43 protein-coding genes, 1 pseudogene and 1 riboswitch are annotated in these 53,846 nt (G+C 46.2%); of the genes and pseudogenes, 21 read left to right on the forward strand and 23 right to left on the reverse strand.

Annotation, left to right across the window (positions count from 1 at the left end):
* Both QUB25_RS07355 and QUB25_RS07360 read left to right on the forward strand, forming a co-directional pair.
* On the forward strand, positions 1 to 1,753 hold a 1,753-nt coding region (locus QUB25_RS07355), incomplete at its 5' end, for a CHAT domain-containing protein (RefSeq protein WP_333182561.1).
* A gap of 37 nt (positions 1,754 to 1,790) precedes the next feature.
* Complete coding sequence (locus tag QUB25_RS07360) at positions 1,791 to 2,075, forward strand: hypothetical protein (RefSeq protein WP_333182562.1); 285 nt, start codon at positions 1,791 to 1,793, stop codon at positions 2,073 to 2,075.
* Positions 2,076 to 2,149: 74 nt separating this feature from the next.
* Here QUB25_RS07360 and QUB25_RS07365 read toward each other — a convergent pair whose 3' ends face one another.
* The 4 genes from QUB25_RS07365 to QUB25_RS07380 all read right to left on the reverse strand — a co-directional run bounded on the left by QUB25_RS07365 (position 2,150) and on the right by QUB25_RS07380 (position 7,349).
* Positions 2,150 to 2,563 (reverse strand): hypothetical protein, encoded by a 414-nt coding sequence (locus tag QUB25_RS07365; protein WP_333041287.1) that lies wholly within the window; start codon positions 2,561 to 2,563, stop codon positions 2,150 to 2,152.
* 337 nt (positions 2,564 to 2,900) lie between these two features.
* The gene (ligA, locus tag QUB25_RS07370; protein ID WP_333182563.1) at positions 2,901 to 5,051 is read right to left on the reverse strand and encodes an NAD-dependent DNA ligase LigA; all 2,151 of its coding nucleotides are present in this window, start codon (positions 5,049 to 5,051) and stop codon (positions 2,901 to 2,903) included.
* A gap of 114 nt (positions 5,052 to 5,165) precedes the next feature.
* On the reverse strand, positions 5,166 to 6,230 hold the full coding sequence (locus QUB25_RS07375; RefSeq protein WP_333182564.1) for a vWA domain-containing protein: 1,065 nt from the start codon (positions 6,228 to 6,230) through the stop codon (positions 5,166 to 5,168).
* A gap of 138 nt (positions 6,231 to 6,368) precedes the next feature.
* The gene (locus tag QUB25_RS07380) at positions 6,369 to 7,349 is read right to left on the reverse strand and encodes an Npun_R2479 family HD domain-containing metalloprotein (RefSeq protein ID WP_333182687.1); all 981 of its coding nucleotides are present in this window, start codon (positions 7,347 to 7,349) and stop codon (positions 6,369 to 6,371) included.
* 286 nt (positions 7,350 to 7,635) lie between these two features.
* On the opposite strand from QUB25_RS07380, the gene QUB25_RS07385 reads away from it, so the two are divergent.
* The gene (locus QUB25_RS07385; RefSeq protein ID WP_333182565.1) at positions 7,636 to 9,381 is read left to right on the forward strand and encodes an alpha/beta hydrolase; all 1,746 of its coding nucleotides are present in this window, start codon (positions 7,636 to 7,638) and stop codon (positions 9,379 to 9,381) included.
* Between the two features lie 197 nt (positions 9,382 to 9,578).
* Positions 9,579 to 10,661, forward strand: coding sequence for a photosystem II q(b) protein (gene psbA / locus QUB25_RS07390; protein WP_333070606.1), 1,083 nt, complete (start codon positions 9,579 to 9,581; stop codon positions 10,659 to 10,661).
* 335 nt (positions 10,662 to 10,996) lie between these two features.
* On the opposite strand, the gene QUB25_RS07395 is transcribed toward psbA, so the two are convergent.
* Positions 10,997 to 11,338 (reverse strand): XisI protein, encoded by a 342-nt coding sequence (locus tag QUB25_RS07395; protein ID WP_333182566.1) that lies wholly within the window; start codon positions 11,336 to 11,338, stop codon positions 10,997 to 10,999.
* 168 nt (positions 11,339 to 11,506) lie between these two features.
* Here QUB25_RS07395 and QUB25_RS07400 point away from each other — a divergent pair, with 168 nt between their 5' ends.
* Both QUB25_RS07400 and QUB25_RS07405 read left to right on the forward strand, forming a co-directional pair.
* Entirely contained in the window at positions 11,507 to 11,947 is a 441-nt protein-coding gene (locus QUB25_RS07400) for a tetratricopeptide repeat protein (protein ID WP_333182567.1), read from the forward strand.
* 6 nt (positions 11,948 to 11,953) lie between these two features.
* Positions 11,954 to 13,438: a tetratricopeptide repeat protein gene (locus QUB25_RS07405; RefSeq protein ID WP_445251938.1), complete on the forward strand. Its 1,485-nt coding sequence runs from the start codon at positions 11,954 to 11,956 to the stop codon at positions 13,436 to 13,438.
* A gap of 48 nt (positions 13,439 to 13,486) precedes the next feature.
* Here QUB25_RS07405 and QUB25_RS07410 read toward each other — a convergent pair whose 3' ends face one another.
* The 5 genes from QUB25_RS07410 to gltB form a co-directional block, all read right to left on the reverse strand.
* Positions 13,487 to 13,996, reverse strand: a complete 510-nt coding sequence (locus tag QUB25_RS07410) for a hypothetical protein (protein WP_333182568.1) — start codon at positions 13,994 to 13,996, stop codon at positions 13,487 to 13,489.
* A 397-nt stretch (positions 13,997 to 14,393) separates the two neighbouring features.
* On the reverse strand, positions 14,394 to 14,768 hold the full coding sequence (locus QUB25_RS07415) for a type II toxin-antitoxin system RelE/ParE family toxin (protein WP_333182569.1): 375 nt from the start codon (positions 14,766 to 14,768) through the stop codon (positions 14,394 to 14,396).
* Complete coding sequence (locus tag QUB25_RS07420) at positions 14,758 to 15,003, reverse strand: type II toxin-antitoxin system RelN family antitoxin (protein ID WP_333182570.1); 246 nt, start codon at positions 15,001 to 15,003, stop codon at positions 14,758 to 14,760. The genes QUB25_RS07415 and QUB25_RS07420 overlap by 11 nt, the downstream gene beginning before the upstream one ends.
* Before the next feature lie 228 nt (positions 15,004 to 15,231).
* The gene (locus QUB25_RS07425; RefSeq protein ID WP_333182571.1) at positions 15,232 to 15,993 is read right to left on the reverse strand and encodes a DUF3825 domain-containing protein; all 762 of its coding nucleotides are present in this window, start codon (positions 15,991 to 15,993) and stop codon (positions 15,232 to 15,234) included.
* A 304-nt stretch (positions 15,994 to 16,297) separates the two neighbouring features.
* Positions 16,298 to 20,884, reverse strand: coding sequence for a glutamate synthase large subunit (gltB, locus tag QUB25_RS07430; RefSeq protein ID WP_333182572.1), 4,587 nt, complete (start codon positions 20,882 to 20,884; stop codon positions 16,298 to 16,300).
* Between the two features lie 417 nt (positions 20,885 to 21,301).
* Here gltB and QUB25_RS07435 point away from each other — a divergent pair, with 417 nt between their 5' ends.
* From QUB25_RS07435 to QUB25_RS07445, 3 genes are all read left to right on the forward strand, one after another.
* Positions 21,302 to 21,562: a hypothetical protein gene (locus tag QUB25_RS07435; protein ID WP_333061002.1), complete on the forward strand. Its 261-nt coding sequence runs from the start codon at positions 21,302 to 21,304 to the stop codon at positions 21,560 to 21,562.
* Positions 21,563 to 21,886: 324 nt separating this feature from the next.
* The gene (locus tag QUB25_RS07440; RefSeq protein ID WP_190693399.1) at positions 21,887 to 22,306 is read left to right on the forward strand and encodes a phosphomannose isomerase type II C-terminal cupin domain; all 420 of its coding nucleotides are present in this window, start codon (positions 21,887 to 21,889) and stop codon (positions 22,304 to 22,306) included.
* A 139-nt stretch (positions 22,307 to 22,445) separates the two neighbouring features.
* On the forward strand, positions 22,446 to 22,775 hold the full coding sequence (locus tag QUB25_RS07445) for a HesB/IscA family protein (RefSeq protein ID WP_006630924.1): 330 nt from the start codon (positions 22,446 to 22,448) through the stop codon (positions 22,773 to 22,775).
* A gap of 533 nt (positions 22,776 to 23,308) precedes the next feature.
* On the opposite strand, the gene QUB25_RS07450 is transcribed toward QUB25_RS07445, so the two are convergent.
* From QUB25_RS07450 to atzF, 6 genes are all read right to left on the reverse strand, one after another.
* Positions 23,309 to 24,295, reverse strand: a complete 987-nt coding sequence (locus QUB25_RS07450; RefSeq protein ID WP_333182573.1) for a glycosyltransferase — start codon at positions 24,293 to 24,295, stop codon at positions 23,309 to 23,311.
* A 340-nt stretch (positions 24,296 to 24,635) separates the two neighbouring features.
* Positions 24,636 to 25,850 carry a response regulator gene (locus QUB25_RS07455; RefSeq protein WP_333041355.1) on the reverse strand — a complete coding sequence of 405 codons (1,215 nt, stop codon included), beginning with the start codon at positions 25,848 to 25,850 and terminating at the stop codon, positions 24,636 to 24,638.
* A gap of 216 nt (positions 25,851 to 26,066) precedes the next feature.
* Complete coding sequence (gene yidD / locus QUB25_RS07460; protein WP_333182574.1) at positions 26,067 to 26,297, reverse strand: membrane protein insertion efficiency factor YidD; 231 nt, start codon at positions 26,295 to 26,297, stop codon at positions 26,067 to 26,069.
* Positions 26,298 to 26,446: 149 nt separating this feature from the next.
* Positions 26,447 to 27,388, reverse strand: coding sequence for a tRNA pseudouridine(55) synthase TruB (gene truB / locus QUB25_RS07465; protein WP_333182575.1), 942 nt, complete (start codon positions 27,386 to 27,388; stop codon positions 26,447 to 26,449).
* A gap of 234 nt (positions 27,389 to 27,622) precedes the next feature.
* Positions 27,623 to 28,369 carry a calcium-binding protein gene (locus tag QUB25_RS07470; protein ID WP_333061005.1) on the reverse strand — a complete coding sequence of 249 codons (747 nt, stop codon included), beginning with the start codon at positions 28,367 to 28,369 and terminating at the stop codon, positions 27,623 to 27,625.
* Positions 28,370 to 28,409: 40 nt separating this feature from the next.
* Positions 28,410 to 30,224, reverse strand: coding sequence for an allophanate hydrolase (gene atzF, locus QUB25_RS07475; RefSeq protein ID WP_333182576.1), 1,815 nt, complete (start codon positions 30,222 to 30,224; stop codon positions 28,410 to 28,412).
* Between the two features lie 611 nt (positions 30,225 to 30,835).
* Positions 30,836 to 30,990, forward strand: a riboswitch (guanidine-I (ykkC/yxkD leader).
* A 144-nt stretch (positions 30,991 to 31,134) separates the two neighbouring features.
* Here atzF and QUB25_RS07480 point away from each other — a divergent pair.
* The 7 genes and pseudogenes from QUB25_RS07480 to QUB25_RS29745 form a co-directional block, all read left to right on the forward strand.
* Positions 31,135 to 32,202, forward strand: coding sequence for an ABC transporter substrate-binding protein (locus QUB25_RS07480; protein ID WP_333182577.1), 1,068 nt, complete (start codon positions 31,135 to 31,137; stop codon positions 32,200 to 32,202).
* 107 nt (positions 32,203 to 32,309) lie between these two features.
* Entirely contained in the window at positions 32,310 to 33,161 is an 852-nt protein-coding gene (locus QUB25_RS07485) for an ABC transporter permease (RefSeq protein WP_333182578.1), read from the forward strand.
* Between the two features lie 59 nt (positions 33,162 to 33,220).
* Positions 33,221 to 33,997 carry an ABC transporter ATP-binding protein gene (locus tag QUB25_RS07490; RefSeq protein WP_006630934.1) on the forward strand — a complete coding sequence of 259 codons (777 nt, stop codon included), beginning with the start codon at positions 33,221 to 33,223 and terminating at the stop codon, positions 33,995 to 33,997.
* A 440-nt stretch (positions 33,998 to 34,437) separates the two neighbouring features.
* On the forward strand, positions 34,438 to 35,169 hold the full coding sequence (locus QUB25_RS07495; protein WP_333182579.1) for an urea amidolyase associated protein UAAP1: 732 nt from the start codon (positions 34,438 to 34,440) through the stop codon (positions 35,167 to 35,169).
* Between the two features lie 77 nt (positions 35,170 to 35,246).
* The gene (locus QUB25_RS07500; RefSeq protein WP_333061019.1) at positions 35,247 to 35,888 is read left to right on the forward strand and encodes an urea amidolyase associated protein UAAP2; all 642 of its coding nucleotides are present in this window, start codon (positions 35,247 to 35,249) and stop codon (positions 35,886 to 35,888) included.
* Between the two features lie 182 nt (positions 35,889 to 36,070).
* On the forward strand, positions 36,071 to 39,688 hold the full coding sequence (gene uca, locus QUB25_RS07505) for an urea carboxylase (RefSeq protein ID WP_333182580.1): 3,618 nt from the start codon (positions 36,071 to 36,073) through the stop codon (positions 39,686 to 39,688).
* 377 nt (positions 39,689 to 40,065) lie between these two features.
* A pseudogene (locus QUB25_RS29745) lies at positions 40,066 to 40,155 on the forward strand (WG repeat-containing protein); the annotation flags it as partial.
* A 44-nt stretch (positions 40,156 to 40,199) separates the two neighbouring features.
* Here QUB25_RS29745 and QUB25_RS07510 read toward each other — a convergent pair.
* Positions 40,200 to 40,988, reverse strand: coding sequence for a class II glutamine amidotransferase (locus QUB25_RS07510; protein WP_333041367.1), 789 nt, complete (start codon positions 40,986 to 40,988; stop codon positions 40,200 to 40,202).
* Between the two features lie 795 nt (positions 40,989 to 41,783).
* On the opposite strand from QUB25_RS07510, the gene QUB25_RS07515 reads away from it, so the two are divergent.
* Positions 41,784 to 43,703, forward strand: coding sequence for an iron uptake porin (locus QUB25_RS07515; RefSeq protein ID WP_333182581.1), 1,920 nt, complete (start codon positions 41,784 to 41,786; stop codon positions 43,701 to 43,703).
* A gap of 872 nt (positions 43,704 to 44,575) precedes the next feature.
* On the opposite strand, the gene QUB25_RS07520 is transcribed toward QUB25_RS07515, so the two are convergent.
* Both QUB25_RS07520 and QUB25_RS07525 read right to left on the reverse strand, forming a co-directional pair.
* Positions 44,576 to 45,466, reverse strand: coding sequence for a thermonuclease family protein (locus QUB25_RS07520; protein ID WP_333182582.1), 891 nt, complete (start codon positions 45,464 to 45,466; stop codon positions 44,576 to 44,578).
* A 96-nt stretch (positions 45,467 to 45,562) separates the two neighbouring features.
* Positions 45,563 to 46,141: an ACP phosphodiesterase gene (locus QUB25_RS07525; protein WP_333182583.1), complete on the reverse strand. Its 579-nt coding sequence runs from the start codon at positions 46,139 to 46,141 to the stop codon at positions 45,563 to 45,565.
* A gap of 43 nt (positions 46,142 to 46,184) precedes the next feature.
* On the opposite strand from QUB25_RS07525, the gene QUB25_RS07530 reads away from it, so the two are divergent.
* Positions 46,185 to 46,472 carry a hypothetical protein gene (locus QUB25_RS07530; RefSeq protein ID WP_333182584.1) on the forward strand — a complete coding sequence of 96 codons (288 nt, stop codon included), beginning with the start codon at positions 46,185 to 46,187 and terminating at the stop codon, positions 46,470 to 46,472.
* 94 nt (positions 46,473 to 46,566) lie between these two features.
* Here the strand turns inward: QUB25_RS07530 and acs are convergent, their stop codons facing one another.
* From acs to QUB25_RS07545, 3 genes are all read right to left on the reverse strand, one after another.
* A complete protein-coding gene (acs, locus tag QUB25_RS07535) occupies positions 46,567 to 48,537 on the reverse strand; it encodes an acetate--CoA ligase (protein ID WP_333182585.1) in 1,971 nt (656 codons plus the stop codon).
* A gap of 121 nt (positions 48,538 to 48,658) precedes the next feature.
* The gene (locus QUB25_RS07540; RefSeq protein WP_333074996.1) at positions 48,659 to 49,021 is read right to left on the reverse strand and encodes a DUF5615 family PIN-like protein; all 363 of its coding nucleotides are present in this window, start codon (positions 49,019 to 49,021) and stop codon (positions 48,659 to 48,661) included.
* Complete coding sequence (locus QUB25_RS07545; protein ID WP_333182586.1) at positions 48,999 to 49,349, reverse strand: DUF433 domain-containing protein; 351 nt, start codon at positions 49,347 to 49,349, stop codon at positions 48,999 to 49,001. Before QUB25_RS07545 ends, QUB25_RS07540 begins: the two co-directional genes overlap by 23 nt.
* A gap of 164 nt (positions 49,350 to 49,513) precedes the next feature.
* Here QUB25_RS07545 and QUB25_RS07550 point away from each other — a divergent pair, with 164 nt between their 5' ends.
* Entirely contained in the window at positions 49,514 to 50,173 is a 660-nt protein-coding gene (locus QUB25_RS07550; protein ID WP_333182587.1) for a restriction endonuclease subunit R, read from the forward strand.
* A 21-nt stretch (positions 50,174 to 50,194) separates the two neighbouring features.
* Here QUB25_RS07550 and QUB25_RS07555 read toward each other — a convergent pair whose 3' ends face one another.
* On the reverse strand, positions 50,195 to 50,416 hold the full coding sequence (locus QUB25_RS07555) for a hypothetical protein (RefSeq protein WP_333182588.1): 222 nt from the start codon (positions 50,414 to 50,416) through the stop codon (positions 50,195 to 50,197).
* 262 nt (positions 50,417 to 50,678) lie between these two features.
* On the opposite strand from QUB25_RS07555, the gene QUB25_RS07560 reads away from it, so the two are divergent.
* Both QUB25_RS07560 and QUB25_RS07565 read left to right on the forward strand, forming a co-directional pair.
* Positions 50,679 to 51,980: an AAA-like domain-containing protein gene (locus tag QUB25_RS07560; protein WP_333182589.1), complete on the forward strand. Its 1,302-nt coding sequence runs from the start codon at positions 50,679 to 50,681 to the stop codon at positions 51,978 to 51,980.
* On the forward strand, positions 51,977 to 53,846 hold a 1,870-nt coding region (locus QUB25_RS07565), incomplete at its 3' end, for an AAA-like domain-containing protein (protein WP_333182590.1). The genes QUB25_RS07560 and QUB25_RS07565, both read left to right, overlap by 4 nt.

The following is a 53,846-nucleotide window of genomic DNA, read 5'->3' on the forward strand; positions in this document are numbered from 1 at the left end:
AACGCCCACTCCGACTCCGAGTGAAACTCCAACTCCGGTAGTAAGTCCCACTCCGACTCCGAGTGAAACTCCCACTCCGCTGGAAACTCCCACTCCGACTCCGAGTGAAACTCCCACTCCGCTGGAAACTCCCACTCCGACTCCGAGTGAAACTCCAACTCCGGTAGTAAGTCCCACTCCGACTCCGAGTGAAACTCCCACTCCGACTCCGAGTGTCACTCCCACTCCGAGTGTCACTCCCACTCCGATGGCTTCTACGGAAATACAACTGCCCGCACCTGTGGCAACACCAGCATCGCCCGCACCCGAACCCTCAACCTCCGATGCACAAGACTTTAAACGCCCCGAAATTCGATCGCTAGACAATCCCGGTGTTGCTGCTGCCGATCGAGTTTTAACCATCGATCCAAGTATCACCAGTCAATTACCCGCTGGCATCGTAGCCTCTTCACCCGCATTCAAACAAGCACTAACAGTTAACCCTACTTCTAATTTAATTTTGGGATACGCCCCGCCTCCCGATCGACTTTTTGAAGGTAACGACATACAGAAAACACTCTGGGGAATCGAAGAAATGAGGAATCAAGAATTTGGAGAGTACTTGGGGGTAACAGCCAACCTCCCAGAGGAAAAAGTCTTAATTTCGACAGCCCAACAAACTTTACAAAATATCGAACAGCAAACCGGCAAGCGGTCTGGTATTATCTACATAGTCTCGCGAGAAGATCAACTCGAACTAATTTTAGTTCCTCCCGTCGGGCAACCGATTCACTACAGCGTCCCCGAAGCGAACAGAGCAGCTCTTTTCCCCACCGTCCAGGAGTTTCGCGCTGAAATCACCAATCCCGCAAAACGCGCTAGTACCAGCTATCTAGCCGCCGCCCAGCAATTATATAAATGGGCGATCGCACCCCTAGAAAAAGACTTAGAAAACTTAGGAATTCAAACTTTATTACTGTCAGTCGATCCCGGATTGCGGAGCCTGCCCTTTGCAGCTTTACACGACGGTAAAGGCTTCTTGATTGAAAAATACAGTTTCAGCCTAATTCCAAGTTTTAGTTCGACTAATACCGATTATAAAGCTGTTAGAGACGCCACCGTGCTAGCAATGGGAAGGTCAGAATTTGTTGACCAACAGCCCTTGCCCAGTGTGCCGATCGAATTGCAGGCGATTTCGACTCAGTGGCAGAGTCCATCTTTCCTCAATTCTACTTTCACTGTAGAGAATCTCAACTCGGAACACGTCAAGGGAGGATTTCGGATCGTTCATCTAGCAACTCACGCTGAATTCAAACCGGGAAAAGCGAGCAATTCCTACATTCAACTGTGGAATTCCAAATTGCAGCTCGATCGCATGGAGAGTTTGAATTGGCGCAATCCGCAGGTAGACTTGTTAGTATTAAGTGCTTGTAGAACTGCTATGGGCGATCGGGAAGCAGAATTAGGTTTTGGAGGTTTAGCAGTAAAATCCGGCGCGAAATCTGCTTTAGGGAGTTTGTGGTATGTTGACGATGGAGGCACTTTGGGGCTGATGAGCGAATTTTACCACCAGTTGCGAGGAACCACAACTAAGGCAGAAGCTTTGCAACTGGCTCAACAAGCAATAATGTCCGGTAAAGTGCGCCTGGAAAACGGACAGCTAGTAACAACAGGCGGCAAGTTAAATTTACCTGCTAATTTACAACAAGCAAACCAAAATTTTTCTCATCCTTATTATTGGAGTAGTTTCACCATGATCGGAAGCCCTTGGTAAGCTCCCATTTTTATCTTTCTGTCTCCGCTTCTTAGGGATGAAAGTTCCTACAGTAGTGGCAATGCCCGCTTGTGGTGGTTGGGGCGGTTCCTCCGTGGCTGCCGCAATTTCAACCGCCGATCCAGGGGGTTTGGAACTCTATTTCTGTTTCATCACCACTAAAGTAATATCATCAAAAACCTGTGGATCGCCAATCTACTGCCGCCCCTCATCTATCACAGATTACCTCATGGCAATAGCAGGTAACTTTCATTACCTGCTAATTTACAACAAGAAAAACAAGAGTTTTCTGATATTTATTGCTGGAGTATTTTCACGGTGAGATTTTCTTTGTAAGTCCCATACTTTAATTAGCAAATCTGTTCGTTCAACAATCATTTCTAACCCGCAGATGCTCTATCTAGGGTTGGTCTGTCTCGGATTTGGGGCCGCAGTTCCGTAATTGACTCGACAGCCGATATTGAACAAACTCGAACTGCACTCAAGAGGCACAATCTGCTGGTCGAGGAGGGCGCTGCAACTGACATACTCGTCGTTATTAGTATCTCTTACCATACATTCGATCGGGTTAGCTCCCGATCGCGCCGACCAACTCTTCATACCTACGACTGCAATCATATGCTGCCAGTAGAAAGCAAATAGCAACACTGCAAAGAGTACAGCAACGGCTAATCCTGCTTTCAACTTCCAATTATTTAGGACGTTTCCCAAACTATTTTTTACGTTTTCCACTCCAGAAATTGAGCTTTCGGTAGTTATTTCTGGAGTTGTCAAGTTTGTTTGTGTTTGTTCTGCTGGAATTTCAGACATAATGTATCTCCTATGATTGCTGGGATTTGGCTAAGCTCGCAGTTGCCATAGCTATTGCAAACTTTATCAAATTTTAGCAAAACTAGCCTGTACCGACAACTGATTCGGGCAGCACCGCCGGGGAAGTATGTATATTCACCAAGTGTGATCGCAATTTCTATGCCTTTTGAGGTATTGCCCAATTCGCGCTCGGCTATTTTGCACCTAGGGCAATAGAATTGTTAGGCATTTTCTTTGAAAACGGCTGAAATGAATCAGCGCTTTTTTTGGGAACCGCAGAGAGCGCAGAGGGCGCAGAGAAAGAGGAAAGAGAAATATATTGACTTTCCCCAATCATTTATGGTTTCGATAGCAGTTCTAGTAACTCTGATTCCGAAAGTAGTTCTATTCCCAAAGATTGAGCCTTTTCCAACTTAGAACCAGCATCTTCTCCCACCACCACATAATCAGTTTTAGCACTCACAGAACTTGTGACTTTACCTCCTGCTTTTTGAATCAAATCTTTAGCTTCATCTCGTTTCAAAGTGGGCAAAGTTCCGGTAATCACAAAGCTTTTGCCTGCAAGTTGTAAATTTGTACGGGCTAAATTGGGATTTTTCACTTCTGACTGCAATTGCAAGCCCGCAGTTTTCAACCGTGCAATTAAACTTTGATTTGCTGGCACTCGAAACCACTGATAAACAGCTTGAGCAATTTCCGGCCCGATGCCGTAAACGCCCTCAATCGATGCCGCCGATACCCCTGCTAACTCTTCCACATTTGCAAACCTTTCTGTTAGCAATTGAGCATTCACGCTGCCGACGTGGCGGATGCCCAAGCCGTAAAGTACGCGCGCATAAGGTTGATTTTTCGATTGGGCGATCGCACTTACCAACTTTTCTGCTAACTTCTTACCCATGCGTTCCAAACTCATCAATCTTTCCGCAGTCAAATCGTACAAATCCGCCGCAGAATGCAGCAGATTGCTATCAACCATCTGCTGCACCAACTTTTCGCCAACACCGTTAATATCCAGAGCATCCCGGCTGCAAAAATGAATCAGCGAACCCCTCAAAATCGCTGGACAAGATGTATTGATACAGCGAGTAACGGCCTCCCCCTTTTCCCGAACCACAGGCTGTTCGCATTCGGGACAGCAACTAGGCATTTGGAAAAGTTTAGCATTTTGGGGACGAAGTTCCGGCAAAACTCGCACAACTTCTGGTATAATTTCCCCAGCTTTTCTGACAATCACAGTATCGCCAATGTGCAGCTTGAGATCGGAAAGTCGATCGCTATTATGGAGAGAAGCCCGCGAAACCGTCGTCCCCGCCAACTGCACCGGTTTGAGTTCCGCTACAGGAGTCAGAGCCCCGGTTCTCCCTACTTGCACGGTGACAGCTTCTACTATTGTAGGGACTTCGGCCGCGGGATACTTCAGGGCGATCGCCCAACGCGGAAACCTCTGAGTAAAACCCAATTGTTTTTGTAGCAAAACCGAATTAATCTTAACAACAACCCCATCCGTCATGTAAGGCAAATTCCGTCGTTCAGTATCCCAATATTCGTAATACTCCCGAACCTCATCCAAAGAATAGCAAATTTTGCGATGGGGATTCACCTTAAACCCCATTCGTCGCAACAATTCCAACGAATCCCACTGCGTGTTACCCTCGTTACCCTGATCTAAATGCAGAGTATAAGCAAAGAAATCCAATTTGCGCTTATCCACAATTTTAGAATCCAACTGCCGCAGCGTACCCGCCGCAGCATTGCGAGGATTAGCAAACAATTGTTCCCCTGCTTTTTCCCGTTCCCGATTAATTTCTTCAAACACAGCTAAAGACAAAAAAGCCTCTCCCCGCACTTCCACAACAGGCGGCGGATTATCTAAATTGAGCTTTAAAGGAATCGAGCGAATAGTTTTGACATTTTGAGTAATTTCCTCTCCGGCAATGCCGTCTCCCCGGGTCGCACCGCGAACTAAAACCCCATTTTCATAGGTTAACGCTAAAGCAGAACCGTCAATTTTTAATTCGCAAACATAGGAAATCCCCCCCAACGCCCCCTTGCTAAGGGGGGGAGTAGTTTCCCTATTATCCTGATTGCTAATGGAAGATGTTATTCCATCAAGTCCCCCCCCTTGATCAGAGGGGGGTAGGGGGGGTGCATTTCCTTCTTGACCGGGGGTTAGGGGAGGTGCTACCCTTTGCCAGCGTTCCTGCCATTTAGCAAATTCTTCAAAATTAAAAGCATTTTCCAAACTGTAGAGAGGAATATTGTGTTTGACGCTAAAAAATTGAGTAGCAGGCTGTTCTCCCACCCGCTGAGTCGGACTTTCCGCAGTAATTAATTCAGGATAATCTGATTCTAATTCTTGCAACTGGCGATAAAGTCGATCGTACACCTCATCTGGCATAATCGGTGCATCTAGAACATAATAAGCATAGCTAGCTTGCTGTAGCTGCTGCCTCAACTGTTGAATTTGCTGCTGAATTTCGGGTTGCATATTAATTTGAAAGTGTATATTTTTTAACAGCAGACCATAACACAAACACAGAGAATAGAGATTTTACCCCGATCTGCATCGATCTGCGGTTGTTGTTTGGACATTTAAGATTGATTAACGATCCCAATCTTCAACTTCATAAAGGAAACGAGTTCCCCCCATCAGCTTGCGATTTGCCGAGGTACTTTGCACAAAAACCGCATACTTTTCTAGATTGCTCGGTTTGATGCGAACAGTCTCGCCCATTGGCAAACCCAACATTTCTCGCGCAGCTTCTCCTTCAAACAAATCCCCTGTGGAACGATCCATCAGCACAATTTCTTTTTTACCTTGGATAGTTTCTGTTTTAGTAAATTCATAAAACCCGCGCCCGGTTTTAAAAGTCAAACCATTCTCCAGAACAAAAGCTTTAATTGAAATCTCGCTGTCAACTTCTAAAATTTGAAATCTCCCCGGTTTTACGGCTCGCAATTCTGCTGATTCGTAAACAGCAACACCTTCCCGGTTCAGCATGGTATTAAACATTTTGTTTAATCCACGATTCATGCGACCTTGACTGACAACTTCTTGTTCGTAAGCTTGCAGTTGTTCGTTAGATGACTGTTGGTAACAAACTGCTAAAAATAAATCTGTAATGTATGAAAATTGGTCTAAATTGAGGTGAAAACCTCCAGACTTTTCGGCTAGTTCTTTATAGAATAAAGTAGCGTGCTGGCGGTTGAGAGCTTGGATGCCGTAAACGGTAATTCCCATCTGTGCTAACTTATCTACTTCCTTACGCCAGTTAAGTTTTTGAGGAGTTTGAGCGGGTGCGTGGGGGATGTCGTCGCCAATTAGTACCAAAGTTTTGGAATTAGTTGGAGTCCAAGAAAGTGACTGAGCTTCGTGCAAGACTAATTCGTAACATTCTGGAGCATCGCCGCCGCCAGTTGGCTCTACATTTTGAACAAAATTGCAAATCGTGCCGACATCGCCAGACAAATCGAGGTGTTTAGTTACGTATGTGCTGGCAGCATCGCAATAGTCTCCGTGGGCAATAATGCCAATCCGAATGCCAGGAATTTCATCTAGCAGTCTCGTTACCGTCTCTTTGATTTTCCGACGAACTTGCGTCAAACAAGGGTACATACTGCCAGTTGTATCAAAGCTAAAAACGACTTCAATATTGTTGGTTTCCATGACCTAACTATTCCTAATAAACCACGATTTATTAGCTATACTATAGCTTACAAGGAAGGAGTCAGCAACTTAAAAATTCCCTTTTCTGTTAATAATTATGACTCCTGTTTTTAGCTGCCGAATTCAGGGCGTAAATCATCACAAATTCAAGTCTGGAAACTCGGTAAATTTCTTGTTGTCCCCGGACATGGAAGGTTGAAGATTCTCACCTTCTTTTTCGCCATTCAAGTTGCTATTGGCGCGGGATTTGGTTAATTCTTGAGCGTTGGGCTTGGTGAAAGCGAGCGGTTCAGCGTGTTCTACCTGAAATACATTGGCGTAGAGGTTGGCAATAATTTGTTTGCCTCCCTGGGTCAATTCCAAATAATTCAAAGCTGCTGGAATGTAGGGAAAAACTCCATTCCAATAAAACTTGGCGTAATTTTGCCGCAAATCTCCCGGAGATTTGTAGCCCAAGATTTTATTAGTGCCGACTTCCTCAAATTCGTAGAACAAGGCACTTATTTTTCGCAGGTAATTTGGATCACTCAACTGACCGATCAAATCGGCGGCCCTAGCGAGTCCAGAATAATTGTTTCTGTCTTGATGAGTTTCGCTAGCAGGAACTGGGAAGCGCGTCAATTCAATATTGCGCTTGATTTGTTCGGCATCAATTAATGTGTGGCCGCCGAAGCGTTCGTCAATTACGAGTTTTCCTCGATCGACATGATAAGGAGTTAAACTGGCAGAAGTTGCCCCGATCGGCACAGAAACCATGCCCCCGTCAATACCCGTAGCATATAGTCCCACAGCTTCTTGGTCTTGGCGGCAAACACCTTTGACGTAGCCGATATCGTGACACAGCAGCGAGATCAGGTAGTGCAGCCAATCTTCTGGCGACACTCCCCCTTCGCGAATATGCTTGCCGCGGAGAATCTCTTGTCCCACCAAAGCCACGAGCATTGTGTGTTCCACATTGTGGTACAGAGCATCGCAGTTAGCGATATTTTCCAGAGCCATAGTCCCTGCCCAGGCGATAATTTCAGGGTAGTCAGGCTTGTACTTGCCGTAGGTGCGACGGTAGCCGGCCTGCAACTCTTGCACAAAAGCGTCAATCAGGATAGCAGTTGCATTGAACATCATAAATTCTCTCACTCAGGCTGTAGTTACAAACTTGATCGAAAATATCTTGCATAGCTGAAAAAATAATCAAAGGGCCTTCCAGTAGGTTTGACCCCTCGGCGTTGAATTTTAAATTTCAGCTAGTCTTGTCAGGTCAGAAAATTTCTTTTTTGGCTATGCTTCCCAAGATAACCTAATTTCTGAAGTATCCGAAGCAACAGAGCGATTTTTGGGTATTAAATTTTGACGAAACAATTTACATCGTTTCACCGACTAATTATTAGAAGTCCTAGGTGTGAAAGTTATGAACTGTCTTTTTTCGAGCCTCTCCACTGCTGCCCTTCGCACTCGGCGGTCGATCGCCCAAAAATACCTAGGATTGTGTGCATTCACGGCTGTTTGCACCGCCGCACCGGCAATGGGTGCCGAGCGAATTTACGTAACTTACGGGCCGCTAGAAGAATCAGTTCCCATCGAATCCCTGGCACTTTTAGCCAAAGAAGGCAAAATAGACTCAAACTTGGACGGCTTCGCTCAGTACATCAAAGAATCTCAGCTAGCTGAGATTCGCAGCGCCCTGCAAGCGAAAGCTGAAATCAGCCCCGTGACGATCGCCCAATTCCTTTACACGCCTCAAGGAGAAGTGCTGCTGAGACGCTTAGGCCGAGTAATTCAAACCAAAGCTCGGCAGCCTGGATTTTATGCCATCCGAGCCGCCCTGATTTTAGCAGCCTCAGATCCAGAAGGCCTGACAATTCTCAACGTGCTGCGGAAATTCCCCACCTATGGCATCAGGATTGACATCGCCCGCGCCTTGGGTATCGCCAACGAGCTGACATCGCTGATCAACCGTTCCAATCAGACGATCGCGGGAGTCGCCCAGTTGTCCGAAGCACAAGCAGCCTCTGAACCCGCCATACCCCCGGCCCAAATGCAGCAACCCCAGCTACCGGGCCCCTATACTTGGAAAAAATCATCGGTAACTGTGACGAGTCCAAATCGCCCTCGCACGTTTGATATGGACATATACCTGCCGCAGGGCAGCCCGCAACCGGCCCCAGTAGTAGTAATTTCTCACGGTTTAGGTTCCGATCGCCTTTCCTTCGAGTATTTAGCAAAACACCTAGCCTCCTACGGCTTTGCCGTCGCCGTCCCCGAACACCCCGGCAGCAACGCCCAACAAATCCAAGACTTAGTAACAGGCAGAGCCAATCAAGTAGCAGAACCAGCAGAATTTGTCAACCGCCCCCTCGACATCAAAGATCTGCTCGATTATTTAACCAAACTATCTACAACCGACCCGACCTACCAAGGGCAGCTTGACTTGCAGCGAGTCGGCGTCATAGGCCAGTCTTTCGGTGGCTATACGGCTTTAGCATTAGCCGGGGCGGAGATTAATTTTGCACAGCTAGACAAAGATTGCGGACTCGAAAACGATACTTGGAACCTCTCCCTACTGTTGCAGTGCCGCGCCCGCGGCCTAGAGCGCAACCAGTACAATTTCGACGACCCGCGCGTCAAAGCTGCGATCGCCGTCAACCCGATCGTCAGCAGCATTCTCGGAGAAACAAACCTCAGCAAAATCCAAATCCCAGTCATGCTAATCGCAGGCAGCGCCGATACCGTCGCCCCCGCTTTGCTGGAACAAATTCAACCGTTCACTTGGCTGACATCGCCCAACAAATATCTGGTACTGATGAACAACGGGACTCACTTCTCAACGATCGAGGATTCCCCTCAAAGCCTCTTTCTGCCACCACCAGAGGTCATCGGGCCGGAACCAGTTTTAGCCCGCCGCTACCTCAGCGGACTCAGCCTAGCTTTCATGGAAAGCTATTTGAACAACAAATCCAATTTCCGCCCGTATTTGGAGCCATCCTACGCTTTAAGCATCTCCCGAGACACTCTCGGACTGAGAATTTTGCGATCGCTCACCCCGCAACAACTCCAGCAGTTCAGGCTTTCTCCACCTCCTCGCAGGCCAGTCTCTCCGCCTGTCCTCGCTCCTGTTCCTCTACCTTCTCCACCTCCGATCGCTCCCGTTCGTTAGGGTTGAGGTGCGCCGCGTGTGCACGCTGGCATCTATTTTCGTGCGGGGGCGATCGGCCCTGTCTCTCCTTTCATCAGCTTTCCTAATCACACTCATCAGTTTAACTGTCGCTCAACCCCTTTACAAACGTTAACAACACCGTTAATAATAGAAACATCATCCGAACATTGACAACCAAATACAGCAATCATAAAACCATGACAACAACCTTACAGCAGCGCGAAAGCGCCAACGTCTGGGAACGCTTTTGCGAGTGGGTAACATCAACCGACAACCGCATTTATGTAGGTTGGTTCGGCGTCTTGATGATTCCTACCCTCCTGAGCGCCACCATCTGCTACATCATCGCCTTCATCGCTGCCCCTCCAGTGGACATCGACGGCATCCGCGAACCAGTAGCAGGTTCCTTGATGTACGGTAACAACATCATCACAGGTGCAGTTGTTCCCTCATCCAACGCCATCGGCTTACACTTCTACCCAATCTGGGAAGCTGCTTCCCTCGATGAGTGGTTGTACAACGGCGGCCCTTACCAATTGGTAATTTTCCACTTCCTCATTGGCGTTTTCTGCTACATGGGTCGTGAATGGGAACTGTCCTACCGCTTAGGTATGCGTCCTTGGATCTGCGTCGCTTACTCTGCACCAGTTGCAGCAGCAACCGCAGTATTCTTGATCTACCCAATTGGACAAGGTTCGTTCTCTGACGGTATGCCTTTGGGTATCTCCGGTACATTCAACTTCATGATCGTGTTCCAAGCCGAGCACAACATCCTGATGCACCCGTTCCACATGTTGGGAGTTGCTGGTGTCTTCGGTGGTTCTTTGTTCTCCGCCATGCACGGTTCTCTCGTTACTTCTTCCTTGGTTCGTGAAACAACCGAAACCGAATCGCAAAACTACGGTTACAAATTCGGTCAAGAAGAAGAAACCTACAACATCGTTGCAGCCCACGGCTACTTCGGTCGTTTGATTTTCCAATACGCTTCATTCAACAACAGCCGTTCCTTGCACTTCTTGTTAGGTGCATGGCCAGTAGTAGGCATCTGGTTTACCGCTTTGGGTATCTCCACGATGGCTTTCAACTTGAACGGTTTCAACTTCAACCAATCGATTATCGACTCTCAAGGTCGTGTCATCAATACTTGGGCTGATGTGATCAACCGCGCTAACTTGGGTATGGAAGTAATGCACGAGCGCAATGCTCACAACTTCCCGCTTGACTTGGCTGCAAGTGAAGTCACCCCAGTAGCTTTGGTTGCTCCTTCTATCAACGGCTAAGTTTTAGTTTTTGATTAACAAAGAGCGCTCCTAGAAATAGGGGCGCTTTTTGTTTGGGGAAAAATATTTTTACTGCGGGGATGGGAAGTATAGCAGCGGCTAAGGCAGTTAGGACGCTTGACCTAAGACATCTTCAATTGCCAGAACGTAAACAATCAAACTGTTCCAGTTGTTGGCGGGTTCGACTCTTTAACCAAGACTCTTTTTGGCTCAATCTTGTTTAGGTAAAGGAGAATATGGTGGTAAGTACACTAATGTTTAAAAAAAATTTTGTTCAATAAATAACCATCAATAGCTGTGCGATCGAGCTTTTTAATTTTCCCATCCCTGAAGTGCTACGAAGCTACTGCAAAATCTGTGTACTGCCGCATCCCAGGCTCGTGAAATGCCAAAACAATATCTTCCTTGGGAACTCCAGCGCGCACCAAATCCGTTGCAATCCCATCTTCTGTCCAGTCTTCCTCAATCCAGAATTTGCGATCGCGAATCCGAACGTAAACAGTGATATCGGTAATGCGATCGCCCTTTTGCCAGCCCAGGTTCATCCAGATGTAATGACCGTTTTGTTCATCGGTAATCAAGAATGTCTCGATGTCTGGTTGAGGATGGCGGCACAATTCTACATACTCGGTCAAAATACGCTTGATTAGTTTGGGATACTCGATTAGTTTATCCATTGCACAATTTCCTTACAGTTCTTTACATCTTGTCCTATGCAAGTCCGTATCCCGGCTTTACTCCTACAATGGGGGTGGCAGCTAATTCCTGTTGCACTTGGGTAAGTTCTTCTTGCCTTGAGTGTGCCAGAATACGGAAGTCAATAATAGTCCTTTCTTTTTCGCTTGATGAGCGTATACTATGAGCCTAAAGACCACAAGAGTGTAGAATCCTCGTTCCGAAAAGCTGTCGAGCTTCATCCCAATGAAGCAGAAGCTTACCTTAACTTGGGAATTGTTCTCTACGATTGTGGCAAGCTAGAAGATGCGATCGCTCACTGCCAACAAGCCATTAACCTCGACCCCAATCGAGCCGACGCTCACTATCATTTGGGAATAATCTTCGCAGAACAAGGTAATTTAGAGTCAGCAATGACTTGTTATGAACAAGCAATTCGGATTAATCCTGACGATGCACAGCCTCATATTGGCATGGCCGCAGTTTTGACCCAACAAAGCGATCGCGCAGCAGCTATTACCAAACTTCAAGACGCCCTTCGCCTTAACCCTAACCTAGCTTATACTCATACAAACTCGATACTAGATCTCAAAACACCAGGCCAATTATAATCTGAAATTTCCCAACTTCAGAAAACTATCAGCCTTCATCCTAACGATGTCGAGGCTCATCTGAATTTAGGGAACGCACTACGACAAGTCGGGTTGACCAAAGAAGCGATCGCAGCTTATCGGCAAGCAATTCGGTTTGATGAGAATAATGCGATAGCTTACTGTAAATTGAGTACAGTATTGCATGAGCAACGCCAGTTTAAGGAAGCGCTCACTGCCTGTCGCCGAGCCATTCAACTGGATGCCACACTCGCGATCGCCCATAATAATTTGGGAGTTCTCCTAGACCTCCAACGCAAAACTAACGAGGCGATCGCAGCCTACACCAAAGCCCTACAGCTCGATCCGACATTAGCGCTAGCTCACAGTAATATTGGAGCTATCTTACTCCAGCAGCGCCAACTAGATCTCGCTAGTATTAAGTTTAGGCAAGCAATTCGATTTGCTCCAAATCTTGGCTTGGCTCACCATAACTTAGGAGCCGTTTTTTTTCAACAACTCAAAAGCGCTCAAGCTATAGCTAAATTTAAGCAAGCACTTTGCTTTAATCCTAATCTAAAAATCGCTAAATGGGGGTTGTGGCTAGCGCAGTTGCAGCAAAACAAAAGAGTCAAGGCTGTTTTAGTCGGAGTAGGAATCGTTGCTTTAAGTGTGTTGATTTGGTCACTATTGGTGAGTATTTCCTTATACAATACCAATCTCGCCCGTTTCGTTCTTTCATTTAATCCTAATGATGCTAACCTTCATATTAACTTAGGATTTGTTTTGCACAATGAAGGTAAGCTAGATGAGGCAATGGTTCACTACCAAGAAGCTATTCGTTTGAATCCTAAAAATGCGGTGGCGTACTACAATTTGGGGTTGGCTTTTAAAAATAAAGGTCAATTTAAGGAAGCTATTTTTTATTATAAAGAGGGGATTCGTCTCGATCCTAAATTTCCCGGTGCTTACCAGAGTCTAGGAAATCTTTTAGAAGAACGAGGCCAACTCCAAGAATCCATCGCCCTATTTAAGGAAGCAGTTCGGCTCAATCCCCATGATGCAGCTATTCGCGAGAACTTAGCACGTCTTTCCTATAACCTAGGAATTGATTTAGAGCAGCAAGGAAAGAGGCAAGAGGCTATGGCTGCATATAGTGAAGCTATTCGTCTGACTCCCAACTTCACACCTCCCTACAATAATTTGGCATTAATTCTAGGATCTCAGGGCAAACTGCCTGAGGCAATTTCACTATATAAAAAGGCAGTTACAATTAATCGTGACCTGTGGCTGACTCAAACCAACTTAGCGGATACTCTCTTGAATCAAGGGCAATTAGACGAGGCGATCGCGCACTATCGAGAAGCTATTCGCAGCAATCCCGAATTTGTTAGGGCTTACTATAACTTAAGCTATGCTCTCTCTAAAAAAGGTCAACAAGCAGAAGCGAATGCCCTTAAACAAAAAGCACAGGATTTGCAGAAAAAAACTCCGACTATTCCCCCAAATTAATATTTAAAGGCACAATTATCAACCACAAGATTTAAACAAGCACAGTTATTATTTGATACGCTTTTTCATATTTATTGAGTAGTCTAAACCTCCCATTACGCAAATTAGTCCCATAAATATTAAATAAATACCATGTATATAGCCCACGCCTCTGTTATCTTCTTCAATCATTAGATTTGGTTCTGCTTCTAGGTTATTTAAGAAAAACGCTTCCATTCGCTTTACTATCGATTGCTTATACCATTTATTTGACCCTTTGCCAGCAGATTCATAAAAAGGCATAAGAATAATTTCACCTTGTGGAGTTAGTAGACGGATTTGCTGACGATCGTCAATAAATTCAATTTTTTTTATTTCATTGGTTTGCCATGTTTTTGTGGAAGTCTTGCCCAGCCAGTCAACTCTTGTCAACTCGCATCTTCCTTGTCCAGACTCCACTCGTTGACATATCAACTTACTCATCTGTGCTGTTTCAATCAAACTTACTGTAGCCATTAGGAAAAAAGGTAGACTAATAGCTAGCCCAATAATCCAGGGTTTTTTAAAGTTGATGTTCATATAAATGATATCTCACCTTGGTCATAATTATCCCTTTTTTTTTATTGCTATTCTACAATCTAGTAACAACATTATACCGCACGGGTGGGTTGACAGCAATTCAGGGGTGAGTTCAATTAGATTAGTTGGGGATACTCAGTTAGTTTATCCATTGCACAATTGTCTCTACTTACGCAGCAAAACTATTAACCAGTCTAACTGTAGGTCTATCTGCACTTGTTGGCGATCGCTAATAACTTCCAGGTAGCGTCGCAACTGCTACAGTGTTTCCCAACAAATCGAATAACTCAACGCTATAACCTGTTTCTAGCCTCTCAAGGTGCGTGAAATTCAACTTAGCCGTATATTAGTTTTTTAAGTAGATACTTGGACTCGATCGAGTTCAAAAATTCTTGATTCATAATTCTTCTGATTCGGGAAATTGTTGCTCATATTGGGCTAGAATTTCTCGAACTGTTTCGGCGGCGATGTCTGATAGGTCTGATTTAGAATAGATTGTCACCAAAACGATCGAGTCGCTAGTTTTGAGGTAATAAATAGCACGGTAGCCCGCGCTTTTGCCTTTTTGAATGTCGCTGTTCTTAATTCTGACTTTGAAAATTTCGTACTCCATTCCCGCAATGCGATCGCCCGGAAGTTCCCCCGCTTGAAGTTGTTCGATTACAGGCTGAATGTCGTTGCGAATGTTGCGATAGCGTTTGGCTAAAGTTCGCAGGTCTCGTTGAAATCGGGGGGTGACTTCAATTTGGATCGGTTGCGGATCAATTGTCATCGATTCCGTCCCACAGTTGAGACAAAGGGAGAGTTTGTCCGGTAATTGCTTCATGAAAGCCTTGCTGAAGCCCTTCGAGGACAGTTTCGATGGGGTCATCATCTGGATCGATATCAGTGTCTTCCGGCACTAAGACAATAATCCGAACGTGTCTGTGGTTGACAAGGGTAAGGGGTCGATCGAGAAAAAGTTGCCCTCGATCGTCAATTTTTCCGGTAGTTTCGATCGCTTTCATAGTGTGCCTTTGTGTTTCTGTGAAACGTAAAAAGCTAACTATTGTTTCTAGCTTATTACTACTGTTACAGTATTTTACATTTTTAATTTTCTAGTTGCCGGGAAGTTAGCAGTATTCGATAGTAAATCTCATACAAGCATTTGATAACGGCAAAAGCCAGTGGCGGTAGATAACATTTGCATTCTCATCAGCGATTTGCGACCGTCCGCTGCTCTGAAGTGTTAGCTCTCAAGGCTGCAACCAATCCCGATCTGGTTTAGTAATCTGACGAGCATTATTGTATGCCATATCAAGCGTGAGACAGGTTGAAACTCGGTAAAAGGTTGAATGTCTGTCAGCGACCAGAGCCAGGTCTGCGCGTTGAGGATTGCCTAAGCATAAGGGAAGAAGCAACTGAATCTGTCCTCTGTAATATTGAGGAATTGCCGTCTTATAATTTCTGCGAACCCTCTCCTTAGCATTATCTATTGCACCCTTTAAGAAAGTTTGAAGAGCATAGTCATCCATAGATTGATATGGCTCAGGGAAACGTTCTTTATTTTCTTCAATTATGTGTTCTACATTGACTCTCAAATCCTTTCGGGTATCAAAAACAAGTGAGGCTGGATCGTCAAAATAGTGGGCTAGATCGGGAAGTTCAGGAAAGCTATTTAGCTCCCACCGTCCCTTACGAAACCAGTTTTTGAAGAACCAAGGCTGTGCATTCATTTTACGGTTGACTTCAAATGATGCATAAATAGCTTCTTGGCTAGGAGTTACAAGCCCCGTATTGAAGCAACTATATTGACCATCCTCAGAGAGAGTAATTTTCCCTTCTTCAGAAACCTTTCTATAGGTGTACCGAATGTAGTTGTAAAGAACTGGCAGGGGGTGATCGCTAGATGTATTTTGATAAGACCAATCTTCCGGTTCAGATTCATCTGCTAAATCCTGAAGACTAGCATCCATATTTGGGATAAAAGCAAATTCAAAAAAATCTTCAGGCCACATACTTTGTCTTGTGTGTAAAGTTTGGAACTAAACCGATCTGAAAGTCAGAGCTAACTTATAATTGTATTGCAGATGCGGTTTCATACATAATATAACGCACGTATACGGCAAGTCACTTATTTATGTCAACCCGCTTTCATGAATAAATCGTTGTTTTAATCCAAATGCTTGTTCGTAAAAAGCAACTGCTTGACAAACCTCTCTGACAGAGAAAATTATGTATGATAACTTTATTTTTTGTGAGATTTCCCAATAGTTTTTGTAGGTGCGTTAGGCGCTAGCGCCTAACGCACCCATCCTAACCCTAGCTGCCGCCAATCCGAGCGACATCGCGAGCGTTTTCTTCAAACGCAGCCGTCAGCGCATCATCACCGCTTAAACCCGATGCGATCGCCCTTTCAATAGCCTGCAACACCCGCTTGTAATCCCTCGGCATCACCTTCACAAACACCGGCACCATCTCATCCCACGCAGCCAGAACCTTCGATGCTTTCGCACTTCCAGTTAAATCAACGTGAGTTTGAAGCATCTGCCGCAAATCGCTAATTTCCTCAACATCCTCCAATTTTTCCAAATCCACCATCGACATATTGCAGCGAGTTGCAAAATCCCCCGCCTCATCCAAAATGTAAGCAACACCGCCACTCATACCCGCTGCAAAATTGCGCCCGGTTTGGCCCAAAACTACAACTTTGCCGCCAGTCATGTACTCGCAACCGTGATCGCCCACACCCTCAACTACTGCGTTAACGCCAGAGTTACGCACCCCAAAACGTTCGCCCGCAATCCCTCGGATGAAAACCTCGCCGGATGTCGCGCCGTAAAGCACTACGTTACCGACAATCACGTTTTCTTCTGCGACGAAGGTAGAAGCTGGCGACGGATACAGGATGATTTTGCCGCCGCTGAGCCCTTTGCCCAAATAGTCGTTAGCTTCGCCTTCGAGCTCCAGGGTGACACCCTTGGGTACGAATGCGCCAAAGCTTTGCCCAGCGCTGCCTTGGAAGTGCAGGTGCACCGTGTCATCCGGCAAACCTTCCCAGTTGCGTTTGGTGATTTCGTTGCCCAGAATTGTGCCGACAACGCGGTTGACATTGGTAATTGGCAGTTTGGCGTGTACTTTTTCGCCATTTTCGATCGCACCTTTGCACAAATCCAACAACACCGTCATGTCGATCGACTTTTCCAAACCGTGATCCTGCGCCATCTGACAATAGCGCCCGACCTCCGGTCCAACTTCCGGCTGATAAAGGATTTTCGAGAAATCCAAACCCTTAGCCTTCCAGTGTTCCACAGCTTGTTTCGCTTCCAAAACATCAGTCCGCCCCACCATTTCATTCAGCGTGCGGAAACCCAACTGCGCCATAATTTCCCGGACTTCCTGGGCGACGAAGGTCATAAAGTTTACCGTGTGCTCTGGGTCGCCGGTAAAGTTTTTCCGCAGCAGCGGGTCTTGGGTTGCCACGCCCACCGGGCAAGTGTTGAGGTGGCAAACGCGCATCATAATGCAGCCCAATGTCACCAGCGGCGCCGTCGCAAAACCGAATTCCTCAGCACCAAGCAAGGCAGCAATTACTACATCGCGGCCGGTTTTCATTTGACCGTCAGTTTCCACAACAATCCGGCTGCGGAGATTGTTGAGTACCAAAGTCTGGTGAGTTTCCGCCAGTCCCAATTCCCAAGGTAATCCCGCGTGTTTGATCGAAGTTTGCGGCGAAGCGCCGGTTCCGCCGTCGTAGCCGGAAATCAACACGACATCGGCGTGGGCTTTCGCAACCCCGGCCGCGATCGTCCCGACTCCAACTTCCGACACGAGTTTGACGCTAATCCGCGCTTCCCGGTTGGCATTTTTCAAGTCGTGAATCAATTCTGCCAAATCTTCGATCGAATAAATGTCGTGGTGAGGAGGAGGCGAAATCAATCCCACACCCGGAGTCGAGTTCCGCACCTTGGCAATCCACGGGTATACTTTTTTACCGGGCAACTGTCCGCCTTCACCGGGTTTCGCGCCTTGCGCCATCTTGATTTGCAGTTCCTGCGCTTGGGAAAGGTACAAGCTGGTAACGCCGAAACGGCCGGAAGCAACTTGTTTGATCGCGCTGTTTTTCGAGTCGCCGCGATCGTTCGTCCAAGTGTAGCGTTCAGGATCTTCCCCGCCTTCACCGGTGTTCGATTTGCCACCAATGCGGTTCATCGCTACTGCTAGCGATTCGTGGGCTTCTTTAGAAATCGAACCGTAACTCATCGCCCCAGTTTTAAAGCGTTTGAGAATAGATTCGATCGGCTCAACTTCCTCAATGGGTATCGATTCCCGCTGCTTGAATTGCAACAAACCGCGCAAGGTAAAATGCTGCTGGTTTTGTTCGTTTACCAGCCCAGAATACTGTTTGAAAAGCGTATAACTGCCCTCGCGCACCGACTTTTGCAGCGCGTGAATTGTCTGCGGACTAAACAAATGCGCCTCGCCTTCTTTCCGCCACTGATATTCGCCGCCAACATCGAGAGTATGTCCGCTGGCTGGGCGGTCTGGGAAAGCGTGGGTATGGCGCAAAATTGCTTCTTGGGCGATGACTTCGAGGTCTACACCTTCAATCCGCGAGGCTGTCCAAGCAAAGTATTTATCGACTACGGATTTGTTCAAGCCGATCGCCTCAAAAATCTGCGCGCCGCGATAACTTTGAATTGTGGAAATCCCAATTTTCGAGGCAACTTTCGTCACACCTTTAGTGGCGGCTTTGATGTAGTTTTTGCAAGCAGTTTTGTACTCGACATTTAGCAGCAATCCTTCGCGGATCGAATCGGCGATCGTCTCAAAGGCCAAATACGGATTAATCGCGCCGCAACCATATCCAATCAGTGTCGCAAAGTGATGCACTTCCCTCGGTTCGCCGGATTCGAGCACGAGTCCCGCCCGCGTGCGCGTACCTTTACGGATCAAGTGGTGGTGCAGGCCCGCAACTGCCAGCAGCGCCGGAATTGGGGCTTTGTCTGGACTGATACCCCGATCGCTCAAAAGGATGATATTCACCCCTGAAGCGATCGCGCTGTCTGCTGCTGCAAAAACCTCTTCTAACGCCTGTTCTAGACCTTTTACACCGCTTTTGGGGTCAAACAAAATCGGCACGGTGAGTGACTTGAAATTGCCCTCATTTACGTGTTGGAGCTTAGCTAATTCTTCATTGCTGAGAATTGGCGTTTTAAGTTCAATCAAATGACAGCTTTCCGGTTCCGGTTTGAGCAAATTGCGTTCAGCGCCGATCGTAGTTTCGGCAGAAGTTACAATTTCTTCGCGGATAGAATCGATCGGCGGATTGGTAACTTGAGCAAACAACTGCTGGAAGTATTCGTAAAGCAGTTTTGGGCGGTTGGAAAGCACCGCCAGCGGCGTATCCGCACCCATCGCGCCGACAGCTTCCACGCCATCTTTCGCCATCGGCGCTAACAGCAACCGCAGTTCTTCAAAGGTGTAGCCAAAGGCCATTTGCCGCTGCAATAATGTTTCGGGATGAGATTCTGCTACTGCCGGCGCATCTTTGAGTTTGGCGATTTCGACCATGTGCTGGTCGATCCACTCGCGGTACGGGTGTTCTGTGGCGATTTTGGTTTTAATTTCCTCATCAGAGACGATGCGGCCTTCCTCGGTATTTACCAGAAACATCCGCCCCGGTTGCAAGCGGCCGTTGGATGCAATTCGTTCTGGGGCGATCGGCAAAACTCCCGCTTCCGATGCCATAATTACCAAGTCATCTTTGGTGACGCAGTAGCGGGAAGGGCGCAAACCGTTGCGATCGAGCACGGCCCCGATCGAAGTACCATCGGTAAAGGCGATCGAAGCTGGGCCGTCCCAAGGTTCCATCAAGCAAGAATGGTATTCGTAGAAAGCTTTTTTCTCGTCACTCATCGACTCGTGGGCTGTCCAAGGTTCCGGAATCATCATCATTACAGCGTGCGGCAAAGAACGCCCAGCCAAAGTCAGCAATTCCAAAGCATTGTCAAAAATCGTCGAGTCGCTGCCTTCGATATTGATTAAATTGGGGATTTTCTTTAAGTCATCGCCGAATAGTTCCGACTCGAACAGCGATTGCCGCGCGTGCATCCAGTTAATGTTGCCGCGCATCGTGTTAATTTCGCCGTTGTGAGCGATGTAGCGGTAAGGGTGCGATCGTTCCCAACTCGGAAAAGTATTCGTGCTGAAGCGCGAGTGAACCAGGGCTAGAGCGCTTTCCATGTCGGGGTCGTGCAGTTCGGGATAGTAATCTCCCACTTGCACCGGCATTAACATACCCTTGTAGACGATCGTCCGGCAGGAGAGTGTGGAATTATACCAGTATGGGTCTGTGTTAGTCCTGCGGATGGCATTGTGAGCCCGTTTGCGGATGACGTACAGTTTCCGCTCGAAAGCCGCCTCATCGATACCTGCGGCGCGCCGGAGGAACACTTGCTGCATGAAGGGTTCGCTAGATTTGGCGGTGTCGCCGAGGGACGAGTTGTCGGTGGGCACATCGCGCCAGCCCAGCACTTCCTGGCCTTCTTCTGCCGCGATTTCCTCAAAAATGCGTTTGGCGTTTTCGCGTTCAGTTTGATTTGGCGACGAGTAAATCGCGCCAACGCCGTACTCGCCGGCTTCGGGAAGTTCGATGTTTAGGGCCGCAGTTACTTTCTTCAGAAACTTGTGGGGTACTTGCATCAAAATCCCCGCCCCGTCTCCGGTGTTGGGTTCGCAGCCGCACGCGCCCCGGTGGTCGAGGTTCAAGAGGATTGTCAGTGCCTGCTCGACAATTTCGTGGGATTTGTTACCCTTCATGTGTACGATGAATCCGACTCCGCAAGCGTCGTGCTCGAACTGCGGATCGTACAGACCTTGCTTTTGTGGCAGTCCGTTGCTGTTCATTTTGATGCTCCTGTCAAAGTGGCGAAAAGATGTTGATCTAGAGTAGAGGATGGGATGCCGATCGCTCTAGTATCATGTATTATATGTGGATCTACTCAATTGGGTAGATGTACCCAAAAATCAAAGCTTATTCGATCAAGCGTAAAAAAATAGTTAAAGCCGATAACTTAACTAGGGAACCCGGAGGTTAAAGATTTATGCTTAAAGACTCTTCGATTATGTGAATTATTAAACCGCAGAGGCCGCAGAGAGCGCAGAAGAAGAGAAGAGAGATGAGTAATTCCGATACCAACTCACATCTTGCACCTTGTTAATAAGCTTTTCAAGGGCGGGCTTTCCGGCCCAGCCCACAAAATTTACTCTCTGTGGAACAGGCCGGAAAGCCTGTTCTTGAGAAATGAGTTTATAGCATTGTTAATGCGACTGTATCCTCAGCGTCTGGGTGACATTCTCCAGCAGCATTTGGCCTTCTCTACAGTAATGAGTATTTCTGAAAAATTGCAAAAAGTCGATCAACTCAAAGCATGGTTAGATAGCTTTCGGCCGCTTTCTCCCACCCTGGTTGCAGAATTGAAAAAACTCTACGACATTTGCTTCACTTATCACTGCTTCACAGAACTTAGCCAAACTTATTCAAGTCTAACTATTCAACCAGGTTTCATCCCAGAGGGTCTCTAACCAGATGCTAGAAGTTTTGCAACAGCAGTCTCAAGAGCTGGATTAGGATTCACCTTTAATCAATATTCAAGAACCAGCGCCCTTTCTATGAAGATTTGATGTAGATTGGGGCGATCAAGCAAATATCAGGTGACAACAGCTATGTTGGTTTTGCTATGGTTGTTAAGGCAAGTCGATCGGGCTGAGCACAACTCTTGCAAAACTCTACAGTCGGCTAACCAGTCCCCGCAGGTGGGCTTCGGTTTTAACTATAGATTAGTTAATCTCAAAAAACAACGTCGTTTACCAAAGGATTCCGCAAGCAATCCTCAAGGAGTGAAAATCATGGTTCAGATTCAAGAAATTTCTCAAGTATCTACCCTGCACGCACCTGCAGCACCCAACGGAATAGCCGCTACAGAATTGCGGCCTTGGGGCTCCTTTACGACTCTAGAAGAAGGCCCAGGATATAAAATTAAGCGGATCGAAGTTAAGTCGGGACACCGCCTCAGCCTGCAAATGCACCACCACCGCAGCGAACACTGGATTGTGGTTTCTGGTACTGCAAAAGTTACTTGTGGCGAAACTGAACAAGTTCTGTTTACAAATCAGTCTACCTACGTTCCTCAGTGCACTTCTCACCGCCTGGAAAATCCGGGAGTTATCCCCCTGGTTTTAATTGAGGTGCAGAATGGCGAATATCTCGGAGAAGATGATATTATCCGCTTTCAAGACGATTATGCTCGTAATGAAAAGGCTAAGTAACTCAAGTTGCTAAAAATATAGGGGTAAGGTGCGCGGTTCGGCGCACTTTACATTCTCCGGGTAAGTTACACGCCTAGGCACATTCTACATTTTCAAAACTCAACATTACTTCCCAATTACCAATTACCAATTACTCATAATGATTCATCTGAGCAAAACAGCAGCAACAGAAGTAACGCGCCTCAAGTCGAAGCATCCGAACCCCAATGCTTTATTTCGTCTGGGCGTGGAATCGAGCGGCTGCTCCGGTTTGTCTTATACAATGGCATTTGACGATGCGCCCGCCCCAGAAGACGCTGTATGCGAGTCGGAGGGAATTGAAGTTGCGATCGACCCCCAGCACTTAAAATATCTCAATGAGCTCACCTTGGATTATTCAGAAGACTTGATGGGCGGAGGTTTCCGATTTCACAATCCCAATGCCGCCCAAAGCTGTAGCTGCGGCAACTCCTTTTCGGCTAAGGAATAATCTATAGGATGACACTCAAAGACTTATAAAAAGTCCAAAAAACCTTCAAATAAGCCGATCGAGACTACCAATCTCGACGCCTGTTCAGGATTAGGAATTGACGGTAATATCGAACTCATAACTCCAAATACTTACCCCATTAGGACTAAAGCCAACTGTCACAAATAGAGTTTGAAATTTAGGTATGTAGTTGCGCTTCAGCGCTCTTAACTTAGAGAAGAGCGCTAAAGCGCAACTACATACCTTTGTTTAATGTGCCAGTTGCGTAAGTCCTATATACCTCAGTTCCTAGAAAACCATTATGGTAAGGTGCGTGCGTCGCCCGAAACACTCTGCAAGTGTCATCGAACATCTAACAGTTCCGCACCTACAAATCAGCACCACATAATATATCCTTGATGAGGACAATTAGGTGTATCTCACCTCCGTGAGAAGCGCTATAGATGGTTAGTAAAATCTGCTTTTACGATCGCAATTATACTATCACGAATCAACCAGAAATGACATACAAGCTCGATCGACTATCAACACAATCAAGCTGGCGTACCGAGAATAGTCCACTGCATTAACTGCTGCCACTCTGCAGATTGAGCTAATAAATCTGCATCGAATTCATTTCCCGCATCCTGCGAAAACTCGGCGAAAGCTTCCGCCCAATTAATTACTGTTTCCACAGGCAAATAAGGCGTATAATTCCAAGAACGCTGCAAAAACTCTACCATCTCAACAGAATGACCGGTGCGGTACAAATACCAAGCAATCCAAACTAAGGTACTGTACTTGATTTGCTTTTCCAACAAACGTATTTTATCGGGCAATTCGGGGCGGGCAAAAAAATTGTCCATGACTGCGGCGAGGGATTTAGCCTGCGGTAAGCCTTTGTACATGGCGCTTTGCTCGTGCTGGCGGTAGCAAACAGTTACTTGCTGCAACCACTCTGCTTCGCATCCCATTAAGGCTAAACGCAGCACTAAATCTGTATCTTCCGCCGGTGGAAATCGAGGATCAAATCCGCCGGCGCGCTCTAACCACTGACGGCGAAATACCATCGCGCTGGGTAATACTGGTTTCCACCGCAGCCACATTTCTAAGTCTAATTTAGGGACATTTTGCCAGAGTTTGACATCTTTTAACGGTTCGCCTATACTATTAACTAGACGCCAGCCGCTGTGGACTATTCCTAGATGTGGTTTCGCTGCAAATACAGCCATTTGTGCTGCTAATTTGTCGGGTAAAAAGTAGTCGTCAGCATCGAGAAAAGCGATAAATTCTCCTCGCGATAGCTCGATGCCGTGATTTCGGGCAATCGAAACTCCTTGATTTTGTTGGTAAATGTAGCGAATTCGATCGCCATATTTCTCTAAAACTAACTTGGTATCGTCTCGGGAGCCGTCGTCTACGACAATAATTTCCCAGTTAGTATAGGTTTGGTGCACAACGCTATCTACGGCTTGGCCGACGTAAGCAGCACAGTTGTAAGCCGGAATTACTACGCTCACCTGCGGGGTGCGATCGCTCATAATTAATATCAAGTTTTATGGATTATACCATTTTAGATTTTAGATTTTAGATTTTAGATTTTAGATTTTAGATTAAAAAACTGGAAAGGACTGATGAGCCTCTGGCTGGAAACTTGCCTACAGTTGCATTCTTTTTGTTAACAGGTTGGAACAGATATTAGAATCAATACCCGCTGAGCAGGTTTAGGGAAATCTTGACTTTGAAATCAAGAAAAACCATGCAACCGCCCCTACAAGATTTATTGGTAAAATTCGGTGGCGTCTTTATTTTACAATACTTATCGGGTGCCCCGGAGGCTCACGCGCCCGATAAGTGACGCTTGATAAGCATAATTTGGGTTCAAGAATTTGCCAGGGTAAGTTGTCGTGAATGGAGTATATCTTGGGGGCGAATTGCTGAAGGGTGGCCATCGCCTTTTACCTTCAAATACTTGTCAACTATTTGCAAAACCTGTTCGGGATTGGCTGGCTTCCTCAAAAAATCGGAAGCACCTGTCAATTTCGCTCGCGTGCGGTCAATTATACTGTCTTGACTGGTCAAAAACACAATCGGAGTTTCGCGAAAAGCAGGTGTTTTTCGCAAAAAATTGCACAAAGCAAAGCCACTTGTCTTCGGCATCACCACGTCCATAAAAATTAAAGCAGGCTTTTGTTTGGCGAGGAGGCCCACTCCCTGCATGGGGTCTTGAATTTTTAGGACTCGATACCCCTCCGGCAATAAAATTTGTTCTAAAAATTCGCAAACGGTCGGACTGTCATCGATACAGGCAATCAAAGGGCGACCCGCCCCGGCCATCGCTGCGGCAAGGCGCCACTGTTCTATAGGCGACGGTAAGTCTGGTACTGTTCGGAAATTTACTAAACCCTGTTTGATGTAATTAACTAAAGCGCGAGTTGCCACTGTCACGCACTGCTTTTTCTTAAATGCAATATCCCAAAGAGTATTCTCGCCGTTGAATACGTTACCCAAAGCGATCAAAGAATTAGAGCTAAATCGATTTTGCTGCAACTGGGCTGATGCTTTTAAAAGTGGTGCTTGTTCTGGATCTACCAGCCACAAACCCATTGCTTTCCACTTCTGCCAAATTTCTTCTGTACAACACAGAATTTTCTCTACTTCTGTTAAAGACAGCAGCAAAGAAGAGGTAATTGTAGAAAAATATTTCTGGGACGGACGCCACTCCCGGCGCAAACCCGATTGACCGATCACAGCAAATAACACTTCGGAAAGGCTGGTGTGGACGATCGCCCTAGCTTGTTCCAGGCTCATTTCGCTGGCTGCTATCCCTCGCTGAAGCAGTTGATATTCCCACAGTTCTCCAGCATCGAGGTCTCTGAGATCCACTTGAAAGTTTCGACAGTGTTGCCCAATCGCCCTGTACCAGCGTCTCGCTCTGTGCGCTCCTCCCGTGGCATACACCAAACTACCCTGAAAAAAGTAAAGTTGCCACTGTTGTTCCCCTTGCTCTAACACCAGTTTCCCTGTTGCTTGTTTCTGGCTGAGTACAGCCAGAGTATGGGACAACATTTTGTATCCGATTGCGGTAGCAGACATATCAACTCGCATCCCCTGTACTCTGTTTGTACCATTATATAGCTGCTGAGTTTTGAAAGATAACAGTAATATTACTGAAGTTGGGTTAAGAAACACCACTACTTGTGCGAATTTAACCCTCTTAGGGAGTGATTCCCCTCGGTAGTTTTAGCCATGAGGATGCAACGCCTATTTGCACTATTAACTAATAACTAAAATCCGGCTTCTAACTAATAACTAATTCCCCTCGCTATCTTTAGGAGGTACGGGATCGAAACCCCCTGGATGAAAAGGATGACAGCGCAAAATTCGCTTAACCGCCATCGAGCTGCCACGGGCCGACCCAAATCTTTCTATTGCTTCGATCGCGTATTGCGAACAAGTGGGCTGAAATCTACAGGCGTTAGGCAGGTAAGGAGAAATCCCCATTTTGTAGCCTCGGATTAATCCGATCAGCAATATCTTCACAATTTTTACCTCAGCGATTGATTAGATTTATAGGCCAATCTCGTCCCGTACCGCTGTAAGCTAGGTGCATCGAGAGCATTCCCAGCGGTTAGAGTTCCGCCAACTTTTCCTGTACCAATTATACCTATTTTCATTTTTATTTTAGATACTTAAAGCACAATTTGAGGAGATAATATGGTACTTGTCTCTGAGTTCGCTACTTGACCGATACCTAAAAAATTACCGTCTCGATCATACACCTGCAAGGGATAGGGATGTTCGGGTATTGGGTTGTGGGGGGGATGGTTGCTACTTTCCTCCTCTGGCCCGATCGGCGTTTCGGGAATCGGGAGGCGCTGTCCTTGAAACCAGCGTTTGGTATATTCAGGGGAAAGGACGATCGCCCCTAAATGTCCCAAAACCGCCGATGGCAAAATCGGGCAGAATTTATTCTCCTGCAATTGCAGTTCCAATTGTTCAAAACTGAGACTTTCCTCGATCGAAAAACCGCTACTTTCGGTGCGAGTCAAACAAGCCAAAGTACCGCCTGTATTTAACACCGCACCCAAATCCCGCGCGATCGCCCGAATGTAAGTACCCGCCCCACAGGCGATTGACAAATCCAATTCAGGAAAATCCCCCGGTCGCCAATCCAAGATTTCCAGCCGAAAAACCTCGACATTCCTAGCCGTAACTTCCACGGTTTCGCCTTTTCTAGCTAACTCATAAAGGCGTTTTCCTCCCACCTGAACCGCACTAAAACTCGGTGGAAACTGCTCAATTTTTCCTATAAATTTTGGCAGTGCAGCTTGCACTTTTTCCAAACTCAACTCTGGCACCGGTCGAGAATGGATAATTTCTCCTTCTAAATCGTCAGTAGCAGTAGTTAAGCCAAACCGAATCGTGCCTCGGTAAGCTTTATTGTGTTGGAGATATTGTAGCAGTCTGGTTGCTTTGCCCAGGGCGATCGGTAAAACACCAGTCACAGCAGGATCGAGGGTTCCTCCGTGTCCGACTCGCTTGAGTTTCAATAGCCGGCGCACTCGCCCCACGCAGTCGTGAGATGTCATGCCCGTAGGTTTGTTGAGATTGAGAAAACCGTCAGTAGTCATTAGGAAGTTCGGCAACGAGCAATGTACGGGATGTAACGGATATAACGGATGTCAGGAAGAGGGAAGAAGGAAGCCGGAAAAAAGAAAATGAAAAGTTCTGAGATTGCTTTCCTTCGCATCGCGAAAGCTAACGTTATTCGCAACGGGAAAGCGGTTTTTAGTTAAAAAGTTCAACATTCAAAACTTAAAACTACAAAGTATCCGCCAACCCAATTCCCAATTCCCTATTACCCATTAAAGAATAAAGTCTGCCTGACTGATAGAAGCGCGGGCAACTCCGAATAAAGTAGCGAGAGTTTCCTTGGTGTTTGTAAGCTGAATAATTGTACTCGGGGAAGTTCCGGCCCCAGCGGAAATGGTGAGTTCGCCAAAGGTGAGGCCGGCAGTCAAGCGAATTTGATCCGTACCATCAGTAAAATCTGTAATCACATCCCCGTCTGCCAAACGCCCGATCGCAAAAGTATCGTTTCCGGCGCCGCCAGTTAAAGTATCTAGGCCGCGATCGCCCGATAAACAGTCATTGCCGATGCCACCAAACAGCGAGTCATCGCCGGCACCCCCAAAAAGCGAGTCATCGCCCGCGCCTCCCAACAAAGTATCGGTGTCTTGGTTGCCAAACAGCAAATCATTACCCTCGTCGCCCAGCATTGAGTCAGAACCTTTGCCGCCGTAGAAAGTATCGCCGCCGGCGCCGCCCAAAACGCTGTCGCGGCCGGCACCGCCGAAGAGCAAATCATTGCCAACGTCGCCCAGCAGTGAGTCATCGCCGTCGCCGCCGTAGAGGGAATCGTCTGCGCCTAAGCCCAAAATGCTGTCAGGGCCACCCAAACCAAATATCAAGTTACCGCCCGCAGTACCTCTGAGGGAGTCGGGGCCGCTGGTGCCGCGAGTGCCGCCAGGTGCCCCTCCGGGACTGGTACCGCCGCCGGTGGGGGTTGGGGTGGTGACGGGAATTGGTCGAATTGGCACTGATGATGGCATGATTCTGAAGATGGGTATAAATTTGCCATTCTAACTTAGCCTAAAACCGGAAGTTATAAGCTCGCCAACCGCCCAGCTCAGAAATATCGATCGCACCCGCCACAGCATAAGGTTCGCACAAAAAGCCCTGCACCGTCGATCCATCCTCCAACACCAGCGTACCAATTCCCAAAGGCGGGGGAATTTTAGCGACAAATCCGCCGAAAGCCGCGATCGACAACTCCCAAACTTCCACCTCGATGGCGCTACCGCCCTCTATCTGACGCACCAATCCCGGCTTGCCCAGAGCAGTACCCGTCAAAGCGTACAGCTTGTAAATCGGGCTGGTACGGCAGGCGCGAACCAAAACGCCTCCCCCCTCGATTAGTTGATAATTCAGCGGCTCACCGCTCAAATGAGCGCCAACCACGGCTATTTTGACTCGTTCTTCTGAGGAAGGTTGGGCTGCGATGGCGGGTTCCGAGAGGGTTGGTAGCGGCAGACCGATTGCGCCCAAAGTTCCCCCCAAGCGATCGTGGAAAGCAGATCCCAGGCGGCAGAGCGATAAATCGTGCCACGCAGGAGCCATCAGTGTCAATCCTGCGGGCAATCCGCTGCTTTGAAACCCGCTGGGAACTGCGATCGCGCACAAATCGAGCAAATTCGCAAAGTTCGTGTAGCGCCCGAGATTTGTGTTGAGCGCGATCGGCTCGGCTGCAACTTCTGCGACAGTATAAATCGTGCCTGTCGTCGGTACCGCCAACACATCCATTGACTGCCACTGAATTTCTGCCTGCTGGCGGAGCTCGGCCAACCGGTACGACGCGCGGTAAGCCGCGACGGCATCGTAGCGTTTGCCGCCGCTGATAATTTCGTAGACGATGGGATCGATATCCTCTGGGTGCGCGTCGAGGAAATCGCCGATCGCGGCCAACCTTTCTGCTACCCAAGGGCCGCCGTAGAGCAGTTCGGCAGCATCCGCAAAGGGTTTGAAGTCAATAGGTGCGATCGTGCAGCCCAAAGATTGCAAGCGCACGATCGCATCTCGGTAGCGCTGTTTGGCTTCTGCATTCCCGAAAAATTCCAGTTCGCCGTCTCCGGGAACTCCCACTCGCAAGCGGGATAAATCCGGCAAAACTTTCGTTTCAGGGTGGCGAGAAAACGCATCCTCAGCGTCAAAACCGCTGGCTGCTTGCAGCACTGAGGCGGCATCCGCACAGGTGAGAGCGAACACAGAAACGCAATCGAGCGATCGCACCGCCGGCAGCAGGCCGCGAGTGCCGATCGAGCCGGAACTTGGCTTCAGCCCGACAATGTTGGTAAAAGCAGCGGGAACGCGCCCCGATCCTGCGGTATCGGTACCCAGAGCAAAACTCACCAATCCGGCCGAGACTGCTGCTGCGGAACCGGAACTCGATCCGCCCGGAATGTAGCGCGAATCGAACGGATTGCGACAAACTCCATAAGGCGTGCGGGTTCCCACTAATCCTGTGGCAAACTGATCCATGTTTGTTTTGCCGATCGCGATCGCACCTGCCGCGCCCAGGCGCTCTACGACTGCCGACGATCGCGCTGGAGTGCGAGCAAACCGAGGACATCCCGCCGTAGTCGGAACGCCCGCCCAATCGAGATTATCTTTGATCGCAAAAGGTATTCCGTAGAGCGGTAATTGTTGCGGGTCTAGGTTTTCCAAGGCTTTGGCGCGTTCGAGGGTTTCCGCCTGCGGTGCTAAATAAATCCATACTGCCGGATCTGCATAGCGTTCGATCCGATCGTACACGCTCGCGATTACATCTGCAGGCGCGATCGATCCGGTGCGGTAGCGATCGAGCAGCGAATGAATGTCGAGACTGTTGCTGTAGTTAAATTTTTCCATAATGCACCGCCAGTCGATTTTAGATTTTAGATTTTAGATTTTAGATTGAACAATTGAGTTTACAGGCTTTGCTGGGCGATCGTTATTACTCACGCCCAGAGTACCATTCTCAAAAACAGGCAGGATGCCTGTTCCACAAAGAGTTTATTTCTTTCTTCTTGTGGGGTGGGCATCCTGCCCGCCCATAAAAGGCTTGTTGAGAATGGTGGAACATCTCAGTTATTAAAAATAGAAGGTTAGTTTACCGCATTGTCGATCGTACTTGCATCTAGTCTAGGGGTCGAAGTATTCCTCAATAAATATTCAACCCTGACCTTGCGGGTTTCGTCTTTGTGTGCAGGTAAACTTCGCGATTTCCAATCGCCCCATCTCATCGCCCCGTTTAATCTTCCAAAAATTTTAATTTTACAAATTCCAGAAAAACTGTTTTTTGTAACATCTTACACATTTTCGCATCAAGTTTGCTGTTACCGTTTGAAACGTAGCAATCTAGTAAGATTGCAAACTACAGTATGCTTACCTTTCAAAAAGCTAAGTGGATTGCTGTTACGGACAGTCTTGAATAACTCCTTGGGTTGCAAACAGGACTTATACAGACAAAAACAGAAAAATTTAACCGCTTCTAGGGTTCCGATTTGAATTAGTTTCTAACTCAGCTTAGAAAATTCAAGTGCTGGTCCGAGAGAAGCAGACTGGTTGCCCCAATATTTTCTTAATTTGAGGGAAACACTAGCCAGTTACACGGCGGGATAAAAGCCCGGGAGAAACGCGATCGGTCATCAAGACTCGGTTCGTTAGCTCTCGGGCTTTATCCTTGTATATCAGGGAGGTTTGCGGAAGCTAAGGAAGCCAAAGAAGGTGCAAAAGCTCGATCGACATATTCACCTCTAACCAGCCACCAGAATATGCTATGAATATCCGATATTGCTCCCCCAAAATAACGCGATCGCCCTTATCCTACTGCGCCCTATTTCTTATCACCTTGTTTTTCGCTGTCGGCTGCGTCAACCCGGCAATTTATATCAAAACCACGACTGAAAGCGAAGCAGCTTCTTCAGTAAGTGCTGATGCAGTTAGCCTCGGATTCAGCGCGTGGCCCGGCTGGTTTCCTTGGCAAATTGCCAAAGAACAAAAAATATTTGAAGCCAACAATGTTGCTGTAGACTTAAAATGGTTTGACGGCTACTTAGAATCCATCAGCACCCTCACAGCAGGACAGATAAATGCTAACAGCCAAACCCTCGGCGATACAGTAAACTCGATATCGGGCGGCGCCGACCAAGTAATTGTTTTAGTCAACGACAACTCGACGGGAAATGACAAAGTAATTGTCGCCGAAGGTATCAATTCCGTTGCCGACTTGAAAGGAAAAAAAGTTGCAGCAGAGGAAGGTACAGTCGATCACTTTCTATTACTGCTAGGGCTGAGAAAAGCAGGTTTATCAGTGCAAGATATTCAATTTGTACCGCTGGAAACCGGCAAAGCTGCGGCGGCTTTCGTCGGAGGGCAAGTCGATGCGGTGGCAGTATTTGCGCCGTTTACCACGCAAGCATTAAAGCGAAAAAATAGCAAGGAACTGTTTAGTTCCAAAGATTTTCCGGGGGCGATTTCCGACCATTTGGTATTCACCCGAAAGTTTATCGGCGAACACCCAGATCGAGTGCAAGCCCTGGTCAATTCATGGTTTGCAACATTGGAATACATGAAATTAAATAAAGAGAAATCTTACGAGATTCTAGCCAACCGCGCCGGAGTCAGCGTCGAGGAATACAAAGAATATGAAAACGGCACTAAGATATTTACGATCGAGGAAAACTTGAAAGCATTTCAACCGGGAAACGACATGACATCATTACAGTTTGCGGCGGCCGAAATGACTAAATTTCTCGTAGATGTAAATTTAGCAAAAACCCAACCCGATATCAGCACATTATTTGACGATCGCTTTATAAAAGCTTATTCGGAAGGTAAAAGCTAAAAGGCATAATTTACGATTGTGCAGACACAAAAAACCTAAAAAAAAATACTTTTTATAATCCCCAAAATCTACTTCCATTACTCGCTCAACTGTTCTGCAATTAAATCATGCCACCAAATCCCGATCGCCGATCGATCCAATCCCACCTCAAGCAAAAAAGCCTAAATCCCACCGTTTTCTGGCGGATTGCGGAAGAGATACCACAACCCCTCAATATTGGGTTAACGGTAACATCGATCGCACTGCCGCTGCTGCTGTGGTGGCTAGTAACAACCTTCGCCAACGTAGACCCCAAATTTTTGCCTTCCCCTGGCAAAGTTTTAGAGGCATTTGGTCGGCTGTGGAACACTCGCGAACTTTTGAAAGACACAGTAGCGAGTTTGTGGCGGGTGGGAGTGGGCTTTCTGTTCGCCTTGGTTTTTTCCATACCAATTGGCGTGCTGATGGGCAGTTTTCCCAGTATTCGCGCCTTGCTCGAACCCATGTTCGGCTTGATGCGATATATGCCCGCACCAGCATTCATTCCCCTGCTAATTCTTTACTTGGGAATCGGCGAAGAACCCAAAATTACCCTGATTTTCATCGGCGTCTTTTTCTTCAATTCGCTGATGGTGATGGATACGGTCAAGTTTGTTTCAAAAGACTTGATCGAAGCTACTTATATGTTGGGCGGGAATCGCTGGGAAATCCTAACTCAAGTTATTTTTCCCCACGTTTTGCCGGGAATTCTTGATGCTAGCCGCATCAACCTAGCTGCCGCTTGGCAATTGGTAATCGTCTCGGAATTAATTGCGGCAACCGAAGGTTTAGGCCGCCGGATTAGCGTCGCCGGTCGATTTCTCCGAACCGATGAAATATTTGTGGGGCTGATTGTCATTGGGGCGATCGGACTGGCTTTTGACTTGCTTTTTCAATACCTGCTGCGGGTTTCTTGTAAATGGTCAAGTCAGAAACAGTAAGCAGATGTTAAAAGGCAGAATGATGTCATTTTTTTACTTACAATACAGAGGATAAACTCATGTTTCTACAAATTAACAACCTGCACAAAAATTTTGAAACTAAAAACGGTAAATTAGTTGTCCTTAAGGACATCAATATGAGCATCAAGCAAGGCGAATTTATCTGCGCGGTAGGCGCATCCGGTTCGGGCAAATCTACTCTGTTGAGGCAGATTGCGGGATTGGACAAGCCGACAACAGGGGAAGTGAAAATTGACGGCAAGGAAGTTGTTTCGCCTGGGCCGGATCGAGGTATGGTATTTCAGCATTACACTCTTTATCCTTGGATGAACGTGCAGGAAAATGCCGAGTTTGGCCTCAAACTTCAAGGAGTTTCCAAGAAAAAGCGGCGCGAACAAGCGAGCTATTATTTGAGTGTGGTAGGATTGACGCAGTTTGCTTCGTCGCTGCCGAAGGAATTGTCGGGCGGGATGAAACAGCGGGTGGCGATCGCCCGCGCCCTCGCTTCTGAACCTAAAGTGTTATTAATGGATGAACCTTTCGGCGCATTGGATATCCACACTAAAGAATCGATGCACGAATTCATGCTCGATTTGTGGCGCCGCACTCAGATTACAATCTTTATGATTACCCACGATGTCGAAGAAGCGGTGTTTCTTTCCAATCGGATTTATGCTTTGGGCGCTCGTCCCGGTACAGTGAGAAAGGAAATGTCGATTAATTTGCCCGATCGCACTCCCAGCATTAAACGCCACGCCAAATTCCACGATTACCGCGACGAACTCATGGATTTGATGCGGAAACACGGACAGGAAGCAGTTGCAATGGCTGCTTAAATAGAAATAGGTTTGTATTTGCACTTTTTGGGCGGGCAGGATGCCCACCCCACAAGAAAACTCACTCTTTGTGGAACGGGAATCTTGCCCGTTATTGAGAATGGTGCAAGATGTAAACGGACAGGAAGCAGTTGCAATGGCTGCTTAAAGAGAAATAGGTTTGTAGTTGCACTTTTTGCACCCGCGCCAAGAGTTTAACTGCCAACCTCAGTAAGTGGAAACTTAACATCTTGCACCCTTGTCAATTACCTATTTAGGAACGGGCAAGATGCCCGTTCCACAAAACTCAATTTTATTGTGGAACGGGCATCTTGCCCGTTCTTGAGAATGGTGCAAGATATCAGTGGAGATAATATTACTTTGGGAGAGGGTGAGTTTTGCCACTACAAAATACTATTGTTTTGTTTCGCTGACCCCCCCAAATACATCAAGAGGAACTTATGGTGCAACTATCATCGATCGATACAAACTCAGAAATCGATTCAAGCCTCGTATTAATGCAAGAAACCGTACCGGGCGGCGCGTACTGGTCGGGAGTCATCAAGCGGGGAAACACCCTGCGAATCACCGATTTAGAAGGCTCTCGCGGCGTTTCCATGCTGTGCTACAACGCCGACAATGCGATCGAACGTTTCAACGCAGCAGACACCGCCAAAATTCAATTCAACGCCTTTCTCAAACAAGGCATGGTGCTCTACACAGACATGGGCCGCATCCTATTTTCCATCACCCAAGACACCTCCGGCTGTCACGATTTGCTAGGAGGATGCAGCAACGCCATTAGCAATGCCAAAAAATACGGCGAAGGAGACTGGAAAAACTCCCGCGACAACTTCCTCAAAGCCCTAACTCGGTGGGGATTGGGCAAAAAAGATATCATGCCCAACCTCAACTTATTTACTCGCATTGCCGTCAAACCAGACGGCACGATGGAGTTTCGCGAAGGCTGCGAAAAACCGGGTGGTTTTATCGATTTGCGAGCAGAAATGAACGTATTGACCGTTATATCTAACTGCCCCCACATCCTGCATCCGGGGTCAATTTACGATCCAAAACCCATCCAAATTCAGATTGTGAAATCTCCCGCCGCCGCATCCGACGACTTGTGCCGCACCGCCAACCCGGAAGCCGTGCGCGGCTTCATCAACACCGATGCTTTGTTCGTGCAATAAACTCGATTCCACAACTCAATCTTGTCCGCACCAATCTGCGGTGAAAAATTCTGTACTTCCATCACAAAAAGTGAACCATGACTGCAACTACCCAACAACTTCTCGATCCAAAAACTGCAATTTATAACGAAGTTTTACCCGCCAGACATCCCTGGGCTCGCGTCATCAAAAAAGGACAGATTCTCCGCATTGTAGATTTAGGCGGAAATCAAGCAGTAGATTTTTTAGTTTACAATGCCGATGACCCTTCCGAACGCTACAGCGCCCCCGATACGATCGTCAATCAAGGCAACATCTTTGTCACTACAAACAGCCAGCTCATTTCCAACGAAGGGCGAGCCATGATGACCATAATTGCTGACTCCTGCGGGCGGCACGATACCTCCGGGGGCGCCTGTAGCTGCGAGAGCAATTCGGTGCGGTTTGGGCTAGATAAAAAATACCAGCACGCCTGTGTTGAAAATTTCCTCGCCGCAATTCTTCCCTACGGTTTGGGCAAGCGAGATTTAGTCAGCAATATCAACTTCTTTATGAATGTTCCGGTTAGCGAAGATGGCACGCTTGAAATTGTTGACGGCATCTCCGATCCAGGAAGTACAGTTGATTTGCGAGCCGAAATGAACGCGCTGGTTGCTATTTCTAACTGCCCGCAAATGAACAATCCTTGCAATGCTTATAATCCTACGCCGATTCAGTTGATTGTTTGGGATGCGGTGTAAATGTAGGGTTGGCACTGTCTCCGCAATCTTTTTACGGGCGGGCTAGAAGCCCACCCCACAATAAAATTCACTCTTTGTGGAACAGGCATCTTGCCTGTTCTTCAAGATAGTACAAGATGTAAAGAGACACCCATTACCAATTACCATTAATAATTACCAATTACCAATTAACAATTACCTAAATGTTTAACAAAGTTTTGATTGCAAATCGCGGTGAAATTGCCTGCCGAATTATCCGCACGCTCGATCGCCTCGGAATTGCTTCGGTAGCAGTATATTCTGAAGCCGACGCCCGCGCCAAGCACGTTTTCGCCGCCAGCGAAGCCGTTTGTATCGGTGCAGCCGCCGCAGCCGAGAGTTATTTGCGGTTCGATCGCATTCTCGAAGTTGCGCGCCAAACTAAAGCTCAAGCTATCCATCCGGGTTACGGCTTTTTGAGCGAAAATGCTGAATTTGCCGAAGCTTGTGCAAGCGAAAATATTGCATTTATCGGCCCGACTCCGAGTCAGTTGCGCTGCTTTGGATTGAAGCACACCGCGCGGGAAATAGCCGCTGCAAATCAAGTGCCGCTAACTCCCGGAAGCGAACTTTTAGCAAGTTTAGAGGATGCCCAAAAAGCGGCTGGGGCGATCGGCTATCCGGTGATGCTCAAAAGTACCGCAGGCGGCGGCGGCATCGGTTTGCAGGCTTGTTTTAGCGATCGAGATTTGGCAGAAGCATTTGAAAAAGTACAGCGCTTGAGTCAAAGCAATTTTAAACAAAGCGGCGTTTTTTTAGAGAAATACATTCAAACAGCTAGACACATTGAAGTCCAAATTTTTGGAGATGGCAAAGGAAATGTCATAGCCTTGGGCGAGCGAGATTGTTCGGTGCAGCGGCGCAATCAAAAAGTAATAGAAGAAACCCCCGCCCCTGCTATTAGCGACGAACAGCGAAATCAGTTGTACGGTGCAGCCGTGCGGTTGGGAAAAGCGGTAAATTACCAGTCAGCCGGTACTGTTGAATTTGTATTTGATGTCGATGCGAAACAGTTTTATTTTTTGGAAGTCAACACGCGCTTGCAAGTTGAACACGGCGTTACTGAAGCTGTCAACAACATTGACCTCGTTGAATGGATGGTAAAACAGGCTTCTGGGGATTTGTTCTCCCTGGAAGAGTACCGCTATCGGCCGCACGGACACTCAATTGAGGTGCGAATTTATGCCGAAGATGCCGGCAAGAATTTTCAGCCGAGTTCCGGGTTGCTGAATCAAGTTGCGTTTGCCGAAAACGTCCGCTGCGACAGTTGGATAGAAAGCGGCACGGAGGTTACTCCTTTTTACGATCCGCTGCTAGCCAAAGTAATCGTTTGCGGGGATAATCGAACGCAGGCAATCGTAAAACTAAAAGCTGCTTTAGATGGCAGTGAAATAGCGGGAATTGAAACTAATTTAGATTACCTCCGCCAGATTTTGGACGATTCCCGATTCAGCCGGGGCGAACTGAGCACGCGCTTTTTAAACTCTTTTGAATACGCACCTTTAACGATCGATGTATTGGATGGGGGAACCTACAGCAGCATTCAAGATTATCCGGGGCGGATTGGCTATTGGGATGTGGGCGTGCCGCCTTCTGGGCCGATGGATCATCTGGCATTTCGATCGGCAAATCGTTTAGTAGGAAATCCGGAATCGACAGCAGGATTGGAATTCACAGCGACAGGCCCAACTCTGCGCTTTAATGCCGATACAGTTATTAGTTTGACTGGGGCAATTATGAAGGGAACGCTAAACGGCGACCCGGTACCGTTTTGGACGGCAATTCCCGTAAAAGGTGGCAGCATTCTCAAGTTAAAAGCCATTCAAGGCGGCGGCTACCGCACTTATTTAGCGGTAAAGCACGGCTTTAATGTCCCCGATTATTTGGGCAGCAAATCAACTTTTGTACTGGGCAAATTTGGCGGACACGCGGGCCGCACGCTGCGTCCGGGAGATGTGCTTAAACTGCTTCAAACTGCAACTCTGGAAGCGGAATTATCTTTGCCTCCGGAACTAATTCCTACCTACAGCAATAATTGGGAAATCGGTGTTTTGTACGGGCCTCACGGCGCGCCGGATTTCTTTACTGAGTCAGACATCGAAATGTTTTTCTCTACAGAATGGCAGGTGCATTACAACTCGACGCGGACGGGCATTCGGCTGATCGGCCCGAAGCCCGCCTGGGCGCGTCAAGACGGCGGGGAAGCGGGTTTGCACCCGTCTAACATTCACGATAATGCTTACGCGATCGGCACGATCGATTTTACGGGCGATATGCCTGTAATTCTCGGTCTTGACGGCCCGAGTTTGGGAGGTTTTGTCTGTCCTGCTACTATTGTGCAGTCGGAATTGTGGAAAATTGGGCAACTAAAACCCGGGGACAGCGTTCGCTTTCACTGTTTGAGTTTTGCTGAAGCTTTGCAGCGGGAATTAGTACAAGATAAGCAAATTGCTACTTTTTGCTTGCCTGTTTTTGGGGAAAATGCGGAGGAATTGCCCGCAGTTCCCGCCTCTCCAATTTTGCACCAAATTCCCGAATCTCCGGGACAGGTTGCTGTTACTTACCGTCAAGCTGGAGATAAATATATTCTAGTTGAATACGGTCCGTTGGTGCTGGATTTAAATTTGCGTTTTCGGGCGCACGCATTGATGGAACAGTTGAAAGCAAATCCGTTGCCGGGTGTGATCGAATTAGTGCCGGGAATGCGATCGCTCCAAATTCACTTTGACAGTCGCCAGATTTCGCAACAGCAGCTAATGCAGGCGCTGATTGCGGCGGAGGCGGAACTTCCGGCGATCGAGGATTTGGAAGTGCCGGCGCGAATTGTGCACTTGCCTTTATCTTGGGAAGATGAATCGACGCTGTTGGCCATTGAAAAATATATGCAGTCTGTGCGATCGGATGCACCTTGGTGTCCCAGCAATATTGAGTTTATTCGCCGCATAAACGGGCTTGACAGCATCGAACAAGTCCGAGAAATTGTATTTAATGCTAGCTATTTAGTGATGGGTTTGGGAGACGTTTATTTAGGTGCGCCCGTCGCAACTCCCCTCGATCCGCGCCACCGTTTGGTTACTACTAAATACAATCCCGCCCGCACTTGGACTCCTGAAAATGCAGTTGGCATTGGCGGCGCGTATTTGTGCGTTTATGGGATGGAAGGGCCCGGAGGTTATCAATTTGTCGGCCGCACGGTGCAAATGTGGAATCGGTTCAAACAAACGGCGGATTTCCAGTCTGGTAAACCTTGGCTTTTGCGCTTTTTTGACCAAATCCGATTTTATCCGGTTTCTCATGAGGAATTGCACCGCTGTCGGGAAGCATTTATCGAAGGGAAGTTTAAATTAAAGGTTGAAGAAATCACTTTTAATTTGAGAGAATACAATGAGTTTTTGCATTCTATTGCTAACAGTGCGGCTGAGTTTAAAGCGCAGCAGCAGGCGGCATTTAATGCAGAGCGCGATCGCTGGGCCGCATCCGGGGAATTTGAAGGTGTATCTGCCGCAGAAGCCCCGGCGGATGTGGCTTCTGAAACGGCGGCGGAGGTTACTTTGCCGATCGGCTGTGAGGCAGTTGTCGCTCACGTTTCGGCCAATGTTTGGCAGGTGCTGGTTAATGTTGGAGATGCGGTTGCTGAGGGCGATCGCCTGTTAATTTTGGAAGCGATGAAAATGGAAATTGCTATTACTGCTGATGTTGCCGGCACTGTTGCCCAGTTGTTTTGTGAAAAGGGGAAAACGGTGACAGCCGGACAAATTCTAGCGGCTGTTCAACCGAATTAATCCCTCTGTTGTCACTTCGGGGATAGTAGAAGGCGTTGGATAATTGCGGGATGATTTTGATTGTTTTGTGGGATGGGATATCCTAGCCAGTCTAATGTCTTTTCACCTGAGATGTTGCACCATTCTCAAGAACAGGCATCTTGCCTGTTCCACAAGAGATAAATTTTCTTGTGGAACAGGCATCTTGCATGTTCATAAAAAGCTTATTGACAATGGTGCAAGATGTCTTTTCACTGAAGGCGGGACACGCCACAAGAATCATCCTCTAATTGTGTAATTCCCGCTCATTTAATCAAGGTTTAGCAGGAGTTACCCCTCCAAAAGGGTGGGGATACATTAATCAAACAGGCTAGTGGAAAAGCGCCTCCCAAGTTTCGACTGTCGGCAGTTTTTCAGAAGGCTTAGCCGCTGTCAAGCGCAATAGCAAATCTGGCTTTATAAATCAAGCTGGAAAGGTGGTCATTTAACAGTTTCGATGCTCTGTTTAGGCTTTAAATTTGTTTAAGTCCCGTTAACTTAACTCCAGCAGCCCAGAATTGACCGGCCAACCATCCTGAAATACCAGCAATTCTCCCGGCTGAATTTGCGTCCAAACTTCGTTATCTGTCAGCGGAAAAGTGGCAATAACAGCCACGCGATCGTCCTCGTTGGTCAACTCCCGAAAATCGACAGTTACATCTTCGTCGATCGAGTGAGCGCTAGCAAAAGGCGCTTGTCGCACAATATAATGCAGATTAGTAGAACAGTGGGTGAATAAGTGTTCTCCATCGGAAAGTAAATAATTAAAAATTCCGTGTTGTGCCAAACTTTTAGTAATTTCCTCCAGTACCGGGTAAATTTCCGCTAAAGCAGGCTTACTTTGAGGAAAACTAGAGCGCAGCTTTTCTAATATCAAACAGAATGCTTTTTCGCTGTCAGTTTTGCCAACAGGTTTGTAAACTCCGACACATTCTGGATAAAAGTTTTCGAGATTTCCGTTGTGAGCAAATACCCAATAACGTCCCCAAAGTTCCCGAATAAAAGGGTGGCAGTTTTCCAGAGCAATTTCACCTTGCGTAGCTTTGCGGATGTGAGCAATGACGTTAGTTGAATGAATGGGATAGCGACGCACTACTTCTGCCACCGGAGAAGCAATCGCAGGTTTAGAGTCTATAAAAAGGCGACATCCCAAACCTTCAAAGAAAGCAATTCCCCAACCGTCTTGATGAACGTCAGTTTTGCCCCCCCTTGCAGAAAAACCCTCAAAAGAAAAGCAAATATCTGTCGGAACATTACAGTTCATTCCCAGTAATTGGCACATAGCTTTTAAGTCTCTGGAGTGTGGATCGATCGCGCAGCTATTGGCAGCTACAGATTTGCGGTGATAATATTATAGTATTAACGGGTTAAATACACTTAATATTGGGCTTGACCAACCTTAATAATACTGAAGTTAAAAAGTTGGCAAGCTAAAACAATCGATTGTGTTTCTGTCGGAACGATGTTACACGCTCACTCGCTCCGCACTTTTGACGTGCATACAGCGAGGATAAAGTATTAGCGTCAGGGAAAAAATGATATAATTTTTATTATTTTGTGACCTTGTGTGAAGGGAAATAATAACCGTCCGCAAATTCCAAAAATCAAAAAATATTAATTTACGCAAGCTTTCAAAGAACACTAAGTTATCTCTCTATATAGTTTTATAGTTGTTAAAACAATTAAGTAATCACAAAAACCACAAAAATAAATTTTTATCGATTATAGGCCAGTCTCAATTATTAGTGTTACTACTTTTTGGGGTTGAGATCGATAGGTTTTGATTAAACTCAAAGACAATAGCAGAGGAAGATATGAGGTAAAAATATTACATATTTTTGACTCTTCATTCATTACAAAATCTGTTAAAACAAACGGGAACCGGATTGTCAATCAGCCGTCACATAGGGGAAGAAAGCGAGGGTGGCAGTTTAGTTTGACTTGTTCGTCGGTTTTGGGAGAAGGAATGCAATTTACGATCGCCCTTCATCTCGAATAGTGCGTCAAGCGTAGCTATCCCGTAGGAAATAACGCTTTTTCTCACTTTTTAGCTTTTAGCTCACAAAGTATAAGTAACATGAAAAATCATAAGTGCGATCGACCAATTTGGAAAATCCTTAGCAGCTTAATACTAGGATTCGGATTGCCAGCATTATTCAGCATTCCAGCCTTAGCAGAAACGACTGATCCTGAAACAACAGCAAATAGTGCAAATTCGGAAGATCCAGTTAATGAATGGTATCAATTACCCGCACCGACCAATAATCTAGCGGATAATTTCGATCGTAATCTCGATCGGCAATTACTCGAAAAATCTGACAATGTAGATGAAACTTCACCGATAAACCCCACATCGGAGCCACCCGTACCTATCGCGAGTGAGATAGAAACTCACGTATCCGAAGCCAGCGAAACCCAGCCCGTCCCCATACCCGCATTAGTGGAAGAAAATAAATTAGAAAATCCCCCATTAGTTTACCCTGCTGAAAACTCATTAGAACAAGTTACATCAGTTTCCCAACTCAGCGACGTACAGCCTACAGACTGGGCATTTCAAGCACTGCAATCCTTAGTAGAAAGATACGGCTGCATAGCTGGATACCCCGACGGAACCTATCGCGGAAACCGCGCTATAACGCGCTATGAATTTGCAGCCGGAGTCAATGCTTGTTTAGATACAATCCGCGAGTCCATCGCCAAATCAACTGAAAGTCTAGCTAAGCGAGACGACTTAATAAAACTGCAAAAATTGCAAGAAGAATTTGCCGCCGAAATTGCCACTATGCGAGGCAGAGTGGATGTGCTAGAAGCGCGAGCTACCGAACTAGAAGCCAATCAATTTTCAACAACAACTAAGCTATCAGGCTTCACCGTTTTTGGAATACAAGGACGCACTCCCAACCGTGCGGATAGGGTTCCCAGAGACGGCAAAAGAGATACCAAAGACCCCGGTACAAATGTCAACATCATTAATCTAAATCAATTCTACTTAACCACTCAATTTAGTCCTCGTAGTAACTTATTAATCGGTTTTTACAACCAGAACGGAACCACTTCACCACAATTAACCGAAGACGTAAACCTTGCTTATAATTTAGCCGAAACTTCTGGATTAACTGTTAGCGACCTCAACTACCGCTTTCTTGTCGGCGACAAATTGGCAGTGTTTGCAGGAACAGCAGGAGTTAACATGATAACTGCTTTTCGAGGGCCGAATCGGGCAGAAAGTGCAGCTTCAGGCCCCCTTTCTGCCTTCGCCCAAAGAAACCCAATTTTGAACACTGGTTTGGGTTTAGGCGGCATCGGCATTGACTGGCAATTTGCGAATAGAGCCAGTTTGCAAGCAGTTTATTCAACTAACATTTCTGGATTTTTTGTCAGTTCTAACGGGTCTAAAGGACACAATACATTGGGCGTACAACTAACTCTTACACCCGCAGCTCCAGTTGATGTTACTGTCTATTATGTTAACGATTATTCGCCGGACGGTAATCTGATTAGTTTGGCAGGCGATAGCCAATTGACTGCTATCAATTCTAACACAAATAAGTCTGCTTCTCTTCAAACAAATGCAGTGGGAGCAAGTTTAAATTGGCGCATTTCATCGCGATTTTCTCTGGGGGGTTGGGCTGGTTATACTAATTCTCGCATTCCTGGTAAATCTGGTACGGTAGCCACTACAAATTATATGGTTTTTGTAAATTTCCCCGATTTGTTTAAAGCCGGAAATTTAGGAGGAATTTATATCGGGCAACCGCCTAAAATTGTCAGCAGCAATTTACCTACAGGCAATAACGTTCCTGATTTTTTAGATACGGGTTTAGGGCGATCGGGCGGGCAACCCGGAACGACTACTCATGTAGAGGTATTCTACCGTTGGCAGGTGAATGATAATATCAGCGTCACCCCTGGAGTTATCTTGATTTTTCAACCCGGTCACACTCCCGATAGCGACCCGATCTCAGTTGGTGTATTGAGAACTTCATTCTCCTTTTAAGAGTTTAATCCTGTGGGGCCGGGTTTAGTAGAGCGATCGCGAACTGCAAAAAATTTTGGTGAACTCGGCCCCGAGGAACGGCCCACAAGAAAATTTTATTTTGTGGAACAGGCATCCTTCCTGTTAAGCGAGAAAGGTGTTCTTCCGTCAGCATACAGTGATTAAAACTCCAGCGGGATTTCCTAAAATTTTTTCTCAGTAAAAACCCGCTATCTTTACTGCAACTTTACATTTAGTAGTAATTTCCCCGTTTTTATCTTTTTTTCCTACATACAAATACCTAATTATTAAGTTTAAAAAAATACGCATAAACACGCTTGAAACATAAGTTTTCCTAACTTAATCTATTATTAGGAGCATTACTAATAGTTCTTTAAGTTTAGGTTTAGATAAATATGATTAAATCAACGGGCTACATTGGGTTTCTGAGCTTTGCTGTAATTTCTGCTATGACTGCCTATCCGTGTCAGGCACAAACCACTGTCAAATCGCAGGCAAATGTAAATGCAACACAGGAGATTACAATTACCGAGTCACCAAATCTTGATAACACTTCTGCCAGCCCTCTCGGGAAAAATCCTAACATTTCTAAATCTTTTACCGTCTCAGAATTGAATAGCACATCTCCTAACTCTAGTTCTCCTATAACAACTCCTCAAAATCAATCTGCACGCACAAATCCTTTAGGATGCAGATTTTTCACTACTCCTTCAATGCAGCAATAAATGTTCCTGCATCTCTTGATAAATAGAATATCATGGCTGAATAGAGGGCGATCGTTTTTTAGGATGGCCCTCTATTTGCGCGAGCTTACTTCCTAAGAAAATTATATTTAGTAAAAAGGATTGATGAAATTAACTCTAGTTTAAATATTATCGGGGAAAGTCTGAAAGTTGTTTGATATCCTTCAAAACTATTTGAGGCTTCCCTTTGTACTGTTCTACTTTCCCGCTGACATACACATATCCCCGTCCCAGACCCGCATAACGCTTCTCGATTAGCCGCTTCAAGGGAGCTCTTTCATCAGTTTCAGCATCTGGTATCCACAAATCTAATTTATGATACACTGAACCAGCATAAATTAGAGCGCTCCCGCCGATCCATTTAGTAATTCCCGCCTGCAAATCGCAGAAAATAGTAATAGATTTAGCTCTCTCAGAAGCCGCTAATATTTTCGGGTAGTGCAACCTCAAAGAAAGCGCTCCTCCTGTTGCTTCCGACAACCGAAACTCTTCAACAATTGAGGCTCGCATCGACCACCAAGGCAGTAAATTAGCATAGTTGCGAGAGGGGATTTTGGCATTTATAATCGGATTCCAAATCATCAGATTGTAAGCTTTTGCTGCCGATTCTGCCTCAGTCATTTGGCGGTGATACAATCTCGATCGCCCGTATTTGACGAAGTAGGGACTCCAGCCTTCTGCAATCAGTTTCAGATTATAATTTTCTCCCTCTTTATGCACGTAACAGAGGAGACGCCCGTAGTTATCGCGGTGTTTTTCCACCGCAATTTCTATTGGGTCATCTGTATCAAATTCTATGTCAACTGTAGCAAGTCCGCCATCTGCTGTGGCGAAGTATTTTTTAGCCATTTCCGAAGCTGCTTTGCCCGCCGCAGTTATAGGTTTGGAGCCTCCCGAATGACTTTCTTCTGTATCGACGCAAATCAGGCGCAGAGACTCGGTTTTTCCGTTGAGAAAAATTTTGATGCTGTCGCCATCAACTACTTTAGTTATTTGCAGGTTCGGAATTCTGGTTGCCATATTTTGAACCCTGTTGCATTTGAGATTTCATGCAGTTATCGCTTGGATTATACACGAGTTCGTTATCACTAGCAACTGGAGTTTTTGTTGTTTGTATTAATATTTGTCAAGTGTGGCGTATTTTATCAAGTCGGGGAAAAAATCTCGAAAATCTGATTCTAATCGCTGATAGTTAGCTGTCAAATCTTCTATGCCGCTTGCCAAGTTATTTGTCCGTTTGAGTCGCGCAGACATTCTTGTAAGAGTGATGCCGATTTCGGCAATTTCCTGATAAGATGAAAGCAAGTCGCGGGCAATTATTGTGGGGAGCACCCGCTGGAGAGAGTCAGGTAATATATCGCGGTTGTCTTGCAGGATTTTATAGACATCCTGAGAAAAATCCCGGAGCGGAATTTCTGAATATTCCAGCCAATTTTTAGCTAAGAAGTGGTCGTAAAACACGTCTATCAAAACTCCAGCAAACCTTCGTCTGTGGGAAGAAACAAGGCTTTTGCTCGATCGCACTATCGGGTGAGAGTCCGTGTAGCTATCTACTTTGCGGTGCAAATCGATGCCCTTTCTAATTTCCTCGGGATAAAGGTTGAGTGGCGTTCCTTTGACAAAATCTCCTAAGAGGTTGCCAATCAGGGATTCTGGCGTGCCTTTTGATAAGAATAGATGAGCCAAATAATTCATTGCTACAGTAAAAATATCTAAGATAGCATAAGGAGAAAGAGTAATGGCTGTTCTGGAATGTGTAAAACCGGGTGCTAAACTCGGTCATATTATTCTTGCGTCCGCTCTTACTGTTCTCGCTGCTGTCGATCGCGTTTTGGCAAAAACTCAAGACTTGGGATATGACCCAGAAATTCGTCATGTCAACTATCCGTCTGGAATTCACGTCTTAGCAATTCTCAAAGACGAACAGCCCAAGCAAGCAGTTGATGATGACTACTTGCTGGAGGATTGGCTACAGGTAAGGTCTGAAATTAATGCCGATGCCGTTCATCTGTGGCGCGGAAAATAAGCTACTCAACAATTATCTCAAACTGCAGATAAATGCAGATAATTATTAAATTTATCCGCCTTTATCTGCGTTTATCTGCGGTTACAAAATACCTCTACGAACCGCCGCGCAACTTATCCAAAACCGTCCGGTCTTCCAAGGTCGAAGTATCTCCAGAAACCTCTTCTCCCGCAGCTAAAGAACGCAGCAAACGCCGCATAATTTTGCCGCTTCGCGTTTTCGGCAAAGCATCGGTAAATCGAATTTCGCCGGGACGGGCGATCGCCCCAATTTCCTTAACAACGTGCTGCTTCAATTCCTTAGCCAATTCATCGCTAGGTTGCTGCGAGTTGTCCAGCGTGACAAAAGCCACAATGTCCTCACCTTTAATCTCATCCGGTTTACCAACAACCGCAGCTTCCGCCACTGCTGGATGCGATACCAAAGCTGACTCGACTTCCATCGTGCCGAGTCGGTGTCCGGCGACATTAATTACATCGTCAACGCGGCCCATTACCCAGAAATAACCGTCTTTGTCCTTGTGCGCGCCGTCCCCTGCAAAGTACACAAATTCGCCATCTTTCGGGTGCAAATATTCCCAATAAGTGCGGCGAAAACGATCGGGATCGTTGTAAAGTGTCCGCATCATTCCCGGCCAAGGATGTTTCACCACTAAATAACCGCCGCTTTCGTTAGTTACGGGTTCGCCCTCTTGGTCAACAACATCGACCACAATTCCAGGGAACGGTAGGGTTGCAGAACCAGGTTTTGTAGGAATTGCACCGGGCAAAGCGGTAATCATAATTCCCCCGGTTTCTGTTTGCCACCAAGTATCGACGATCGGACAATTCGAGTTGCCAATTACTCGTTGATACCACATCCAAGCTTCAGGGTTAATCGGTTCGCCGACGGTTCCTAACAATCGTAAAGATGACAAATCTCTGGCATTCGGCAAGTGTTCGCCCATTTTCATAAAGGTGCGAATGGCGGTGGGTGCAGTGTAGAAAACTGTGACGCCGTATTTTTCAATTACATCCCAAAAACAGCCGGGATTAGAAGGGCGAGGAGCACCTTCATACATTAAAGTTGTCGCGCCGTTGGAAAGCGGGCCGTAGACTATGTAACTGTGACCTGTAATCCAGCCTACATCAGCAGTACACCAGTAAACATCGGTATCTTGGAGGTCGAATATCCACTTGGTTGTCATGTGGGTATAAAGGTTATAACCACCGGTAGTATGGACGACTCCTTTGGGTTTTCCGGTACTTCCAGAAGTGTAAAGAATGAACAGCAAATCTTCGCTATCCATCGGTTCAGCAGGGCAGTCGGCGGAGGCGTCTTTTTGCAAGTCGTGCCACCAACGATCGCGCCCCGGTTCCATATCAATTTGCTGCTTGGTGCGCTGAACTACCAGAACGTTGGTAACGCTGGGTACGGCATTATTTGCTAGTGCTTTGTCTACTTGTGTTTTGAGGCCGACGGCGGTATCTTTGCGGAAGCCACCGTCGGCGGTGATGACGAGTTTTGCTTGGCCGTCGTTGAGTCGATCGCGCAAAGCTTCTGCACTAAAACCGCCAAAAACAACGCTGTGTACTGCACCGATTCTGGCGCAGGCTAGCATGGCGATCGCAGCTTCGGGAATCATGGGCATATAAATGCCAACGCGATCGCCCTTTTGGACTCCCAATTCTTTAATGACGTTCGCCATTTGGCAGACTTCGCGGTGGAGTTGCGCGTAGGTGAGGGTGCGAGAGTCTCCGGGTTCGCCTTCCCAAATCAGGGCGGCTTTATTTTTGCGCCAAGTGGTTAAGTGGCGATCGAGACAATTGTAAGAAATATTAATTTTACCCTTGACAAACCATTTAGCAAAAGGCGGCTGCCAGTCGAGCACGGTATCCCAGTTTTGGAACCAGTGCAATTCTTGGGCCGCGAGTTCTGCCCAGAATGCTTGGGGGTCAGCTTTCGCTTTGTCGTAGAGGGCTTGGTACTCTTCTAGGCTTTTGATGTGAGCTTTTTCGGAGAATTCAGCGGGCGGCTGAAATAGCCGTTTTTCTTGCAGAATTGATTCGATGGTATCCTGTGACATCGTTCTTAACTTTAATTTCGGTTAGTCTTTTTAACTATTGTTTGCATAAGTTGGGGCAAAAGTATGTTTATTTTCCTTAAGACTTGGGGGAATTTTGTAAGTGTTGGGACTGTATTAGAAATTAGGGTAGCGGTAAATGCTCAATTTTATCTTGGTACTCATCATCCAACGAGCCTTGATAAATCAAAATCAGTTCATCAATATTTTGACCAATACTCATCTTGGAATTCAGGATAAATATTCCGGGGATATGGCGGTTCAGCTCTAGATGATCTGTTAAATGAACTGGCATAGAGCGACGGTTGTTGGTAACAAGAATGAAATTGTGAATTTCACACCATATAAGAATTTCTGGATCGAGAGTGCCTTTGGAAGGTGCTGTTAGTTCTCCCACTGCTAGAACAACCAGATCGGGATTGCGTCTGCGAATTTGGTTGACATACGCAGGATCGACATTTTCATCAAAGAGATACTGGATTGGCATCAGCCTTTCTCCTTGCATCTCTTTCTGCTCTCAGTTTGCGGATTTTTTCATATACTGGACGAGGATTGCGACGTTGTTCTTCTCGCATTTTTTCGCCCCATTCCAGCCATTCGGTTATGTATTTACCGACTGCTTCTTTGTTGTGCAAGTAGTACAAAATTGTCGCATAAACCTGTTCGAGGGTGAGGGAGGTATAAATGTTGGCAATTTCTTCGGGAGTTCGAGCGCGAAACAGGTACTCATAAAGAATGGTTTCGATGCCAATACGGGAACCTTTGATCCGAATATCGTCAGGTCTAAGGAAGTTGAAGTAGTCTTCTAGTTGCATAGCTTGGTGGTTAGGATAAGGGTTGATATTATTATTATAATACCTGAACAGAAGATGGTTTAATTTGTTTTTTTGAGGTTAATAAAAATAAATAAAACTGGTTTTACTCTTATTATAATGCCTCTATAATATAGTTTACTGGATCAGCCGATCGCACAAAAGCCATGACCCCAAATTTAGAAGCAAGCCAACTTTCGTTAAATGACGTTCGCCACCTTCTCAAATTGGAAGAGCAAGAAGGAGACGCCTTCACCGATTTTTTCTCTCTGGAACCGCTGTCAGAATTAGAACAGCAGGAAATATTAAAAATTAGAACTGACTTTAGACGCTACTTATCCGCCGGAAAAGTTTCAGAAGAACTGGTTAAAATTTTAGTGCTTTCACCGTTAATGAGATTAGCAGGATTTTTTGATATTCCGATTCTGCTGACAATGGAAGATAGCATCCCGATCGAGGTTGAAGATGGAGATACTTTAATTAAAGGGCGGTTGGATGTTTTAGCGGTAAATCAGCCGGATGCAGAGCTCGCGGCTGCACAGTTTTGGATTTTGGTAGTGGAGGCTAAGAATAGTGCGATCGCACCTTTGACTGGTTTGCCGCAACTCCTGACTTATACTTATAAAAGTTTGCAGCAGCAATCGTCTGTTTGGGGATTGACGACGAATGGCGAAAGTTATCGGTTTGTGCGGGTGACGCGGGGAAATCCTTGTACTTATCAGATTTTACCGGAATTGAATTTGATTGACCCAGAGCGATCGCTCTTGTTGGCGCAAGTGTTGAAAGCGATTTGCAAATTGCAGAATGTGCAGTTGCAGTTGGCTTAACAAGGGCGATCGCATCCGATGTTATGGTGACGGTGGAGTCCTGTGCTCGATCGCTGGATTTGGCGGTTGTTGGGTATTTTGAGTGCTGATGTACGTTGTTGCTAACGGAATTAGGGCGATCGCGATCGGTACTACAACTTTCTCTATCGACCACTTGATGTTGGAGTTGTCAGATTTTTTCACTTGATTTACATTTTTAGCTGATCTAGTCTTCTTCTGGGGCAGCAGGTTTAAGTTTTTCATTTAGTTAATTCCAATGTCTACAATTTCGATAATAAACTCACTTTCTTACTATTATTTGATTGATAAATAAATTAGACAAAGTTGTCAATTGCCTGGGAATGATCCAATTTGTTCACAATTGTGTTAAAGGGTTTGTGAAAAAATCTTCACAAATTAGCTGGTGTTTGTAAATTTGTGAAATTAAACTGACTATCGGGGCTGAAGCTGACACCTGTGGTAAATTAGTAAGAGTGGTAGGTAAAGTGTTAAGGCAGGTATGCGGATGATGGAACGAAAAGAGTTTGACACCATTTATCCAACAGGGCTAACACCCAAACAGCATGAGGTACTAAAGCTGTTTTTGCAAGGGAAGTCAGACGAAGATATCGGTAAATCTTTATACATCACAGAATCAAGTGTCAGACATCATATTTCAAATATCTGCAAATTATTTGGTTTTAAAAATGAAGAGGGCGAACGTTGCCGACAGCGTGATGAATTAAACCCGCTATTTGTCCAGTATAAACCTGAATTAGTTAGCGATAAATTAAAAGCAAGTTGTGAAAGTTACCCTGACAATCCAGAACAAGTTAAATTCTACTATGTAGAGCGCGATTGCGAAGATAAATGTTATGATAAAATTTTAGAAAAGGGAGCGCTCATTCGGATTAAAGCTCCTCAAAAAATGGGCAAGACTTTACTGGTGGATAAAATTCTCGATCGCGCGTCGCAAGAAGGTTACAAAACTGCCATCGTCAGTTTTGAGGAAGCTGACAGTGAAGTTTTGGGGGATTACCGGAAATTATTGCAGTGGTTGTGTGTTACTCTGGGTGACTTACTGGAGTTGGAGAATAAATTAGTGGAATATTGGGATGACTCTTTAGGCGGTATTAACCCTAACGTCACTAAATATTTAGAAAGGTATTTATTCAAAGATTTTTCTCAACCTTTGGTACTGGTATTAAAGAAAGTAGACCGGGTTTTTGAGCAAGCTACTTTTAATGTTGATTTTTGTCGCTTACTGCGTGGGTGGAATGATGCAGCTAAAAGGAGCGATCGCCGCGGTGCAATCTGGCAAAAAATCAGGTTAATTGTCGTTCACGCTACAGAAGTTTACAGTTCTCTTGATATCAACTCATCCCCTTTGGCGGGTGTTGGGTGGACTGTAGCTTTGCCAGATTTTACCCCGGAAAAAGTGCAGCAGTTAGCGGGGCAGTATCGACACAATTGGCTGAGTACAGACGAGATTCAACAACTTATGAAAATGTTTGGTGGTTATCCTTATCTGGTGCAAACTGCTTTCGCTTATCTGCAAACTCCTCAATCTTCTTTGACTAAGCTTTTGGAAATTTCACCTACTGAACAAAGTCCCTTTATTAATCACTTACGAGAACTTTTAGGCAATCTCAAACTCTGTCCAGAACTCGCAAACGTTTACCGAGAAGTCGTAACAAGAAATCAACCGATAATGCTGGAAACTCATCAAATATTTAAGTTAGAAAGTATGGGATTGGTGCGAGTGGAACATAATGATTGTTTTCCCCGCTGCGATTTGTACCGTCAATATTTCTCGGTGCGTCTATGACTTATCAATATATAGCTGAATCAACTCTCCCAGAAGATACCGAAACCTATGTAACGCGAGAAGCTGATAGTCAGCTTTATCAAGCGTTGCTGGAAGGCAAATTTTGTTATGTTTTCAATTCTCGCAAAATAGGTAAGTCTAGCTTAGCGCTTCAAACTATCAAGCAACTGCGAATCGCAGGCATTCGATCGGTTTTTATTGACTTGTCTGGCGACGAGACGAAGTTAGAGCATCCCGAACAGTGGTATGCTAATATACTTGATACTTTTGCTTATGAATTAGACCTTGATGTTAATTTAAAAAGCTGGTTGCAGGAACGAAATTGGCTGTCTCCCTTGCGTAGATTTCGGGAGTTTATTGAATCCGTGATGCTGTCGCAAGTTCCCGAAAAAATAGTTATTTTTATAGATGAAATAGATAGCGTTCTCAGTTTGAATTTTTTGGCAGACGATCTATTTGCTTTTATCAGAAGCTGCTACAATCGCCGTACCCAAAATGCAGACTACAATCGCATCACTTTTTGTCTGTTGGGCGTCGCAACACCTTCTGATTTGATTCAAGATAAAAAGCGCACGCCCTTTAATATCGGTCAAGCTATTGAATTAAAAGGTTTTACTCAGGAACAAGCTGCACCTTTAGCGAAAGGCTTAGAAGGAAAAGTCGAGAGTCCCATTCAGGTTTTAAATCAGATTATAGACTGGACGGGCGGACAGCCTTTTTTGAGTCAAAAACTTTGTAAAATTGTCCTAGAACAAGCAGAAACCAGCAATCCTGACATTGCCGAACTGGTACAAGATTACATCATTAATAATTGGGAAGAGAACGACAATCCCGAACACCTCGGAACAATTCGCGATCGCATCCTCAGCAACCAACAGCGTACCAGCCAACTCCTCGGCATCTACCAACAAATTATTACCCCCCCTAACCCCCCCTTGGCAACGGGGGGGACAGATAGCACCGATCCCCCGTTACTAAGTATGGCGAAAGATAGCACTAATTCTCCCTTAGCAAAGGAGAAAAAAAACAATCTTACTCCCCCCCTTAGCAAGGGGGGGCTGGGGGGGGTAGCCGCTGATAACAGTCCCGACCAAATGGAGTTACAACTATCAGGATTAGTCGTCAAACGCAACGGATATTTACAAGTTTACAACCCCATATACGCCGCTATTTTTAACCTCGATTGGGTACAGCAAGAATTAGCGAAACTCCGCCCCTACCAGGAAAACTTCGCCGCTTGGATAGCCTCAAATCGTCAAGATACTTCCCGACTATTGCGCGGCAAAGCATTGGATGATGCGTTGCAGTGGAAAGTGGGGAAACGTTTAAGCGATGAGGATAATGATTTTTTAGATGCCAGTCAAGCTGATGAACGACAAGAATTGAAGAAAAGTAATGAATCATTAAGAGAATTCCGTAAACAATTCAGGGAAGTTTTCAAAATCGAAGAAGCTGGACGCAAGGCCTTAGAGCTTTTTCAGTCGAATAGAAATCAAATAGAAGCCTTGCGGGTAGCTATCAAAGCAGGAGAAGATTTAAAGAAGTGGATACCAGATAATCCCCCGCTTTCGGAATATCCCGTTACCAATCCTCTGTTAGTTTTGCAGAAGATTCTTGCTAAAATCCGCCAACGGTGCCAGTTTATCGGACATAATGGCTCGGTATGGAGTGTGAGTTTTAGCCCCACAGGAGAGGCGATCGCTACTGCCTCATATGACGGCACCACCAAATTGTGGGACTTGCAGGGTAACTGCTTGGTAACATTCACCGGACATGATGACTGGGTAACAAGTGTGAGTTTTAGCCCCACAGGAGATGCGATCGCTACTGCCTCATATGACGGCACCGCCAAATTGTGGGACTTGC

Origin of the sequence: Microcoleus sp. B3-D7, from assembly GCF_036705305.1 — a bacterium.
GTDB lineage: Bacteria > Cyanobacteriota > Cyanobacteriia > Cyanobacteriales > Microcoleaceae > Microcoleus.

Coding starts and splice junctions, on each gene's coding strand:
- QUB25_RS07360 (WP_333182562.1), top strand. CDS start 1,791: ATGAAAGTTCCTACAGTAGTGGCAATGCCCGCTTGTGGTGGTTGGGGC.
- QUB25_RS07365 (WP_333041287.1), bottom strand. CDS start 2,563: ATGTCTGAAATTCCAGCAGAACAAACACAAACAAACTTGACAACTCCA.
- ligA (WP_333182563.1), bottom strand. CDS start 5,051: ATGCAACCCGAAATTCAGCAGCAAATTCAACAGTTGAGGCAGCAGCTA.
- QUB25_RS07375 (WP_333182564.1), bottom strand. CDS start 6,230: ATGGAAACCAACAATATTGAAGTCGTTTTTAGCTTTGATACAACTGGC.
- QUB25_RS07380 (WP_333182687.1), bottom strand. CDS start 7,349: ATGTTCAATGCAACTGCTATCCTGATTGACGCTTTTGTGCAAGAGTTG.
- QUB25_RS07385 (WP_333182565.1), top strand. CDS start 7,636: ATGAACTGTCTTTTTTCGAGCCTCTCCACTGCTGCCCTTCGCACTCGG.
- psbA (WP_333070606.1), top strand. CDS start 9,579: ATGACAACAACCTTACAGCAGCGCGAAAGCGCCAACGTCTGGGAACGC.
- QUB25_RS07395 (WP_333182566.1), bottom strand. CDS start 11,338: ATGGATAAACTAATCGAGTATCCCAAACTAATCAAGCGTATTTTGACC.
- QUB25_RS07400 (WP_333182567.1), top strand. CDS start 11,507: ATGAGCGTATACTATGAGCCTAAAGACCACAAGAGTGTAGAATCCTCG.
- QUB25_RS07410 (WP_333182568.1), bottom strand. CDS start 13,996: ATGAACATCAACTTTAAAAAACCCTGGATTATTGGGCTAGCTATTAGT.
- QUB25_RS07415 (WP_333182569.1), bottom strand. CDS start 14,768: ATGACAATTGATCCGCAACCGATCCAAATTGAAGTCACCCCCCGATTT.
- QUB25_RS07420 (WP_333182570.1), bottom strand. CDS start 15,003: ATGAAAGCGATCGAAACTACCGGAAAAATTGACGATCGAGGGCAACTT.
- QUB25_RS07425 (WP_333182571.1), bottom strand. CDS start 15,993: ATGTGGCCTGAAGATTTTTTTGAATTTGCTTTTATCCCAAATATGGAT.
- gltB (WP_333182572.1), bottom strand. CDS start 20,884: ATGAACAGCAACGGACTGCCACAAAAGCAAGGTCTGTACGATCCGCAG.
- QUB25_RS07435 (WP_333061002.1), top strand. CDS start 21,302: ATGCGACTGTATCCTCAGCGTCTGGGTGACATTCTCCAGCAGCATTTG.
- QUB25_RS07440 (WP_190693399.1), top strand. CDS start 21,887: ATGGTTCAGATTCAAGAAATTTCTCAAGTATCTACCCTGCACGCACCT.
- QUB25_RS07445 (WP_006630924.1), top strand. CDS start 22,446: ATGATTCATCTGAGCAAAACAGCAGCAACAGAAGTAACGCGCCTCAAG.
- QUB25_RS07450 (WP_333182573.1), bottom strand. CDS start 24,295: ATGAGCGATCGCACCCCGCAGGTGAGCGTAGTAATTCCGGCTTACAAC.
- QUB25_RS07455 (WP_333041355.1), bottom strand. CDS start 25,850: ATGTCTGCTACCGCAATCGGATACAAAATGTTGTCCCATACTCTGGCT.
- truB (WP_333182575.1), bottom strand. CDS start 27,388: ATGACTACTGACGGTTTTCTCAATCTCAACAAACCTACGGGCATGACA.
- QUB25_RS07470 (WP_333061005.1), bottom strand. CDS start 28,369: ATGCCATCATCAGTGCCAATTCGACCAATTCCCGTCACCACCCCAACC.
- atzF (WP_333182576.1), bottom strand. CDS start 30,224: ATGGAAAAATTTAACTACAGCAACAGTCTCGACATTCATTCGCTGCTC.
- QUB25_RS07480 (WP_333182577.1), top strand. CDS start 31,135: ATGAATATCCGATATTGCTCCCCCAAAATAACGCGATCGCCCTTATCC.
- QUB25_RS07485 (WP_333182578.1), top strand. CDS start 32,310: ATGCCACCAAATCCCGATCGCCGATCGATCCAATCCCACCTCAAGCAA.
- QUB25_RS07490 (WP_006630934.1), top strand. CDS start 33,221: ATGTTTCTACAAATTAACAACCTGCACAAAAATTTTGAAACTAAAAAC.
- QUB25_RS07495 (WP_333182579.1), top strand. CDS start 34,438: ATGGTGCAACTATCATCGATCGATACAAACTCAGAAATCGATTCAAGC.
- QUB25_RS07500 (WP_333061019.1), top strand. CDS start 35,247: ATGACTGCAACTACCCAACAACTTCTCGATCCAAAAACTGCAATTTAT.
- uca (WP_333182580.1), top strand. CDS start 36,071: ATGTTTAACAAAGTTTTGATTGCAAATCGCGGTGAAATTGCCTGCCGA.
- QUB25_RS07510 (WP_333041367.1), bottom strand. CDS start 40,988: ATGTGCCAATTACTGGGAATGAACTGTAATGTTCCGACAGATATTTGC.
- QUB25_RS07515 (WP_333182581.1), top strand. CDS start 41,784: ATGAAAAATCATAAGTGCGATCGACCAATTTGGAAAATCCTTAGCAGC.
- QUB25_RS07520 (WP_333182582.1), bottom strand. CDS start 45,466: ATGGCAACCAGAATTCCGAACCTGCAAATAACTAAAGTAGTTGATGGC.
- QUB25_RS07525 (WP_333182583.1), bottom strand. CDS start 46,141: ATGAATTATTTGGCTCATCTATTCTTATCAAAAGGCACGCCAGAATCC.
- QUB25_RS07530 (WP_333182584.1), top strand. CDS start 46,185: ATGGCTGTTCTGGAATGTGTAAAACCGGGTGCTAAACTCGGTCATATT.
- acs (WP_333182585.1), bottom strand. CDS start 48,537: ATGTCACAGGATACCATCGAATCAATTCTGCAAGAAAAACGGCTATTT.
- QUB25_RS07540 (WP_333074996.1), bottom strand. CDS start 49,021: ATGCCAATCCAGTATCTCTTTGATGAAAATGTCGATCCTGCGTATGTC.
- QUB25_RS07545 (WP_333182586.1), bottom strand. CDS start 49,349: ATGCAACTAGAAGACTACTTCAACTTCCTTAGACCTGACGATATTCGG.
- QUB25_RS07550 (WP_333182587.1), top strand. CDS start 49,514: ATGACCCCAAATTTAGAAGCAAGCCAACTTTCGTTAAATGACGTTCGC.
- QUB25_RS07555 (WP_333182588.1), bottom strand. CDS start 50,416: ATGAAAAACTTAAACCTGCTGCCCCAGAAGAAGACTAGATCAGCTAAA.
- QUB25_RS07560 (WP_333182589.1), top strand. CDS start 50,679: ATGATGGAACGAAAAGAGTTTGACACCATTTATCCAACAGGGCTAACA.